We start from the raw sequence: 56404 nt of genomic DNA on the forward strand, positions 1-56404 counted from the left end.
TGGTGGCGCGCCAGCACCAGCAGCTGCTCCACCAGCCGCGTGGCGCGGTCGATGCCGGCCGTCAGGCGCTGGATGGCGCGCTCGCGCGCGGCCTCGTCCGGCGCGCGCTGCAGGCCCTGCGCCTGCAGCTTCAGCGCCGCCAGCGGCGAGCGCAGCTCGTGCGCGGCGTCGGCAACAAAACTCTTCTGCGCCTCGAAGGCCTGGCGCACGCGCGCGAACAGCAGGTTGAGTTCGTCGGCCAGCGGCTGGATTTCCTCGGGCAAATCGCGCCCGTGCACCGCGCCCAGGTTCTCGGCCTGGCGCGAGGCCACCTGGCGCTGCAGCCGCTGCACCGGCGCCAGCGAGCTGCTGACCACGGCCCAGGCCAGCAGCATCAGCAGCGGCGCCAGCACGCCGATGGGCGCCACGGTGCGCAGCGCCAGCGTGCGCGCCATCTCGCGCCGCGCCGCCATGTCCTGCGCCACCTGGATCACCTGCGTGCGCGTCTGCAGCGAGAACACGCGGTAGGTGCTGCCGTGCGCCTGCACGTCGGAGAAGCCCAGCACCGCGTGCTGCGGCAGCGCCGCGCGCGCGGCGGACTGGAACACGCGCAGCCCGTCGGCGGTCCAGACCTGCACCACGAAGTCGAAGTTCTCGGCCTCGGCCGCGTCGGGCAGCCCGCCGCGCGCGGTCAGCCCGGGGCGCAGCGCCAGCGCCATCTGCTGCATGTGGTAGTCGAAGATCTGGTCGGCCTCGGCGCGCGCGGTGCCGTAGGCGGCGATGCCCTGCGCCAGCGCCGTGAGCACGATGGCCGCCAGCAGCAGCCACAGCAGCCGCGCGCGCAGGGACTGCGGCAGTCGCATCCGCATCGGTGTCTCCCCGTCCCGCTTCAGCCCTTGGGCACCATGTAGCCCAGGCCGCGCACGTTGAGGATGGTGTCGGCCCCCAGCTTCTTGCGCAGCCCGTGGATGTAGACCTCCACCGCGTTGGAGCTGATGCCGTCCCGCCAGCCGTAGAGCTTCTCTTCCAGCTGGGCGCGCGACAGCACCAGGCCCGGGCGCGCGATCAGCGGCTCCAGCACCGCCCACTCGCGCGCCGACAGCACCACCGGCTGGCCGCCCACGCTGGCCTCGCGCGTGGCCGGGTTGAGCGAGACGCCCCGGTGCTCGTACACCGGCTCGGCGCGTCCGGCGGCGCGGCGCAGCAGGGCGCGGATGCGCGCCAGCAGCTCGTCGAGGTCGTAGGGCTTGAGCACGTAGTCGTCGGCGCCGGCGTCCAGGCCCTCGATGCGCTGGGCCACGGCGTCGCGCGCGGTGGTGATGAGCACGGGCGTGCGGTCCTTGCGCGCGCGCAAGGTGCGCAGCACCTCCAGCCCGTCGCGCCGGGGCAGGCCCAGGTCCAGCAGCAGCAGGTCGTAGGCCTGTGTGCGCAGCGCCGTCTCGGCCATCTCGCCGTCCTTGACCCAGTCCACGGCGTAGTGCTCGGCGCGCAGCAGGTCCAGCACGGCCTCGCCGATCATCGTGTCGTCTTCCACCAGCAGCAGGCGCATGGGGACAAGGTTCCTTTCCCAATCCAATTGATTTCGACAGAAGGCTGAAGCACGGGTGCGGCCCTTCTGCTTCGCCATTCCCGCGAAGGCGGGAACCCAGGCGGCCCCCAAGCAGAACGTAAGCGGATCGGACGGAACACCAGAGGCTTCTGGCTCGATTCGCTGCACTGTCGCTTCGCTCTAACGTGGGGCCACCTGGGTCCCCGCCTGCGCGGGGATGACGGAGTAGTGAACGAAGCGACGCAGCTTACGGCCAGCGTCGCAGTCGCCTGATCACGTCCAGTCGTCCCCACCCCCATCGAACTCCCCGCCGTCGCCCAGCATGTCGCCGCTGAACGGGTCGCCGCCGGGGGCGTTGCCGGGGTCCGCGAACGCGTTGCCGCTGATGGCGTCCAGCGGCGACTGCATGTCGCCCGACAGCAGCCCCTGCCCGGCGCCGCCGGCGTCGGGGTGGTCGTGGTCATGGAACAGCGCATCCAGCCCGTGGAAGAGCAGGCTGCCGCCCAGCACCCCCGCGCCCACCGCCGCGGCGTTGCGCAGGAAGCCGCCACCGGCCGACGGCGCGCCTGGGCCGTATCCCGGCCCGTACCCGGGGCCCGATCCGGGGTAGCCGGGCCTCACCCCGGCGGGCGCGCCGCGCTGGAAGAGGCCGCCCCAGCGCGACGGCGCCTGCGCCGTGCCCGCCGGCTGCGACGGAGGGTAGCCCTGGGCTGGCTGGCCCGGCGCCTGTCCCTGGCGCAGCTGCTGCAGCTCGGCCTGGGCCTGTTCCAGCGCCAGCTCCAGCATCAGCGCGCGCTGCAGCAGCAGGTAGGGCGCGTCGGGCCGCACCTTCATCAGCGCGGCCAGCTCCAGCGCGGCGTCCTCGTCCTGCGGCGCCTCGGGGGCGCGCGACAGGCGCGTGACCAGACGCACGACCCGGAGTCTTTCCTCTGCGTTCATCAGCTGTCTCCTGTGGCGGTCACGGCAGGGAACGCCGCGATTCAAGAATCCGTGGACAGCAACCCTTGGACCGGCCTGAATCCCGGCCCTGTCCCACGGGCTGCGACTGCCCGCCTGGCGCCCTTGCGGCGCCGACTATGATGGCCCCGATACCCCCAAAGGAGCGATTCACACATGGCACAGGCAGGCACGCAGGTCACTTCGGAGCTGCTCAACGCCCACGAGGCCGAGGTGCTGCAGCAGTGGCTGCAGCAGCTCAAGGACGACGGGGCGCTGCACAGCGGCCGCATCCGCGAGGGTGAGCTGCAGACCCAGTGCAGCCAGTTCCTGCGCCTGCTGCGCGAAGCGCTCAACGCCGGCGCGCAGGACGTCGACGCCCCCGCCTTCGGCCCAGTGCGCGAGCTGCTGGCGGACATCTCCGTCTCGCGCGCCACGCAGGGCTTCAGCCCGCGCGAGACCACGCTCTTCATCTTCTCGCTCAAGCAGCCGCTGTTCGACGTGTTCGGCCGCCACGCGGGCATCGACCAGGCCGCCACGCTGGCCGCCAACTGGAGCATCGGGTTGCTGCTGGACCGGCTGGGCCTCCACACCATGGAGGCCTACCAGAGGACGCGCGAGGAGCTGATCGTGCGCCAGCAGCAGGAGATCGCCGAGCTCTCCACGCCGGTGATCAAGCTGTGGGACGGCATCCTGGCGCTGCCGCTCATCGGCACGCTGGACAGCCAGCGCACGCAGGTGGTGATGGAGAACCTGCTGGAGTCCATCGTCCAGCAGAGCGCAGGCATCGCCATCATCGACATCACCGGCGTGCCCACGGTGGACACGCTCACCGCGCAACACCTGCTCAAGACCGTGGCCGCGGCGCGGCTCATGGGCGCGGACTGCATCATCAGCGGCATCCGCCCGCAGATCGCGCAGACCATGGTGCACCTGGGCGTGGAGCTGGACGTGGTGTCCAAGGCCACGCTGGCCGACGCCTTCGCGCTGGCGCTGTCCAGGCAGGGCCGCGCCGTCATGAGGCGCCGCGTCGATGCGGTCCCCAGCGGCTACGCACCGCAGGCCTGAGCCCATGGACCGCATTCCCATCCTCAAGCTGGGCGACGTGCTGCTGGTGACGATCCAGGTGGACATGCACGACGAGCTGGCCTCGGCGCTGGAGGAGGACCTCACCCAGCGCATCGTCGCGGTGGGCGCGCGCGGCGTGCTCATCGACATCTCCGCGCTGGAGATCGTGGACAGCTTCATGGGCCGCATGCTGGACAACATCGCCGCGGTGTCGCGCATCCTCGATGCCGACACGGTGGTGGTGGGCATGCGCCCGGCCGTGGCGATCACGCTGGTGGAGCTGGGCCTGTCGCTGCATGGCGTGAAGACCGCGCTCGACGTCGACAAGGGCCTGGCGCTGATCGCGGGCTCTGCGCGCCACGCCTGGCGCAACACCATCGTCGCCGACGACGAGGACGGCGCCTACGGTGAGTGACATCCTGGAGATCCGCAGCTCCGAAGACGTGGTGCGGGTGCGCCAGCGCGTGCGCGCCGTGGCGGTGGAGGCCGGGCTGAGCCTGGTGGACCAGACCAAGATCGTCACCGCCGCCAGCGAACTGGCGCGCAACACGCTGGACTACGGCGGCGGCGGCACGGTGCGCATCGATCTCGTGGCCGGGCCGCGGCGCGGCGTGCGGCTGCAGTTCGAGGACCAGGGCCCGGGCATTGCCGACATCGCCGCCGCGCTGCGCGACGGCTTCACCACCGGCGGCGGCCTGGGCCTGGGGCTGGGCGGCGCCAAGCGGCTGTCCAGCGAGTTCGCCATCGATTCCACGCCGGGACAAGGTACGCGCGTGACGATCGCGCGTTTCAAGTGAGCGACCACCACCGGAGCGGCAGTACATGTTCGAAGTGATGGTCAACGATTCCAGCGCCGTGGCCGAGGCGCGGCGCCGCGCGGTGGCGGCCGCCGAGGCGCTGGGCTTCGACGAGGTGCGCGCCGGGCAGCTGGCCATCGTCGCCACCGAGCTGGGCACCAACCTGATCAAGCACGGCGGCGGTGGGCGGCTGCTGGTGGGCTGCGGCAGCGACCACGTCGAGTTGCTGGCCCTGGACAAGGGCCCCGGCATGGCCGACCTCGCCGCCTGCCTGGCCGACGGCTATTCCTCCGCCGGCACCGCGGGCAACGGCCTGGGCGCGGTGCGGCGCCTGGCGCAGTCCTTCCACGTCGCCTCCTGGCCCGGCAAGGGCGCGGCGGTGCTGGCCTGCCTCTCGCGCAGCGGCGGGCCGGCCCGCGAGCCCGACCACGGCGAGGCGCTGGGCGGCGTGAGCATCGCCAAGCCCGGCGAGCGCGCCTGCGGCGACGCCTGGGCCGCGCATGTGGAAGGACGCGTGCGGACCGTGTTCATGGTCGATGGCCTGGGCCACGGCACCGAGGCCGCGGTGGCGGCCAACGAGGCGGTCGCGCAGTTCCAGCGCAGCCGCCACGAGCCGCCGGCGCAGATCGTGCAGGCGGTGCACCAGGCCCTGCGCCACACCCGCGGCGGCGCGGTGGCGGTGGCACGCATCGACCCGGCCAGCGCGACCGTCTCCTTCGTGGGCCTGGGCAACATCGCCGCGGCGGTGGTGGGCGGCGGCACGGTGCGGCGCATGGTCTCGCACAACGGCACGGCCGGGCACAACGCCCGAAAGATCCAGGCCTTCGACTACCCCTGCGGCCCCGGCGCGCTGCTGGTGATGCACTCCGACGGCCTGTCCTCCGGCTGGTCGCTGGACGCCTACCCGGGCCTGCAGCGCATGCCCCCGCTGCTGGTGGCCGGCGTGCTCTACCGCGACTTCGCGCGCGGGCGCGACGACGCCACCGTGGTGGTGGCGCGCACGGAGGCGCCATGACCACGAACCAGGTACTGGCCCGCCTGCCGCTGGCCGCCGCCGCCGACGTGGTCGCGGCGCGGCAGAACGCGCACCGCCTGGCCGAGCGCCTGGGGCTGGACCGCCAGGCGCAGACGCGCATCGCCACCGCGGTGTCGGAGATGGCGCGCAACGCCTTCACGCACGCGCGCGGCGGCGAGGTCGAGCTGGCGGTGGATGCGCCCGCGCAGCCGCAGCACCTGTGCGTGACGGTGCGCGACCGCGGCCCCGGTATCGCCGAGCTGCAGGCCGTGCTCAGCGGGCAGAAGAGCTTCCAGCCCGGTCGCGGCACCGGGCTGCCCAGCGCGCGGCGCCTGGTGGACCGCTTCGAGATCGAGTCCTCGCCTGGCGGCACCACGGTGCGGCTGTGGCAGCGCATCCCCCGGGCGGCCGCGGCGCGGCTGACGCCGGTGGCGCTGCACGCGCTGGGCGCCGCGCTGGCCGGCGCGCGGCCCGATCCGCTGGCGGCGCTGCACGAGCAGGACCGCGAGCTGATCCAGAGCCTGGCGGACCTGCAGGAGCGCCAGACCGAGGCCGAGCGCCTGAACCGCGAGTTGGAGGAGACCAACCGCGGCGTGGTGGCGCTGTACTCGGAGCTGGACCAGAAGGCCGAGCAGCTGCGCAGCGCCAGCGACATGAAGTCGAAGTTCCTGTCGCACATGAGCCACGAGTTCCGCACGCCGCTGAACTCGATCCTGGCGCTGACGCGGCTGCTGGCCGACGGCGTGGACGGCGAGCTCAACCGCGAGCAGCAGCGCCAGGTGGACTACATCCGCCGCTCGGCGCAGGGGCTGCTGGACATGGTCAACGACCTGCTGGACCTGGCCAAGGTGGAGGCCGGGCGGCTGGACATCCGGCCCGTGAGCTTCGGCATCGACGCGCTCTTCGCCGGGCTGCGCGGCTCGCTCAAGCCGCTGCTGGTGAACCCGGCGGTGGACCTGATCTTCGACGAGCCCGCGGGGCTGCCCGAGCTCTACGCCGATGAGCAGAAGGTGGCGCAGGTGCTGCGCAACCTGATCTCCAACGCGCTGAAGTTCACGCAGCGCGGCCACGTGCGCGTGAGCGCGCGCCACGAGGCGGGCAGCGCGCGCATGGTGTTCACGGTGGAGGACACGGGCATCGGCATCGCGCCGGAGCACCTGCAGACCATCTTCGAGGAGTTCACGCAGGTGCAGGGCGCGCTGCAGCGCGGCGGCACGGGGCTGGGGCTGCCGCTGTCGCGGCGGCTGGCGCAGTTCATGGGCGGCGACGTCACGGTGCGCAGCACCCCGGATGTGGGCTCCACCTTCGAGCTGTACCTCCCCCTGCGTTACGGGAGTTTTGCCGAGGTGCCGGAACCCGGCGATGGCACGCCGGATGCCGCGCAGCTCGTGGTGATCGATGACGAGGAGGCCTTCCGCTACGTCATCCGCCACATCGCGCAGGACGCGGGGATGCGCGTGCTGGAGGCAGAGGACGGCGAGGCCGGGCTGGCGCTGGTGCGGCGGAGCCGTCCGGACGTGGTGATCCTGGATTTGCACATGCCGCGCCTGGACGGCTTCACGGTGCTGCAGGCGCTGGCTGCCGATGCGCGGCTGCGCACGGTGCCGGTGGTGGTGTGCACGTCGCAGGCGCTGTCGCTGGACCAGAAGCGCGCGCTGGCCGCGGCCTACGCCATCGTGCCCAAGCACGACATCTCGCGCGACGGGCTCACCACACTCATTCACTCCGTGATCAATCAAGGGCGAGGGACTGCATGAGCGGCAGCAGCATCAACGAGGGCGGCGCCGGCGCGGACGGCACCCAGGGCAGCAACGCGGCGACCATCCTCAACGTCGATGACACCGAGCCCGCGCGCTACGCGAAGAACCGCACGCTGCGCTATGCGGGCTTCGAGGTGGTGGACGCCGGCACGGGCCACGAGGCGCTGGCGCAGATGGAGGCGCTGCGCCCGGCGCTGGTGCTGCTGGACGTGCGGCTGCCCGACATCAACGGCATCGAGGTGTGCAAGCAGATCAAGCAGCGCTGGCCCACGACCATGGTGCTGCAGACCTCGGCCACCTTCACCAGCGCCGCGGACCGCGCGCGCGGGCTGGAGGGCGGCGCCGACGCCTACCTGATCCAGCCCATCGACCCCGACGAGCTCGTCGCCGCCGTGCGCGCACTGCTGCGGCTGCACGCGGCCGAGAGCGGCACGCGCGCGCTCAACGAGAGCCTGGAGCGGCGCATCGAGGAGCGCACCCGCGCGCTGCACCAGGCCAACATCCGGCTCATCGAGCAGATCGCGCAGCGCGAGCGCGCCGAGGCGGTGCTGGTGCAGTCGCAGAAGATGGAGGCCATCGGCCAGCTCACCGGCTCGATGGCGCACGACTTCAACAACATCCTGGCGTCGATGGTGGGCTACATCCACTTGGTGCAGCGCATGGCCGGCGACCCGAAGATCAGCGCGCTGCTGGACAAGGCGCTGGCCGCGGCCGAGCGCGGCAAGCAGCTCACGCTGCGGCTGCTGGCCTTCTCGCGCAGCAACGACCTGGTCACCGGCCCCATCGACGTGCGCACGCTGCTGCTGGGCCTGCGCGACTGGCTGCGCCAGGCGGTGGAAAGCGCCATCGTGCTGAACATCGAGCTGCAGGAGGGCGCCGAGCTGGTGGCCGTGACCGACGCCAACCAGCTGGAGCTGGCGATCCTCAACCTCGTGCTCAACGCCAAGGACGCCATGCCCCAGGGCGGCAGCATCAGCATCGAGGCCCGCGTGCAACGTCTGGCCGAGCCCGAAGCGGATCTGCTGCCCGGTGCCTACGTCGTCATCACCGTGACGGATACCGGCACCGGCATGACGCCGGAGGTGGCCGCTAAAGCCTTCGACCCGTTCTTCACCACCAAGCCCGTGGGCCGCGGCACGGGGCTGGGGCTGGCGCAGGTGGCCAACGTGGCGCGGCTGTCGCGGGGCGGCGCGCGCCTCGTCAGCGAGCTGGGCCAGGGGACGCAGGTGTCGCTGTGGCTGGCCGCGGGCAGCGGCGCGGAGCTCGCTCCGCCGCAGGAGCGCGCGCTGCCGCGCACCCTGGCCGGGTGCGGCGAGCGGGTGCTGGTGATCGACGACGAACCCGACATCCGCCGCACCATGGCCGAGCTGCTGCGCGACAACGGCTACGAGGTGCTCAGCGCCGCGGACGGCGGCGCGGCGCTGTCGGCCTACGCGGACTTCTCGCCGCAGGTGCTGCTGCTGGACCTGGGGCTGCCGGGCTTGAGCGGCATCGAGGTGGCGCGGCGGCTGCGCCAGTTGTCGCCGTCGCTGCCCATCATTTTCGTCAGCGGCCATGCCGACCGCGAGTTGCTGTGGACCGCCGTGCCCGGTGCGCGGCTGCTGCGCAAGCCCTTCCATACCGAGGAGCTGTACGCCGAGGTGCGGCGCTGCCTGGACGAGCGGCAGGAGGCCTGAGGGGCGATGGCGACCCGCGGCGCGACGGACGGAATATGGCCCCTGGCTTCCGGTACCTGGCGTGCCGGCGGTGCGGCACGCGCCGACTACAAGCTGCTGGCCACGGCGCTGGGGCACGAGCCGTCCGAGGCGTTGCCCGCCACGGACTTGCGCGCGCTGTTCCACGCTCCGGCCGGCGGCCCGCTGTATCCGCCTGAATTCCTTTTCAGCCCGGCGGACGGACGGGCGCTGGAGCGGCCCGCGGAGGCCGGGCCATGGATAGCGCCCTTCGGCGCGCCGCCCGTGACGCCTGCCGCGCCGGTCCACGCCCGCGGCCTGTTGCGCTGCGCGCAGGCGCTGCGGCTGGCGGCCATGCGGGCCGTGCGCGAGGAGCCGGCGCCGGCGGACGTGCGCCTGGCGCAAGTCCCGCCCGGGCACTACGAGTTTTTCTCGCTGCGCGCGGCCACCGCGGCGCCTGTGCTGCTGGCGCTGGACCCCGACCAGGGCGTGCCCCTGGCGTACCTGCCGCGCAGCCGGCGCTGGGAACCGCTGGTGCATCCGCAAGATCGCCTGCCCGCGCTTTCGGGCTTGCCGCGCGCGTCCTGGCGCTGCGAAGTGGCGCAGGGCCGCAAGGGCTGCCGGCTGCTGCTGCCCACGCAGGCCGGCCTCGTGCGGCTGCTGCCTGACGTGCCGGCACTGCGCTTCGACCTGGAAGACGTGGGCGATGCGCCGGCCCTGGGCAGTCCGATCCAGTTCGGCCGCCAGGTGTGGCTGCCGCTGCGCTGTGCGGACGGCGGCGTGCAGCTCGCGGGCATCGACGCTCAGAACACGCTGGTGCAGCTGCCGCTGGCCGGCGGCCCCTGCGCTGCTGTGGCCGAGCCGCTGCAGGCGCCGGTGTCCACGGCGCAGTGGGCGGTGTGGCCCGGCGCTGCGGGCCAGTTGCGGCTGCGCCGCAGCGATGACGCTTTCAAGGCCGACTTCCTGCCCTGGCCCGAGGGGCTGAGCCCGGTGTTCGACTTCGGCTGCCCGTACCTGGCCCATACCGGCAAGCTGTGGCAGTTGTGCGAGGACGAGCGGGCCGAGGGGCAGTTCGTGTACCTCCAACTCGGAGAGGACCACGCCGAGCGCCAGAAGCTGTCCTCGCCGCGCTCGTGCTCGGGCCGGGCCAGCTTCCGCTCCGCGGTGCGCGACCGCGACCTGCCTTGGGAAGAGCCCCTGCATGCCGACGACGGCCGCGAGCCCCGGGTGATGCTGCCCTTGCTGGAGAGCGCCGAAACCGGCGCCGTGGTGGGCTTGCGCGTGCCGGTGCTGCGCGGGCTGCGGGCCGTGTTCGAGCTCCCGGCGCGCAAGCCCTGCGTGCTGCTGCTCGATGACCCGCGTGACGGGGAGCAGGTCCTGATCGACCTGTCGGGCGTGTCCGAGCCCTGGCGCACGCGGCTGTTCGTGCACGACAGCCACCTGTGGGCCTACCACCCGGAGCTCGACGCCATTCCCGGCTGGAGGCTGGCGCCGTGACCGCGCCGCGCCGCCGGATCGCCGCCGTCGTCGTGCTTGCCGCAGCGCTGCCGGCACCGGCAGCGGCCATGCAGCACGCTTTCCTGGTCCAGAACTCGGGCTGGATGGAGCCCTTCTACGCCGATCCGGCCTCGCCCTTCAAGGCGCTGGTGGCAGCGGTGGCGCAGGCGGCGGTCGAACCGCAGGACACGGTCTACACCCTGGCCTTCAGCCAGAGCAGCGCGGGCAACGAGTCGCCGCGGCTGCTCTCGAAGGCCCAGGGCGCAGGCGAGGTGGCACGCCACCTGGGGGCGCTGCAGGTGGCGCGCAAGGGCGCCGGGCCGGCGCTGGCGGATACCGATTTCCAGGAGGCCATCACCAAGACCATCACCGGCCCCCTTGGCGCCGCGCCGGGGGTGCTGTGGATCTTCACCAACAACCGCAACAGCCCCGGCAACGACCCGCGCACCGCCGAGCGCAACCGCGACTTCTACCGGCTGCTGCACCTGGAGCCGTCCATCACCCGCACGCTGGCTTTCCCGCTGAGCATGCCGGTGCAGGGGCGGCTCTACAGCGCGCGCGGGCTCATGGTCTATGCGCTGGCCTACGGCCAGAGCGCCTCGCAGGCGCTGGAGAACATCCTGGCCAAGGGCGCCCTGTCCCGGGTGCTGACGCAGGCGCCGGCACGCCTGAAGCCGCTGGACCAGGAGGCCGTGCGCATCGTCCCCGAGGCGGTGGCGAACGCCCGCCAGCTGCGCGCGAGCCTGGGCAGCGACCAGCGCACCATCGTGCTGGACGCGCAATCCGGCGATCTGCGGCCCGAAGTGGTGCTGCGGGCCTCGCTGCAGAACCTGTTCTATCCCTACGCCATCCGCGAGGCCGAGGTGCAGGCGCGGCTCGACGCGGCCGGGCAGCAGCTGCCGGTGCAGGTGAGCCCGGCGCGGGTGCAGGCGCTGCAGCCCGGCGCACGCCAGCCGGTGGAGGTGCGGCTGGCGCTGCCCATGGCGCAGGTGCCCTCGGCCTGGTCCACGCAGGCGCTGGCGGCCATGGGCAAGCAGGTGCTGCTGCCGATGACGGTGGAGATCGGCCTGTCCGGACAGCGGCTGGAAGTCGCGCCGGCCTTTGCCGGGCAGATGGCGGCGCTGTTCCCCGGCGATCCGCTGCCGGAGGTGTTCACCCCGCCCGAGAGCGCACGCGCGTCGCGGGCACGCGTGCCGCTGCTGTTGCGCGTGCAATACCCGCTGGCGCCGGTGCTGGCGCTGCTGGGCGGCGTGCTGGCGCTGGTGGCGGGCGGGGCCGGACTGGCGGTGGCCGCCTCGCGCAGCCGGCGCTACGAGCTGGACGTGGACGGGCTGCGGCGCGCCGTCGTGCTCAAGCGCTTCGGCCGGCTGGCGGTGCGCGACCCCGAGGGGCAGGTGGTGGGCGAAGTGCGGCGCGGCTGGGGCCGGCCGCGGGTGGTTTCGACGGCGCAGGGGCACACGCTGGCCTTCACCGGCCGCTGAACGGGGTTCCTGCGCGATCCTGGGCATGCTAAGAGGCAAAGGAGATCGCGATGGCGCAGGGAGACTTGTCCAACAGCAGCAGTGGCTTCAGTTTGCCGCCGCCCGGCGGTGAGGCCTCGGCCCCCGGCGGGGCGGCCACGACGGCGATGCCGGGCGGCGAGGCGATGCCGCTGCCGCCCCTGGCCGACACCACCTCGCGCGATCTGCTCATCGGCGGCGCGATCCTGCTGGTGCTCTTCGTCGGCTTCTTCTTCGCCAAGAACGGCTACGCCAACGCGCTGGTGGCGCGGCGCGTGCCGCCGGTGAAGGCCAACGCGGCGGGCTGGGGCCTGTTCGTGGCGCTGGCCAGCATCGGCACGGCCGTGGTGCTCAGCGCGGTGAACGCGGCGCGCTTCATGACGCCGCTGATCCTGGTCCCGCTGGGCGCCGTGGCGCTGCTGTCGCTGGGGCTGATGGTGTTCAACGGCCGCAAGTAGCCGGGCCGTGCAACGGGAGGCATGCACATGGCGACGAACGACGGTGGCAATGAAACCGAAATCACGCCCGGCACCGGGCGCCGCGCCGACACCAGCATCGACGTGCGGCCCACGCTGTTCATCGGCGTGGGCGGCACCGGCATGGAGGTGCTGCTGCGGCTGCGCCGGCGCATCCTCAACGCGCTGTGGGGTCCGGCCGGCGCGCGGCTGCGGGTGGAGAGCCTGGCGGAGTTTCCGGTGGCGCAGTTCCTGCACTTCGACCTGGACACCGGCGCCGTCATCGAGCACGGCCGCGCGCAGGCCGACGACCTGCAGTACGAGCTGGTGCGCTTCAGCGACGACGAGAAGGTGGTCGAGCCGCTGGACGTCCAGAAGTACAGCCGCGACGACGACGCGCTGGAGAAGTACCCCAACGTCAAGGAATGGCTGCCGCTGACCCCGCGCAAGATGCGCGAGCTGGGCATCGACCCCGAACGCGGCACGGGCCAGGTGCGCTGCCTCTCGCGGCTGTACTTCTTCGACAAGTACGCCAAGACGCGCGACAAGGTGCGGCTGAAGCTCAAGGAGCTCAAGGCGGGGCTGTCGCACGAGCGCCAGCTCGCGCGGCTGGGGCTCAACATGGAGAGCAGCAAGTTTCGCGTCGTGGTGGTCGCCTCGGTCGCGGGCGGCACGGGCTCGGGGGCCTTTCTCGACATGGGCTGGCTGGTGCGCTGGCTGGCGCGCGCGGAGGTGGGTGCGGCCGACGTGGAGCTGATGCTGCTGCTGCCCACCGGCTACGCCGGCGCCAACAAGGACCGCACCGAGGCCAACAGCTACGCCGCGCTGATGGAGCTGGAATCGGCCATGCGCGGCAACCGTGGCCAGGTCGGGCGCTGGGACCCCTACGACCAGCCCGAGCTGCCGCCCGAGCCCTACAACGAGGTGTACCTGGTGGACACCGGCAACCTGGCGCGCCAGCACACCAAGCACGTGTCGGACGTGCACTTCATGCTGGCCGACGCGCTGTTCGAGGACTTCCTCTCCGGCGACTTCGCGCGGCGCAAGCGCTCGGTGGGCGTGAACCAGGCGCAGCACAAGAACCAGCTCCACGACGCCCGGCTGCCGCACAACCGCTTCGGCGACATGCGGCTGTCGTTCTCGATGCGCTACTCCGCCTTCGGCCAGGCGGTGCTCGACACGCGGCAGGCGGCGCGGCGCGAGCACCAGGCGCACCGGTGGGCCGCGGGCATGCTGCAGGCCTTCTTCGGCGTGGGCGCGACCGACGCCCTCGCGCACCGCGCCACGGACCGCCAGCGCGACGACTTCATGGCGACCCACCTGTCGCTGCGGCCCATGCCCTTCGGCGCCTTCCCGCGATTCTCGGACCCGTCGATCGAGCTCAAGCGCTCCAGCGGCGAGTTCATGGACTACTTCGTGGTCGAGGAGCTGCTGCAGGACCGCCATGGCCCGCTTGTCGCCGGCGTGGAGCAGCGCGTGAACCAGCGCATGGACGAGATCCGCAGCGGCTTCGACCGCAAGGAGTGGCCCACGCAGGTGCGCGACGCCGCGCGGCAGCTCGAGCGCGACGCGGTGCGCGACCAGGATTCCGCCGCCGACACCACCGAGGACCGCGTGGCGCGCCGGCGCCGCGAGCAGCTGCTCAAGATCCAGGCCGCCGTGCGCGACCAGCTCTACGCCTACTTGGACAACAAGGACTACGGCGGCCTGGAGTACGTGCTGTCGCTGGTGGAACAGGTCAAGGACCGGCTCGAAGCGCCGGGCAGCGGGCTCATCGCCGCGCTGCGCACCAACGCCGAGCGCTACCGCGAGATCAAGGAGGCGGTGCGCAGCCGCGAGTTCGAACGGCTGCTCAACAACCTGGAGCAGACTCAGGGCCGGCTCTTCGGCGGCGGCGAGAAACAGGCGGTGGTCGTGATGGACCACCTGCGCGAGGAAATGGCCAACGCCGTGCGCTTCCACCTGCGCGCCAAGGCCGCCGACGAGGCCGCGCTGCTCATGGGCGAGGTGTCGGAATGGCTGGGCCGCAAGGGCGGCGTGGACGCGCAGGGACGCGCCGTCTGGAGCGGCCTCATGGGCGAGCTGCAGGCCGGGCGCGAGGCGGTGGTGGCGATGCTGGCGCAGCTGCGCCGCGCCGACACCATCCTGCAGCGCGACCTGGGGCAGGAGCACGCCACGCTGATCCCGGTGGAGGCCGCCGAGCCCGAGGTGCGCCTGCCCGGCGCGGCGCAGCTGCGCCAGTGGGCGGACGAGGCCTTCAAGGACCTGGGAGGCTCGCAAGTGCTGTTTCCGCTGCTGCAGGACCCGTCACGGCGGCAGGCGCTGCTGTCCAAGGTGCAGCGCATGGCCGAGCGCCAGCTGGTGCGCGCCGGGCTGGAGCACGGCCCGGGCGCCGCGGCCGACCCGCTGGCCGAGGCGCTGGCGGGCATGGACCCGGCCCGGCGCCAGGGCCTGTTCCGCCGGCTGCTGGCCTGCGCGATGCCGTGGGTCGATGCCAACCTCGGTGGCGACGTCACGGTGCGCGCCGACCAGTACAAGTGCTTCCTGGGCGTGGCCGACGCCCAGGCCTTCGAGCGCGCGTACCGCGCCGAGCTCGACACCTGCATGCCGGCCGTGGCGGGCATCACGGCGGCGCAGCTGTCGGTGGTGGAGACCGGCCAGCCCGGCCGTGCCGTGTGCTATTGCGAGCTCTCGGGCCTTCCGATGACGGTGCTGCGCGGGCTCGAAGGCTGGCGCGCGAGCTACCGCAAGGAGGCCGAGCGCATCCCGACGCACGCCCACATCGACCTGACGCAGTTCAGCCACCCCATCGCGCCGAGCACCGAGGAGATCGGCCGGCTGGCGGAGGACTTCAAGCAGTTCCTGCTGGCCGTGATGCTGGGCGTGCTCACGCGCTCGGCGCAGCGCATCGTGCCGCCGGGTCAGTACCAGTTCGCGGTGGCGCGCGGCGACCTGCGGCGCATCGGCAACGAGCGGGCGATCCGCCAGAACGGGCTGCCGCCGGCCTACCGGGAGGCCATCGTCGCGCGCGTGCAGGAGTACCTGGCCGAAGCCGATGCCGTGTTGATCGCCGCCCTGGCCACGCTGTGCGACTACACCGAGAGCGCGGTCTACACGCCCAGGCTCGTGGCCGACGCCACCGGCGTCGAGCAGGTGCGCAAGGGCTTCGCCAGCGCGATCGCGGCCGAGCTGAAGCTCGATCTGCGCGAGCGCGCGCGCCGCAAGGGCCTGGCCGAGCGCGAGTTCGAGCCCCTGGCGCACGCGCTGCAGGCCCGGCTGAAGGACTGGACGCTGCCGGTGCCCGACTCCGACGCCGACGCCTTCGAGTGGGAGGTGCGCGCGCCCGATCCGGGCGGCGAGCCGCGCCTGAAGCACGTGCTGCGCCCGGAGATGCTGCAGCCCGGCGTGCTGGCCGCGCTGGTGCAGCCTGCCGCCGCGGCGCCCGTGGCCGGGGTCGTGGCGGCGGTGGGCTTCGGCGCGGTGCCGCCGCCCCTGCCGGCCATGCCGCCACCGCTGCCGAGCGGGCCGCCCCCGCTGCTGCCGCAGCACCAGTACTACCTGGGCGTCAACGGCCAGCAGTACGGTCCCTTCGGCACGGCACAGGTGGTCCAGATGCTGCAGGCCGGGCAGGTGGCCGCCACGGGCACCAAGGTCTGGCGACAGGGGCTGCCGGCCTGGGTGGAGCTGGCGCAGCTGCCGGAGCTGGCGGCCCTGCTGCCGAGCGGCGGCGCGACGCAGCCGCCGTCGATGCCCCCGCCGCTGAGCTGAGCCGCCGTGCGCCGCAACGAGTCCGAGCGGTCCTGTACCCATTGCGCGGAGCGGCTGTTCAGCGCGGTGGCCTTCTGTCCGTACTGCGGCGCGGCCACCGCGGACGCGGCCGGCAGCGCAGCCACTACCGCTACCGCTACCGCCGCGGCACCGCCGGGAGGGCGCACCCTGGACGCACCGGAGCGCCAGCCGAGCCCTGTCCCCGACGCGCCGGACACCGGGACGAGCCCGCCTGCGGCTGTGCCGCCCTCGGTACCGTCGCCTGCGCCGCAGGCCCCGGCCGCTGGTGTGCCGGTGCCGCCACCCGCGCCGGTTTCCGCTTCAGCGCCGTCCGCCGACGCCACCAAGGCCGCTGCGGCGTCCGCGGTGCCGGCACCGGCCATCCCGCCAGGCACGGCCGCCAAGGGGGACACGGCGAATACGGCGCCACCGTCCCTGCCGCCGGCGCCCACGCGACAGGTGCGCCGCACCGGGCGCACGCCGTGGGTGCTGCTGGCGCTGGCCGGGCTGGGCCTGGCCGGTTACTGGCAGTTCCGCAGCGTGGACGACGGGCCGTGCCGGCAGGCGCTGGGCGCGTCGGCACGGGCATTGGCACAGGGCGACGCAGCCGGGGGACGCAGCCAGGCCGTGCTGGCGCTGGGGTCCTGCAAGGGCGATGACGCGGCCAGGGCGCGTGTGTTGCAGGGCCAGGCTGACCAGGCGCTGGCGGTGCAGGTCGCGTGCGAGCGCGCGCTGCAGGGCGTGGCTTCGCAGCTGGACACGCAGCGGCTGCTCAGCGCCCGCAAGCAGCTCGACGGCCTGGATGCGCGCTGCACTCGCTCCGACGGCGCCGCAGTCCTGCGACAGCGCCTGGAGCAGGCGCAGCGTGCGGCCGACGCCAGCGCGGACAGCGTGCGCAAGCAACTGGTGCTGGGCGACACGCGCGGGGCGCAGGCGAGCCTCGACCGGCTGCAAGGCCAGAACCGCGAACACGCCGAGCTGCCGGCCCTGCGGGCCGAGGTGCGCGCGGCCATTGCCGCGCAAAAGCCCGCGCCGGCGCCTCGCCAGGTCGTGCAGCCGCCGCCCAGTTCCGTGCCCGGGCCGCCGTTGCTGGCACAGGACTTCCTGCGCCAGGCCGAGCGCGCACTGGCGCAGTCCCGCTTCGACGCGGCGCGCACCTACGTGGACAGCGCGCTGCGCATCGACCCGTCCAATGCGCAGGCGGGCAGTCTGCTGCGCCGCATCCAGGAGCGCGAGCTGCAGGTGCTGCGCGAGGAGACCACCATCCGCTGAGCCTCACCGTGGCCGGTTGCCGCCCGGCGATGCTTTCCGTCAGCCTCCATCGCATCAGGAGCTTCGTTCCATATGACAAGCCTTCGAGTCGTTCAGCAGGCGCTCACCGGCGCCGTCGTCGCATCGCTACTGGCGGGATGCGCGTCACCCGCGGGCGGTCCCGGTTGGGGCCAGGGCGGGAGCGAGGATCCCTGCAGCGTCGGCACCGGCGCCGTGGCCGGCGCCGCCGTCGGTGCGCTCATCGGTGCCATGGCCGGCGACCGCCGGACGGCTGCGAAAGGCGCGGTGATCGGCGGCGCGGCCGGCGCGCTGCTGTGCGTGGCGGTCAACGTCCAATCGCGCCAGACCAAGCCCGCCGCGCAGGTGGACCGCGAGTACGAGCGCACGCGGGGCCGCCTGCCCGAGCAGCCGCAGCTGGTGTCCTACACGCCCGCGGTGTCGCCGCCGGTGGTGCAGCGCGGGCGGCCGGTGCGGGTGAATTCCACGCTGGAGCTGGTCAACGGCAGCGTGCAACCGGTGAACGCGGTGCGGGAGGAAATCGTGGTCTTCAGCCAGGACGGCCAGCCGATCAAGAGTGGCGGCAAGCCGTTCACGGCCGCGTCCGCCGGCCGCTTCGAGAACAGCTTCGAAGTGACGCTGCCGCAGAGCGCCCCGCAAGGCGTGTATGCGATGAAGACCAACGTCTTCGTCAACGACCGGTTGGCGGCCACCCGCGACCTGCAGACACGGCTGGTGTGGGACGGGCGCGAGGCGGTGGTGGTGGCGGGCGCGCACTGAGCCAGGGTGCGGTCCGGTACGGCGCTCAAGCCACTTGCAGTCCCTGCTCCGCGGCCCAGGCGCACAGGGCCTCCTTGGTTTCGCGGGCTTCGAAGTCGTACCAGGCTTCGAGCTGGCCGCGCTGCAGCAGCAACTCCTTGAAGCGGGCGTAGGCGCCGTGCTCGGTGAAGTAGTCGTGCACGGTTTCGTGGTCCTCGGGCAGGAAGCGCTCGGTGAACAGGAAGGCCAGGCGGTTGCCAAGGCTCAGGTCCTGCCGGGTCGGCACGGGCAGGTAGCGGCTGCGGTCATCCAGGTCCGGCGGCAGCACGTCGTCGTGGGCCTCGGACCGGTACACGACCGTCCCGCTGTCCAGCGCGATGAAGGCGGCCTGCTCGAAGGGACCGAAGGGGACGGTGGCGCTGGCGAACTCGAAGGCGTCGCTGAGGTCGGCGTACTGGATTGGGGTGGGCATGGTGGAGGGCAGGGGTTGTGGGCGCACCGACGCCTGGAAAGGGTGGGTCCTGCATGCCCACCAGGCTCGACGCGGGCTTGAGCCACCATTGTCGGCCGTGACCCAGCGCAATACGGCGGGCGGGCAGGCGGTATCCAATGACGGTTCGATCAATGTCAATGTCCATCGCCGCAACGGGCGTGTTGCCTCGTGCAGCCCGCGGCTTGGGACCCGGCCTGGAGCGCTGTCAATGGCCAAGAAATTCCCTATCCATCCCGCCAACCCTCACCGCGTGTGCTGGGGCTGCGACCAGTACTGCGCGGCCGACTCGATGGCCTGCGGCAACGGCTCGGTGCGAACGCAGCATCCGGCGGAGCTGTTCGGCGAGGACTGGGCTGAGTGGGGCCTGGATGCGCCCGCCGAGCCCGCATCCGGCACGCAAGCCGGGCCGTCGGCGGGCTTCAGCGGCGCCTGAGCGCCGACAGCAGCCAGGGCGGACGGCGCGGGCGGCTCAGGCATCGAACCGGCACGCCTCTTCCCCGTGCGGAGCGGCCCGGAACGCCGGCAGCTCCTCGGCATGCGCGGACAGCGCTGCCAGCGCGGGGTGCTGCTCCGGCGCCACCAGGCCCGGCAGGGCGCGCTGGGTGAAGTGCCAGAACACGGCGGTGCTGAGCGCCGGCTGCGCCAGCGTGTCGCCCTCGGTGACGGGCGGGCGCTGCGCGAATTCGGCCTCCAGCGCGGCGTAGGCCGCGCGCACCTGATCCTCGATGCGCCCGGCCCAGGGCGCGTGCTGCTTCTCGGCCGGGCGCAGGTTGCGTTCGTAGAACAGCGCCACGCTCTTGTCGCCGGCCGCCAACGCCAGCCCCAGCAGGTGCAGCGCCTGCTGGTAGGCCAGCGGGTCGGCGGGCATGAGGCTGCGCGGACGCGCCAGGCGCTCGGCGTAGTCCAGGATCAGCGTGGAGTCGGCGAGCACGATGCCGTCCTCGCTCACCAGCGTGGGCACGCGCACCACGGGGTTGATCCGCCTGAACGGCTCCATGTGCCTGAACACCGACAGCGGCTGATGCTCGAAGCGCAGCCCCAGCATCTGCAGCGACACCGCCACGCGGCGGACGTAGGGCGAGTCGAGCATGCCCACGAGTTTCATCAGCATGGGGTTCCTCCCGGCGGGTTGATGGATGGGTTCGGCCCCGGCTGCTTCAGTGCGCCGGGGTGCCGACGGCCCGGGCCTGGTACAGCGGCATCACCTTGGGCACCGCCGCTTCCAGCGCGGCGATGCGGTTGCTGCTGTTGGGGTGGGTGCTGAAGAATTGCACCGGCTCCTGGCCGCCGGCGAGGCGCTGCATCTTGCGCCAGACGTTCGGGGCTGCGCGCGGGTCGTAGCCGGCGCGGGCCATGAGCTCCACGCCCATCACGTCGGCTTCGAGCTCCATGTCGCGCGAGAAGGGCAGGTGCAGGAAGAACTGCGCCCCCACCGCGGCCAGTGCGCCGGCGGCGCTGGAATTGCTGGAGGCCGCGATGCCCTGCACCACGGCGCCCGAGAGCGCCTGCTGCGACACCTGCTCGCGCGAGTGCTCGCGCAGCGCGTGGGCAATCTCGTGGCCCATCACGGCGGCGAGCTCGTCGTCGCTGAGGTCGAGCTTGCGCACGATGCCGGTGTAGACGCCGATCTTCCCGCCCGGCGCGCAGAACGCGTTGACCTCCTCGGCGTCGAAGACGTTGATCTCCCAGGCCCACTGCGCGGCGTCGGGCCGGAACACCGGCACCTCCTTGATGAGCCGGAAACCGATGTCGCGCACGCGCTTGGTGATGACGGGATCGTTGTTGAGTTTCCCTTTGCTGCTGGCCGCCGAGGAGAGCTGGTTGAAGCCCTTGGCCGCCTCGGCATTGACGGTGGCGGCGGGGACCATGAGCAACTGCTGGCGCTGGATGCCCACGGCGCCGGGTGCCGTGCTGGTGGCGCAGGCGGCCAGCAGCGCCGCCGTGCCCAGCGCGGCGAGGAGGTGCCGGGTGCGGGTGAGTGGATGTAGTGCCATGGCGTAGGACCTTGATCGGTGCGGATCAGAGATCAGCTTGCGGAAGGGTTGCATTGTCGACAACGGGCCTGGCTCCACAGCGGTGCACTTGCGAACGGCCCTGCTCAGGTTGGCCTGCCCGGTCCGCGCGACACACGAGGCGCAAGCAGTGCCGGGCGCGCGTGGGCGCCGGCATGGAACGGGGAATCCCTTCGCGGCGCTGAGAGCGGTTACAAACTAATAAGCTTTGATCCTTCAATGCCGTTTCCGAAAGCCGATAAAGCATTGAAACAGCGCGCGAGGAAAAAAGGCTCCATTTCATGAATTGGGGCCGCTGGCCCTTGCCGTCCATCGAATCATCACGGCTTCGCGTATTTCAAGCCAGGGCCGTCCTTGCCACGGCCGTGCCAGGAATCCATGTCGGGCTTTCCGTCCATTTCAATACTGGGCATTGGGTATGCATGTTTTTTCTGCCTTGGACACGGATTCCGATAATGGCAACAGCAAATTCTGGAAGGAAGGGTTCGAGGCGGGAAAAGCTTTGAACAGCCGTTGTCCCTACCGGGCGGGATCGCCACAGGCCCGGGATTGGCTGGAGGGCTGGGCCGCTGGAATCCACGAGCCTGGCGAGTGTGTCCAGGCCCGCGAGGAACATGAGAATCCGCCGGCGGGGCGCTGGCGGGCGTGGTTCAGGAGTTTGTTGGGGCGCTGAGGGAGCGGGCTCAGGCCTTGCCTTTTGCTTTTTCCCTCTTGCGTCAAACCGGCTCGCACACGGCACCGATAAATGCGGTGCCACTGCCGTGGCTGAGAGCCATGCAAACAGTGCAAGGGCCCGGAAGACGCGCAGGGCAAGGCCTGGCCCCGAACTTCACAACACGTGCGTCACCAGCTTGAAATCCGGGTCCTCGTCAAAGGCCTTGACGGTGAACCCCAGGCTGCGCATGAGTTTCAGCATGTTCGGGTTATTGGCCAGGACCAAGCCGTCGATTTCGGTCAAACCCTTGTCGCGCGCGACTTCCATGATGCTTTCCATCAAGCGTGAGCCGATGCCCTTGCCCGCGAAATCGTCCGCCACCAGCAGCGAGAACTCGCAGCTGGACTGGTCCGGGTTGGTGATGTAGCGCGACACGCCGATGACGCGCTCGGTTTCCACCATGTCGCCTTCGGTATTGGCGTTGCGCTGCTTCACCACCGCCACCAGCGCCATTTCGCGGTCGTAATCGATCATGGTCAGCCGCGCCAGCATCGAGGGCGGCAATTCCGTCATCGACGAGACGAAGCGGAAATACCGGCTCTCGGCCGAGACGCAGTGCACCAGGTCCTGGAGTTTCTGCGCGTCGTCCGGGCGGATCGGGCGCACCAGGTATTCGCCGCCGCCGCGCAGCGGCCACAGCTGCTCGTAGCGCGCCGGGTAGGGCGAAATGCATAGGTGCGGATAGTCGCTGCCGCGACCGCCCGCGGACGGCGTGGGCGCGTTGTCGATCACGATGCGCGCGTCCACCGCCACCGCGCCGCTGGCGTCCACGATGATCGGGTTGATGTCCATCTCGCGCAGCTGCGGCAGCGCGCACACCATCTCCGACACCCGCAGCAGCACCTGCTCCAGCGCGTCGAAGTCCACCGGCTCGGCACCGTGCCACTCGCCCAGCGTCTCGGCCACGCGCGAGCGCTCGATCAGCCGCCGCGCCAGGAAGCGGTTGAGCGGCGGCAGCTCCATCGCCCGGTCGTTGATCAGCTCCACCATCGTGCCGCCGCCGCCGAAGACGATCACGCGGCCGAAGGGCTCGTCCGTCATCAGCCCGACGTGGATCTCGCGCCCGCGCCGCGCGCGCGCCATGCGCTGCACCGTCACGCCGTTGATGCGCGCATCGGGCTCCATGCGGCGCACGCGCTCGACCATGTCGTTGTAGGTGTCGCGCGCCGCGGTGGCGGTCATGATGCCCAGCGCCACGCCGTGCACGTCGGACTTGTGCGTGATGTCCGGCGAGTCGATCTTCAGCGCCACCGGGAAGCCCATCTGCGTGGCGATCATCATCGCCTCGTGCGCGCTGCGCGCCAGCACCGTCTCGGTCACGCCGATGTGGAAGGCCGACAGCAGCGTCTTGCTCTCCATCTCGGTGAGCACCTTGCGCCGCTCGGCCAGCACGCTCTCGATCACCAGCCGCGCGCCCTCGATGTCGGGCTTGGCCAGCGAGGACAGCGGCGCCGGCGTCTGCTGCAGCAGCATCTGGTTCTGATAGAAGCTGGCGATGTTGCCGAACGCGCCCACCGCCGCCTCGGGCGTGCGGAAGCTGGGAATGCCCACCGTGCCCAGCAGCTCGCGCGCCTGGACCACCGAGGCATCGCCCATCCAGCACGCCAGCAGCGGCTTGGCCATCTGGCGCTTGATGTCCACCAGCGCCTTGGCGATGTCCTCGGGGTTGGTGCCCGCCTTGGGCGAGAAGATGGCGAGCACGCCGTCGATCTCGCGGTCCTTGTCCGCGGCCTGGATCGCGGCGCGGAAATGCGCCGGGCTGGCGTGCTCGCCCAGGTCGATCAGGTCCGACAGCGAGGCGTGGGGCAGCAGCTGCGGCGCCAGCGCCGACTTGCTGGCGTTGGACAGGCGGCCGAGCATCAGCCCGATCTCGCCGATCCAGTCCGCCGCCAGCACGCCGGGGCCGCCGCCGTTGGTGACGACGGCCAGGCGCTTGCCCACCGGGCGGTAGCGCGAGGCCAGGCACTTGGCCGCCGAGAACAGCTCCACGAAGGAGCGAACCCGAACCGCGCCGGCGCGGCGCAGCGCGGCGTCGAACACTTCGTCGCTGCCGACGATGGAGCTGCTGTGCGTCTGCGCCGCCAGGTTGCCCGCGAGCTTGCGCCCGGACTTGAGCACCACCACCGGCTTGGCATTGGCCGCCGTGCGCAGCGCGCTCATGAAGCGGCGCGCGTCCGAGATGCCCTCCAGGTACACCACGATGGAGTGGGTCTGCGCGTCGTTGGCCAGGAAGTCCAGCACGTCGGCGATGCCCAGCGAGGTGTGCGGGCCCAGCGAGACGACGGTGGAGAAGCCCACGCCGTTGCGGTCGGCCCAGTCCAGCATCGAGGCCGTCAGCGAGCCCGACTGCGACACCAGCGCCAGCGGGCCCGGGCGCGCCGGCATGCCCAGCGCACTGGCGTTGAGCTTGTGGTGCGGGCGCAGGAAACCCAGGCAGTTGGGGCCCAGCAGCTGGATGCGCTCGCGCCGCGCGATGCGGTGCAGCTCGGACGCCGCCGCGGCGTCCAGCCCCCCGGTGAGCACCATCGCCGCGCGGCAGCGCATGCGACCGGCCACTTCCAGCGCCGCCGCCACGTCCGGGCCCTGCAGCGCGATCAGCGCCAGGTCAGCCCGCGCCTGCGCCAGGTCCGCCAGCGTCGCGCTGCCGCGGATGTCCACGAACTTGAGATCGCCCTTGAAGGGCTCGGCCGTCAGCGCGGCGTGCACCGTGCGGGCGTGGTCGGTCCAGGTGTCCGGCGCCTCGGGGTCGCCGACGAAGGCGATGATCGAGCGCGGGGCGAAGAGCGGGGTGAGGTAGTGCTTGTCCATGAGCTTTGATGGGCCGGGCAGGCGGGATCGGGCCCGGCCCTGTTCCTCTTAATCGGCGCCGATGAGCACCTTCACGTGTGCGGTGGCGCTGCGCGCCAGGGGGCTGAGCACGTAGCCGCCCTCCAGGCAGGAGACGATGCGGCCCTGGCAGTGGCGCTGGGCCACGGCCACGAGCTGCTGCGTCACCCATTCGTAGTCGGCCTCGACCAGGGCCAGGTTGCCCATGTCGTCCTCGCGGTGCGCGTCGAAGCCGGCGGAGATGTAGATGAGCTGGGGCCTGAAGGCGTCCAGCGCCGGAATCCAGTGCTGCGTCACCGCCTCGCGGAACTCCTTGCCGCCCGAGCGCGTGGGCAGCCCGACGTTGACCATGGTGGTGGTGTGGCCCGTCTCCTCGGGGAAGGGATAGAGGCCGCGCTCGAAGATCGAGCACATCAGCACCCGGTCGTCGTCCTTGAAGATGTTCTCGCTGCCGTTGCCGTGGTGCACGTCGAAGTCGATCAGCGCCACGCGTTCCAGTCCGCGCACGTCCAGCGCGTGTCGGATGCCCACGGCCACGTTGTTGAAGAAGCAGAAGCCCATGGCCGCGTCGTGCTCGGCGTGGTGGCCGGGCGGGCGCACCGCGCAGAAGGCCGAGCTCACCTTGCTGTCCAGCACCAGGTCGGTCGCGTGCACCGCCGCCCCGGCGGCACGGCGCGCGGCCTGCAGCGTGAACGGGTTCATGTTGGTGTCCGGATCGACGTGGTGGTAGCCCTCGGCGGGTGCGTTGTCCACGATCCTGCGCACGTGCAGCGCCGAGTGCGCGCGGCACAGCTGCTCGTCGGTGGCCAGCGGTGCGTCATACGGAACCATGTAGTCCAGCAGCCCCTTGATGAGCAGCTGGTCCTGGATGGCGCCCAGGCGTTCCGGGCATTCGGGGTGGCCAGGTCCCATTTCGTGGCGAACGCAGTCGGGGTGGGTGATGTAAGCGGCGAGCAACGAAGTCTCCTGTAAGCCGGCTTTAGGAAGCCGTGATTTGTTGGCGTTAACCCTAGTTTGCGCTTGCAACCTGTGCACGCACCTGACAAGTCTCAAGCCGCAAAGCGCCTCGGGAAGCGGGTGGAGGGGGTTCACGCCGCGGCATGACCGGGCGGGAACATTCGCCGGAAGCCGCCATGCGCACGCTGGCCCGCCACGCGTCCCATGCCGCGGGAAGGCGGCTTGCCCCGGGCGCGGATACTGGCTCGCCCTTGAGCTTCCATATACCCCACGGCCGTGACCCTGAAACTCAGCCCCGACGAGGTCGAGCGCCTTGCGCGCGAATATCCCGAGCCTTGCGCCGAATGCGCGCCGCTGGCTTTCCGTGGCTGGGAGTCCTTTCCCGGCGACAAGAGCGACGCGGCGCTGGAGAAGGTGGGCGCGCTGTGGCTCGCGGGCGAGGAGGACGAGCCCACGCTGGCCGAGCATCACCCTGGAGGTACGAACTATTGGTCGCCGGATGCGCCCATCGCGCTGGCGTATTTCCCGGCCAACCGCAGCGAGGTCTGGCGCTGCCGGCACTGCGGCCACGGCTTCCTGCGCTACACGGAGTACGGCGGCTACTACGAGGACCGCCGCATCCGCTCGCTGCAGCCCGGGCTGATCGTGAGGTGATCCGCCCCGGGCGCACGGCCGTCCCGAGGATGGACGGCGTGCCATGCCAACTTTTCGTTGGCACTGAAATGAAAACCCGTTCGGGCTTCCGAGCTCGTCGAAGGGCTCAGGGCGAACGGGTGGGCTTCACGCTCGAAGCGTGACTGAAGTCAGACCACGCCCTGGGCCAGCATGGCGTCGGCGACCTTGACGAAGCCGGCGATGTTGGCGCCGTCCACGTAGTTCACCGAGCCGTCGGCGCGCGTGCCGTGGCGCACGCAGTTGGCGTGGATGTCCTTCATGATCGAGTGCAGCCGCTCGTCCACTTCGGCCGGCAGCCACGCCAGGCGCTGCGAGTTCTGCGTCATCTCCAGGCCCGAGGTGGCCACGCCGCCGGCGTTGCTGGCCTTGCCCGGCGCGTACAGCGTGCGCGCGGCCAGGAAGACGTCCACCGCCTCCAGCGTCGAGGGCATGTTGGCGCCTTCGGCCACGCACACCACGCCGTTGCTCACCAGCTGCTGCGCATCCTTGGCGTCGAGCTCGTTCTGCGTGGCACAGGGCAGCGCCACGTCCACCGGCACGTGCCAGGGCCGGCGGCCGGCTTCGAAGTGCAGCCCGTGCTTGGCGGCGAAGGCCGAGAGGCGGCCGCGCTGCACGTTCTTCCACTCCATCACGCTGGCCAGCTGCTCGGCGCGCAGGCCCTCGTTCACCACCAGCGTGCCTTCGGAGTCGGAGAGCGTGACGACGCGCGCGCCCAGCTCCAGCGCCTTCTCGGCCGCGAACTGCGCCACGTTGCCCGAGCCGGAGATCGACACCCGCAGGCCGTCGAAGTCGCGGTGCTGGCGGCGCAGCATTTCCTGGGCGAAGTAGACCGTGCCGTAGCCGGTGGCCTCGGGGCGCATGGCGCTGCCGCCGTAGGCCATGCCCTTGCCGGTGAACACGCACGAGGCGTCGTTGCTCAGCCGCTTCATCATCCCGGCCATGTAGCCGACCTCGCGCGCGCCCACGCCGATGTCGCCCGCGGGCACGTCGGTGTCAGGGCCGATGTGGCGGAACAGCTCGAAGATCAGCGCCTGGCAGAAGCGCATGACCTCGCCGTCGCTCTTGCCCTTGGGGTCGAAGTCCGAGCCGCCCTTGCCGCCGCCCATGGGCAGCGTGGTCAGCGCGTTCTTGAAGGTCTGCTCGAAGCCCAGGAACTTCAGGATCGACAGGTTCACCGACGGGTGAAAGCGCATGCCGCCCTTGTACGGGCCGATGGCGTTGCTGTGCTGCACGCGCCAGGCGCGGTTGACCTGCACCTCGCCCTTGTCGTCCACCCACGACACGCGGAACTGGATGGCGCGGTCGGGTTCGACCAGGCGCTCCAGCAGCGCCTGGCTGGCGTACTGCGGATGCTTCTCGATGAACGGCCACAGGCTCGTCAAGACTTCCTTGACCGCTTGCAGGAACTCGGGCTGATGGGGATCGCGTGCCTTCACGGCACCCAGGAAGTCGGAAAGAGTCGGAAATTTCAACAGCGTCTCCGCGGAGGGGGAACAAACAACGCATCCAGTGTGCGCGTTGCTGGTGCGGTCAAGCACCTGGCTGGGGCATTTTAGTGAGCGATACATCACGCTCTTTTCCGGCAGGCACCGTCGAAGTGCCAAATCCTGGACGGGTCTGCGTCGATGCACTGGCGTAGTGCATTGACGACCGAGGGCTGGGTGCGGGGCGTTCAGCGCTGCCCGAAACGGTTGTTCGTGAACAGGTCCTTGAACTCGTGCGGCTGGCAGCGCCAGTACTGCGGCGGAGCGAAGACCTGGGCGCCCAGCGCCGCCGCGGCGTGCCAGGGCCAGCGCGGGTCGTAGATCATGGCGCGGGCCAGTGACACGGCGTCGGCCTCGCCCTCGGCGATGATGGCCTGGGCTTGGTGCGGCTCCGTGATCAGGCCCACGGCCAGGGTCGGCAGTCCCACGTCGGCCTTCACGCGCTGCGCGTAGGGCACCTGGTAGCCGGGGCCGATGCGGATGGCCTGGGCCGGCGACAGCCCGCCGGTGGTGACGTGGATCGCCGCGCAGCCGCGCGCCTTGAGCGCCTGCGACAGCGCCACCGTGCCCTCGATGTCCCAGCCGCCCGGCACCCAGTCGGTGGCGGAGATGCGCGCCCACACCGGCCGCTCGGCCGGGAAGGCCTCGCGCACGGCGTCGAACACCTCCAGCGGCAGCCGCATGCGGTTCTCCAGGCTGCCGCCGTAGGCGTCGCCGCGTTGGTTGGCCAGGGGCGAGAGGAACTGGTGCAGCAGGTAGCCGTGGGCGAAGTGCAGCTCGATGCCGTCCAGCCCCAGCCGCGCCGCGCGCCGGGCGGCGGCCACGAAGTCTTCGCGCACCTTGCGAATGCCCTCGGCGTCCAGAGCCTCCGGCGGGTCCTCGTCGGCGCCGTGCGGCACGGGCGAGGGCGCCACTGTCTTCCAGCCCAGGGGCTCGCCGGGCCGGATCTGTGCGCCGCCCTCCCAGGGCGCTCGCGAGGAGCCCTTGCGTCCGGCGTGCGCGAGCTGGATCGCGATGGGCATGGGCGAGTGCGCCCGCACCGCCTGCAGCACCCGCGCGAGGCCGGCCTCGTTGTCGTCGCTGTAGAGGCCGAGGTCGAAGGGCGAGATGCGCCCCTCGGGCGACACCGCCGTGGCCTCCAGGATCAGCAGCCCGGCGCCGGAGAGCGCCAGGTTGCCGACGTGGATCAGGTGCCAGTCGCCCGGCGTGCCTTCCCGGGCGGAGTACTGGCACATCGGCGCGATGACGATGCGGTTGGACAGGCGCATCGCGCCGAGGGACAGGGGCTCGAACAGGGTGCTCATGGTGGGGATCCGGCGGGCAGTGGCGGGAAGCGCGGCGGTGCAAGCCTTGAGCCCAGGCTCCTTCGGCAGGACCCGGGACGGTACCGGGCAGCGCCGGGCTGGCCGGTGTTGCGTGCCTGCCATGGGCCGGCGCTGCGTGGCCGGAGCCCCGGGGCGCCCTCGCGATAATTCCGCCCTCCAAAACATGGGAGTCGGGGATGGAGCTGGCGATGCTGTTGGCGGGCTTGATCGCCGGCGCCCTGGGGGCATGGCTGCTGATGCGCTCGCGCCAGCACACCGCGGTGGAACTGGCGCTGGCGCATGCCCGGGCGGAGGCCCAGGCGCAGCTCACCACGCTCACCGCCCGCGCCGAGCATGCCGAGGGTACGCAGCGCCAGCAGGGCGAGGAGTTGCGGCTGCTGCGCGGCCGCGCCGAGGCGCTGCAGGGCGTGCTCGACCAGCTCCGCGGTGAAGCCGCGCGACTGCGCGAGCGGGCCGCGCGCGTGGAGCGTCTGGAGTCGGAGCTGCAGGACCTGCGCCTGCAGCTCCAGGACGAACAGGACACCCGCCAGCGCCTGGCCGCCGCCGAGGCCGAGCAGGCGCAGCGCGCGCTGCAGCTCGATGCGCAGCTCCAGGAGAGTAAGGCCGCGCACGAGCGCGCCGACGCCGAGGCGCGCCGCAACGCCGCCGAGGCGCGCGGCCTGGCCGAGCAGCTCGACGCCGAGCGCCGCGGTGCGGCCGAGAAGCTGGCGCTGCTCACTTCCGCGCGCGAGGCGCTGACGGACCAGTTCAAGGCGCTGGCGGCCGACATCCTGGAAGAGAAATCCAGGCGCTTCGCCGAGCAGAACCAGGCGAGCCTCGGCCAGCTGCTGGACCCGCTGCGCACGCGGCTGGCGGAGTTCCAGCGCAAGGTGGAGGAGGTCTACGTCACCGAGGGCAAGGAGCGGTCGGCGCTGGCGCAGCAGGTGCGCCAGCTCGCGGAGCTGAACCAGGTGCTCAGCGAGGAGGCGAAAAACCTCACTTCCGCCCTCAAGGGCTCGGCCAAGAGCCAGGGCAACTGGGGCGAGTTGATCCTGGAGCGTGTGCTGGAGGCCGCCGGGCTGCGCAAGGGGCACGAGTACGTGACGCAGGACAGCCGGCTCGGCGCCGACGGCCAGCGCCTGCAGCCCGACGTGGTGATCCACCTGCCCGAGGAGCGGCGGCTGGTGGTGGACGCCAAGGTGTCGCTGCTCGCCTACGAGCGTTACGCCAACGCCGAGGGCGAGGCCGCGCGCTCGGGGGCCTTGCGCCAGCACCTGGACTCGGTGCGCGCGCACCTGCGTGGCCTCTCGGACAAGCACTACCAGCAGCTCTACGGGCTGCAGTCGCTGGACTTCGTGCTGATGTTCATGCCGGTGGAGCCGGCCTTCATGCTGGCCGTGACGCACGACGGCGAGCTGTTCATGGACGCGTGGCGGCGCAACGTGCTGCTGGTGAGCCCGTCCACGCTGCTGTTCGTGCTGCGCACGGTGTCGCACCTGTGGCGCCAGGAGGCGCAGAACCGCAACGCGCAGGAGATCGCGCGGCGCGGCGCCGAGCTCTACGACCGGCTGTGCGGCTTCGCCACGGAGCTCAAGCGCGCGGGCGAGGCGCTGCGCGCGGCGCAGCGCTGCTTCGACGACGCGGAGAAGAAGCTCGCTTCCGGGCGCGGCAACGTCATCCGCCAGGCCGAGATGCTCAAGGAGCTGGGCATCAAGCCCGCGCGGCAATTGCCGCAGCACCTGACGGAACGGGCCGAGGCGGACGAGGCGGCGGGGACGGCGCTGGCGCGCGCGGTGGCGGCGATCGAGGCAGGAGCGGTGGGGCCGGAGGGCGTCAGCGAAGGATGAGGTTGCTGGCTCCCCGCCTGCGCGCAGCGCTGTCCGGGGAACGCGAGGTTCTTGCCGCAGCCAAGAGCTGACGCGCCGCGTCCTCTGCTCCGTGCCGGGCATGGCCTGGAGCGGCCTGGGTGTCGGCAGCGTGCATGGGAGGTGGCGAGCCGTTTGCCTGCTCCCGGCTCCGGCGACTCGTTTCGCCTCCAACCCCAAGGGCGAGGGCTGCATCCAATGCCAGTCGTGAAGGTCGGTTTCTCCCGGGTCCTGCGGCCGTGTCGGTAACGCATGCCGCCGGCTCGTCCACGCCCGGCGACGGCGCCCTGGACGCCGACCTGATCCTCGTCGGCGGCGGGCTGGCCAACGGCCTGATCGCCTGGCGCCTGGCCGCCGAGCGCCCGGCGCTGCGGCTGCTGATGCTGGAGGCCGGGCCCACGCTGGGCGGCAACCACACCTGGTCCTTCCATCCCACGGACCTGAGCGAGGCGCAGCGCGCCTGGCTCGCGCCGCTGGTGGCGCACCGCTGGTCCGGCCACGAGGTGCGCTTCCCGCAGCGCCGGCGGTGCCTGCAGGGCGGCTACGCCAGCCTCACCTCCGAGCGCTTCCACGCGCTGCTGTCCACGCTGCTGGGGCCGCGCGCGCGTACCGGCATGGCGGTGCAGGACATCGCGCCCACGCAGGTGCGCCTGGCCGACGGCCGCGTGCTGCGGGCGAGGGCGGTGATCGACGGCCGCGGCCTGCGCCGCAGCGCCCACCTGGCGCTGGGCCACCAGAAATTCCTCGGCCAGGAACTGCGGCTGGAAGCCCCGCACGGCCTGGACACGCCGCTGCTGATGGATGCCACCGTGGACCAGATCGACGGCTACCGCTTCGTCTACGTGTTGCCCTTCAGCGACTACACGCTGCTGGTGGAGGACACCTACTACGCCGATGCCGGCGAGCTCGACGCCGAGGCGCTGCGCCGGCGCATCGCGCAGTACGCCGCCGCGCGCGGCTGGCGCGTGCGCCATGTGCTGCGCGAGGAGCAGGGCGTGCTGCCCATCGTGCTCTCCGGCGATGTCGAGGGCTTCTGGCGCGAGGCCGGCGGCGTGCCGGCCTCGGGCCTGTCGGCCGGGCTGTTCCATCCCACCACGGGCTATTCCCTGCCCGATGCCGTGGCGCTGGCGGAGCTGGTGGCGGCGCAGCCTGATCTCTCCGCGACCGCGCTGTTCGAGGCCATCCGCCGCCACGCCGTCGAGCGCTGGGAGGCGCGGGGCTTCTTCAGGCTGCTCAACCGGATGCTGTTCCGATCCGCTCCACCCCACCTGCGCTGGAAGGTCATGCAACGCTTCTACGGACTGCCCGAGGGGCTGATCGCCCGCTTCTACGCCGCGCGGCTGGGGCCGCTGGACAAGCTGCGCATCGTCTCGGGCAAGCCGCCGGTGCCGCTGGGGGCGGCCGTGCGCGCGGTGCTGGACCGGCCGCCCTCGCACGCGGAGGCCCCTCGATGAGCGCGGAGCGCCGCGCCGTCGTCATCGGTGCCGGCTTCGGCGGCATCGCGCTGGCGATCCGGCTGCAGTCCGCCGGCATCGCCACCACGCTGGTGGAGGCGCGCGACAAGCCCGGCGGCCGCGCCTACGTGTACGAGGACCAGGGTTTCACTTTCGACGCCGGGCCGACCGTCATCACCGATCCCAGCGCGCTGGAAGAGCTTTTCGCGCTCAGCGGGCGGCGCTTGAGCGACTACGTGGAGCTGCTGCCCGTCTCGCCGTTCTACCGGCTGTGCTGGGAGGACGGCTCGGTCTTCGACTACGACAACGACCAGGCGCTGCTGGACCGGCAGATCCGCGCCCGCTGTCCCGAGGACGTGGAGGGCTACCAGCGCTTCCTGCGCTACGCGCGCGCGGTGTTCGAGGAGGGCTACCTCAAGCTCGGCACGGTGCCGTTCCTCTCCTTTCGCAGCATGGCGGCGGCCGGGCCGCAGCTGGCGCGGCTGCAGGCCTGGCGCAGCGTGTACGCCATGGTCTCGCGCTTCATCCGCGACGAGCAGCTGCGCCAGGCCTTCTCCTTCCACTCGCTGCTGGTGGGCGGCAATCCCTTCGCCACCTCCTCCATCTACGCGCTGATCCACGCGCTGGAGCGGCAGTGGGGCGTGTGGTTTGCGCGCGGGGGCACGGGCGCGCTGGTGCGGGCGCTGGTGCGGCTGTTCCAGGAGCTGGGCGGCACGCTGTGGCTGAACGCGCCGGTGGAGCGCATCGAGCTGCGGGACGGCCGCGCCTGCGGCGTCACGCTGCGCGGGGGCGAGCGCTTGCCGGCGGACCGCGTGGCCTCCAACGCCGACGTGGTCCACACCTACGAGAGGCTGCTGGGGCACTCGGCGCGCGGCGCGGCGCAGGCGAGGGCGCTCAAGGCCAAGCGCTTCAGCATGTCGCTGCTGGTGATCCATTTCGGGCTGCGCCGGCAGCACCCGCACCTGCGCCACCACATGGTGTGTTTCGGGCCGCGCTACCGGGCGCTGATCGACCAGATCTTCGCCGGCCCGCTGCCGCAGGATTTTTCGCTCTACCTGCACTCGCCCTGCGTGACCGACCCCTCGCTGGCGCCGCCGGGCTGCGGCAGCCACTACGTGCTGGCGCCGGTGCCGCACCTGGGCCACGCGCCGGTGGACTGGAGCGTGGAGGGGCCACGCCTGCGCGACCGCATCCTGGAGTACCTGGAGGCGCGGCACATCCCGTCACTGCGCGCGGACCTCGTGACTTGCAGACTGTTCACGCCGGCCGACTTCCGCGACGAGCTCGGCGCCCATCTCGGCTCGGCCTTCTCGCTGGAGCCGGTGTTGACCCAAAGCGCGTGGTTCCGGCCGCACAACCGCGACGCCGTCATTCCCAACCTCTACATCGCCGGGGCGGGTACGCATCCCGGCGCGGGGGTGCCGGGTGTCGTGGGATCGGCCAAGGCCACCGCGCGGCTGATGCTGGAGGACTTGTGATGAGTGTGATCCGAGACACGGCCGCCGCGGCCCGAGCCCGCCGGGCGCTGCGGCGCCTGGCCAGCGGCTGCCGGTCCCGTGCCGAAGCCGAGGCCGCCCGCCATGGCAGCGAAACCATCCAGGCCGGCTCCAGCAGCTTCGCCGCCGCGGCCCGGCTCTTCGATGCCGAGACGCGCCGCAGCACCGTGATGCTCTACGCCTGGTGCCGCCACTGCGACGACGTGATCGACGGCCAGGAACTGGGCCAGGGCCAGCGCGCCAGCCACCGCGAGGACAGCCTGCGCCGCCTGGCCGAGCTGGAGGCGCTGACCTGGCGCGCCTGCGCCGGCCAGCCCTGCCGCCACCTGGCCTTCGACGGGCTGGCCGAGGTGGTGCGCCGCCACGGCATCCCGATCGCGTTGCCGCTGGAGCACCTGAGCGGCTTTCGCATGGACGTGGAGGACATGCGCTACGAGACGCTGGCCGACACGCTGCTCTACTGCTACCGCGTCGCCGGGGTGGTGGGCTTGATGATGGCGCGCGTGATGGGCGCGCGCGACCCGGCGGTGCTGGACCGCGCCTGCGACCTGGGGCTGGCCTTTCAGCTCACCAACATCGCCCGCGACATCGTGGAGGACGCCTGCGTTGGCCGCGTCTACGTGCCGCTGCAGTGGCTGCACGCGGCCGGCATCCCGGCGCACGAGGTGGCCGAGCCGCGGCACCGCGCCGCGCTGGCGAAGGTGGCGGCGCGCGTCGTGGCCGCGGCCGATCCGTACTACGCCTCGGCGCTGTCGGGCATCGCGGCGCTGCCGGTGCGCTCGGCCTGGTCGGTGGCGACGGCGCGCGGCGTCTACCGCGAGATCGGCCGCAAGGTGCACCGGCGCGGCGCGCAGGCCTGGGACACGCGCACGCGCACCAGCGGCGCGGAGAAAGCATGGCTGGTGGCGCGCGGCATGGCGGTGGCGCTGGCGGCCCGGGCCCTGCCGCAGCGCCCGCGCGCGGCGGGGTTGTGGCAGCGGCCGCAGGTGGGGTGAGGGGAACGTGGCCGGGGGAAGGCTTTTGGCGCCTTGCCGTGGGCTGCTCGGGTTCTTCGTCAGTCCCGCGAAGGCAGCACTGCTGTTCGGGGAAGTCGGAGTGTGTTTGCAGGACGAAGCACAGGAAGCCGCCCCTCTACTTCGTCATCCCCGCGCAGGCGGGGACCCAGGCAGCCCCCAAGTCAGCCGTGAGTAAACGGGGAGGCACGCTGACGGAAGGTGGTCCGGTTCGCCGCATCACTCACCGCTCGCCGCCTGCATCCACCCCGTCACCTCTCTGCCCCCGCATCCGCTGCAACTCCTCCCGCAACTTCCGCGGCGAAGGCGCCCACAGGAAGCCGAAGGACACCGCCCCGTCGCGCCCGTGCACGGCGTGGTGCAGCCGGTGCGCCTGGTAAAGCCGCTTGAGGTAGCCGCTGCGCGGCGTGATGCGCAGCGGCCAGCGCTGGTGCACCAGCCCGTCGTGGGCGATGAAATACAGCAGGCCGTACACGGTCATGCCGACGCCGACCCACAACAGCGGCGGATGGCCGTTCAGGCCGAGCCAGATCAGCAGGATCGACACGCTCGCCGAAACCAGCGCGTACAGGTCGTTCTTCTCGAACCACCCGCGGCGCGGCGCATGGTGCGAGGCGTGCCAGCCCCAGCCCGGGCCGTGCATCAGGTACTTGTGCACCAGCCATGCCATGGCCTCCATGGCGACGACGGTGAGCAGGACGATGGCGGCGTTCAGAAGCATCGGCGTGCGGGGGTACGAGGGGGCTTGGGCAAGACGCCTGCCCCGGGCGCCCCAGGGTAACGCCACGAGGAAGGACCGCGTGTGACTGCACCGCTGGTGATGACGTTGCGCGGCGTGCGCAAGAGCTACCGCCTGGGCCGCCATGCCGTGCCCGCCCTGCAGGGCGTGGACCTGGACCTGCGTGCCGGCGAGATGCTGGCGCTGGCCGGCCCCTCGGGCAGCGGCAAGACCACGCTGCTGAACCTGTGCGGGCTCATCGACGTGCCCGATGCCGGCGCCATCCTGCTGCGCGGCGAGCCCGTGCACCGGCTCGACGAGCGCTACCGCACGCGGCTGCGCCGCGACGCGCTGGGCTTCGTGTTCCAGCAGTTCAACCTGGTGCCGGTGATGACGGCGGCGGAGAACGTGGAGTACCCGCTGTTCCTCGCCGGCGTCGCCCAGGCCGAGCGCCGCCGCCGCGTGGCACAGGCGCTGGAGCGCGTGGGCCTGGCCTCGCACGCCGGGCACCGGCCCGATGAGCTCTCGGGCGGGCAGCGCCAGCGCGTGGCCATCGCGCGGGCCTTGGTGAAGCGTCCGGCGCTGGTGATCGCCGACGAGCCCACGGCCAGCCTGGACTCGCAGACGGCCGAGGCCGTGCTGGAGCTCATGCGCGAGCGCAGCCGCGAGGAGGGCGTGACCTTCGTCTTCGCCACCCACGACGAGCGCCTGAGCAGCCGCTGCGACCGCGTCGTGCGCCTGCGCGACGGGCGCGTCGAAGGGGCGCCCGCCACACCGCCCACGCCACCGGCGCCGACCGCGGTGGCGGCTTCCGCCCGGAGTGCCGCATGAGGTGGCTGAAGTTCGCCGCGCTCAACGTGATGCGCAATCGCCGCCGTTCGCTGGTGGCGATCTTCATCACCGCGCTGGGCACCGCCGCGCTGCTGCTGGCCGGGGGCTTCGCGCTCTACACCTACGACGCGCTGGAGCGGGTCACCGTGCGCGAGAGCGGGCATCTCGTGGTCGGGACCCGGCAGCACTTCGAGCTGGACGAGGACGTGCCGCTGCAGCATGGCCTGGACGACGCGGCGGCGCTGCAGGCGCGGCTGGCCGCCGACTCCGCCGTGCGCCACGTGCTGCCGCGCGTGGAGTTCAGCGGCCTGGTGAGCAACGGCGAGAAGTCGGCCGGGATGATGGCGCTGGGCCTCGACGCCGCGGCCGAGCTGCGGGCCAAGGGGCCGTTCCTGAACGTGGTCGATGGCGCGATGCCCGATGGCGACGCGGGCGACGCGGGCGACGAAGCCGATGGAGCCGCCTGGGTGCTGCTGGGCGCCGAGCTGGCGCGCAGCCTCAAGGCCTCGCCCGGCGGCCGGCTGACGCTGCTGGCCACCGACACCCGCGGCGCGTTGCGGACGCTGCCGGTGCGGGTGCTGGGCGTGGTCTCCACCGGCGTGCCGGAGCTGGACCGGCGCCAGCTCTACACGGACCTGCGCGGCGCGCAGCGGCTGCTGGGCAGCGCCCGCGTGTCCACGCTGCAGGTGTTCCTGGGCGGCATGGAGGAGGTGGCGTCGGCGCAGGCGCGGCTGCAGGCGCGGTTGCCGGGGCTGGTGGTGCGCAGCTGGGAGGCGCAGGCCGGCTTTTACGAGAGCGTGCGCGCGCTCTACCACCGCATCTTCGGCGTGATGGGGCTGGTGATCGGCGTGATCGTGGTCGTGGTGGTCGCCAACGCCATGGCCTCGGCGGTGGTGGAGCGCACGCGCGAGATCGGCACGCTACGCGCGCTGGGCACGCTGCCCGGACAGCTGCTGCGCGCGCTGGCGCTGGAGGGTTTGATATTGGGCGGCGGCGGCGCGCTGCTGGGCGCGGTGGCGGCGGTGACGGTGTCGGCGCTGTTGCAGGTGTTCCCGGTGCAGATGCCGCCACCGCCCGGGCGCAGCGTGGGCTACCCGTTGCAGATCGACCTGGACCCGCTGCCCGTGCTCAACACCGTGCTGCTGATGGCGCTGCTGGCCACGCTGGCCTCGGCCTGGGTGGCGCGGCGCACGGTACGCAAGCCGATCGTGGAAGCGTTGGCGCATTTGTGAGGCCCGCCTGCCGGTCCAGCGCGCTCACAGCAACTCCGCCGACCCCGACAGTGCGACCTCTCTACTGGGCTGGAATGCGACATTACTAATTGGCGCCTACACGGCTTTTATCCTCAATGCAGGTTATGTCAACTCATGGAGGGCCGCTCGGCCCTCCGCTTGCCGCTCCATCCCCCACCAGCCCTCCGGCCGCGCAGGAGCTTCACGACATGCCGCCCGTCATCCACAGCCTTCTGGAGACCGACCTCTACAAGTTCACGATGTGGCAGGCGATGCTGCACCGGCATCCGCGCACGCAGGCCCAATACCGCTTCGTGTGCCGCAATCCCGAGGGTTTCAATCTCGGAGCGCTGCTGCCGCAGGTGGAACGCGAGCTCGATGCGCTGTGCGGCTTGTGCTTCACCAAGCCGGAGCTGGCCTACCTGCGCTCGCTGCGCTTCATCAGCCCGGACTTCGTCGATTTCCTGCGCATCTTCAAGTTCCAGCGCGACTTCATCCGCGCCTGGGCCGAGGGCGAGGAGTTGCACATCGTGGCCGAGGGGCCGCAGGTGCACGTGATGGGCTTCGAGATCTACGTGCTGGCCATCGTCAGCGAGCTGCACTACCGGCGCTTCGACGCCGAGCCCGCGCTGGCCGAGGGGCGGCGGCGGCTGCACGACAAGATCGCCCGGCTGCAGGCCCTGGAGGCGGGACCGCGGCGGCGCCACCCCTTCGAGATGTTCGATTTCGGCATCCGCCGCCGTTTCAGCGGTACCTGGCACCGCGAGGTGGTGGACCGCTTCCGGCAGGCGCTGCCGCAGTACTTCAAGGGCACCTCCAACGTGTTCCTGGCCGCCGAGTTGGGGCTGGTGCCCATCGGCACCATGGCGCACGAGTACCTGCAGATGTACCAGGCGGTGGGCGGCGTGCGGCTGCGCGACCACCAGAAGGCGGCGCTGGAGGACTGGGTGCAGGAGTACCGCGGCGACCTGGGCACGGCGCTCACCGACGTGGTGGGCATGCGCGCCTTCCTGGCCGACTTCGATCTCTACTTCGCCAAGCTCTTCGACGGCCTGCGCCACGACTCGGGCGACCCGGTCTGGTGGGGCGAACTGGCACTGGCGCACTACGAGAAGCTGCGCATCGACGCGCACACCAAGCGGCTGGTGTTCTCCGACGGCTTGAACGTGGACAAGGCGCTGGCCCTCTACCACCACTTCGCCGACCGCACGCAGTGCGGCTTCGGCATCGGCACGAACCTGACCAACGACGTGGGCCTGGCGCCGCTGAACATCGTCATGAAGCTGGTGCACTGCAACGGGCAGCCGGTGGCCAAGCTGTCCGACTCGCCGGGCAAGACGCTGGTGGACGACACCACCTTCCTGGCCTACCTGCGCCAGGTCTTCGACGCGCCGGCGCCCTGAGGCTGCGCCGGCAAGGCCGCCCACTTGCTGCGCGCGGCGGGTGTCCCTCGCCGCGCCCTGCCCGCTTGCGCGGGCCGGCGGGAGGTTTTTCCCGCGACTTCGTCCAGGTCGCGCTGCTGCGATGCAGCATTCCGGAGAAACCCGTAGAATGAACGTTCATTCAGTAAACGTTACCAGGCGTTCCTCCCGCCTGCTTCCTGCCATGCCCCTGCTGCGTCCGCCCTATCGCCTGACCTTTTCCACCACCTTGCTGGCGCTGGCCTGCGCCACCGTCATGCTGGCAGGCTGTTCCAAGGGACAGAACCAGCAGGCGGCGCCGGCCGCGCCGCCGCCCGCGCAGGTGGGCGTGCTGACGGTGCAGGCGCAGCCGCTGACGCTGCGCACCGAGCTGGCGGGCCGGACCTCGCCCTACCTGGTGGCGGAGGTACGGCCGCAGGTGGGCGGGATCATCCAGAAGCGGCTGTTCGAGGAAGGAAGCTTCGTCAAGGCCGGGCAGACGCTCTACCAGATCGACCCCGCCACGCTGCAAGCCGAGCTGGAAAGCGCCCGCGCCTCGTTGGCCAAGGCGCAGGCCAACGTCGCCACCGCCGAGCTGCGCGCGCGGCGCTACGACGAGCTGGTGGCCATCGACGCGGTGAGCAAGCAGTCGCGCGACGACGCGCAAGCCGCATTGCTGCAGGCCCGGGCCGACGTCGCCACCGCGAGCGCGGCGGTGCGCACGGCGCAGATCCGCGTGGAGTACGCCCGCGTGAGCGCGCCCATCTCCGGCATCGCCGGGCGCTCCACCGTCACGCCCGGCGCGCTGGTCACGGCCAGCCAGGCCGCGGCGCTGGTGACGGTGCAGCAGCTCGACCCGATCTACGTGGACATCCAGCGCGCCAGCGCTGAACTGCTGCAGCTGCAGAAGGCCTTTGCCGCCGGCAAGCTGCAGCGCATCGACGCCGGCCGCGCCCGCGTCAAGCTGCAGCTCGAGGACGGCAGCGACTACGCGGTGGAAGGCACGCTCAAGTTCGCCGAGGCCACCGTGGACCCCAGCACCGGCAACGTCACGCTGCGCGCCGTGTTCCCCAACCCCAAGGGCACGCTGCTGCCGGGCATGTACGTGCGCGCGCTGCTGGACGAGGGCTCGACGCAGCAGGCCATCCTGGTGCCGCAGCGCGCCATCACGCGCGACCCCAAGGGCAACGCCCTGGCCATGGTGCTGGGCGAAGGCAACAAGGTCACGCCGCGCCCGCTCAAGGTGGACCGCGTCGTGGGCGACCAGTGGCTGGTCAGCGAAGGCCTCAAGCCCGGCGACCAGCTGATCGTGGATGGCCTGCAGAAGGTGCGCCCCGGCGCGACCGTGACGCCGGTGCCCGTGTCGGCCTCGGCGCCGGCCTCGGGCGTCCCGGGCGCGCCGGCCGGCGCGGCGGCTTCCGCCTCGGCCCCGGCCGGTGGCCTCGCCGTGGCCCCTGCCGCCTCCTCGGCCTCCGGCGTCGCGCCGACCGCCGCCAACTGATCACGCGAGTCGCTTCCCCATGTCACGCTTCTTCATCGATCGGCCCATCTTCGCGTGGGTGATCGCCATCATCATCATGCTGGCCGGCGCGCTGGCCATCCGCACGCTGGCCATCGAGCAGTACCCGCCGATTGCGCCGCCGCAGATCACCATCAACGCGACCTACCCCGGCGCCTCGGCCAAGACGCTGGAGGACACGGTCACGCAGATCATCGAGCAGCGCATGAAGGGGCTCGATGGCCTGACCTACATGTCCTCGACCAGCGACTCGCAGGGCAACGTCGCCATCACGCTGACCTTCCAGGCCGGCACCAACGCCGACATCGCGCAGGTGCAGGTGCAGAACAAGCTCGCCGCGGCCACCTCGCTGCTGCCGCAGGAGGTGCAGCGCCAGGGCGTGCAGGTGGTCAAGAGCCGCATCAACTTCCTGATGGTGCTGGGCTTCGTGTCGGAAGACGGCCGCATGGACCGCAACGACATCGCCGACTACGTGTCCTCGCAGGTGGTGGACCCGCTCAGCCGCGTTCCCGGCGTGGGCGAGGTGACCCTGTTCGGCGCGCAGTACGCGATGCGGATCTGGCTGGACCCAACCAAGCTCGACCAGTACCGGCTCACGCCCGCTGACGTCGCCGCCGCCATCCGCGCGCAGAACGCGCAGGTCTCGGCCGGCCAGATCGGCGCCGCGCCGGCGCAGGCCGGGCAGCAGCTCAACGCCACCGTGACGGCGCAGACGCGGCTGCAGACGCCGCGGCAGTTCGAGGCCATCCTGCTCAAGACCACCGCCGACGGCGCGCAGGTGCACCTGCGCGACGTGGCACGGGTGGAGATCGGTGCCGAGAACTACTCCCTGGAGTCCCGCTACAACGGCAAGCCCGCTGCGGGTGTGGCGCTGCGCCTGGCCACCGGTGCCAACGCGCTGGACACGGCCGACGCGGCCCGCGCCGAGCTCGCGCGGCTGGAAAAGAACTTCCCCGCCGGCCTGAAGGCCGTCGTCGCCTACGACACCACGCCCTTCGTGCGCCTGTCCATCGAGGAGGTGGTCAAGACGCTGGTCGAGGCCGTGGTGCTGGTGTTCCTGGTGATGTTCCTGTTCCTGCAGAACTTCCGCGCCACGCTGATCCCCACGATCGCCGTGCCGGTGGTGCTGCTGGGCACCTTCGGCGTGATGTCGGTGGCGGGCTTCTCCATCAACACGCTGACCATGTTCGGCCTGGTGCTGGCCATCGGCCTGCTGGTGGACGACGCCATCGTGGTGGTGGAGAACGTCGAGCGCGTGATGACCGAGGAAGGGCTCTCGCCGCGCGAGGCCACGCGCAAGTCGATGGGCCAGATCACCGGCGCGCTGATCGGCATCGCGCTGGTGCTCAGCGCCGTGCTGGTGCCCATGGCCTTCTTCGGCGGCTCCACCGGCGTGATCTACCGCCAGTTCTCCATCACCATCGTCTCGGCCATGGCGCTGTCGGTGCTGGTGGCGCTGATCCTCACGCCGGCGCTGTGCGCCACCATCCTCAAGCCGCTGCACCGCGGCGAGCACCACGCGCACGGCCGTTTCTTCACCTGGTTCAACCGCACCTTCGAGCGCGGCACGCAGGGCACGCAGCGCAACGTCTCGCGCATCCTGAGCCGGCGCAAGCGCTGGCTGCTGGTGTACGGCCTGATCGTGCTGGGCCTGGCGGCGCTGTTCGCGCGGCTGCCGCAGTCCTTCCTGCCTGACGAGGACCAGGGCATCCTGTTCACGCAGATCCAGCTGCCCGCCGGCGCCACGCAGCAGCGCACGCTGCAGGTGATCGAGCGCGTGGAGAAGCACTTCCTGGAAACGGAAGCCTCGCGCGTGCAGTCCATCTTCACCGTGGCGGGCTTCAGCTTCGCCGGCCGCGGAGAAAACATGGGCATCGGCTTCGTGCGCATGAAGGACTGGAGCGAGCGCACCAAGCCCGAGGACAACGTGCGCGCCATCGCCGGCCGCGCCATGGGGACCTTCATGCAGTGGCGTGACGCCATGGCCTTCGCCTTCGCGCCGCCGGCGGTGATCGAGCTGGGCAACGCCACGGGCTTCGAGTTCTACCTGCAGGACCAGGCCGGACTGGGCCACGAGGCGCTGATCCAGGCGCGCAACCAGTTCCTGGGCATGGCGGCGCAGGAGCCCACGCTCGCCGGCGTGCGCCCCAACGGGCTGGACGACTCGCCGCAGCTGCGCATCGACGTGGACCAGGCCAAGGCCGGCGCGCTGGGCGTGACGGTGGCCTCGATCAACGAGCTGCTGGCCACCGCCTGGGGCGGTTCCTACGTGGACGACTTCATCGACCGCGGCCGCGTCAAGCGCGTGTACATGCAGTCCGACGCGCCCTTCCGCATGCAGCCCGAGGACCTCAACGACTGGAAGGTGCGCAACGCGCAGGGGCAGATGGTGCCGTTCAACGCCTTCGCCACCGCCCACTGGGAGCTGGGCTCGCCGCGCCTGGAGCGCTTCAACGGCGTGGGCGCGGTGCAGATCCAGGGCCAGGCCGCGCCGGGCACCAGCTCGGGCGAAGCGCTCAAGACCGTGGAGCGGCTGGCGGCGCAGCTGCCGCCGGGCTTCAACGTCGCCTTCAGCGGCCTGTCGTACCAGGAGCGCCTCTCCGGCTCGCAGGCGCCGGCGCTGTACGCGATCTCGATCCTGGTCGTGTTCCTGTGCCTGGCCGCGCTGTACGAGAGCTGGTCCATCCCCTTCGCGGTGATGCTGGTGGTGCCGCTGGGCGTGCTGGGCGCGGTGCTGGCCGCCTTCGGCCGCGGGCTGAGCAACGACGTGTACTTCCAGGTCGGCCTGCTGGTGACGGTGGGCCTGTCGGCGAAGAACGCGATCCTGATCGTGGAGTTCGCCAAGGACCTGGTCGAGCAGGGCCACGGGCTCGTGGAGGCCACGCTGGAGGCGGTGCGGCTGCGGTTGCGCCCGATCCTGATGACCTCGCTGGCCTTCGGCCTGGGCGTGATGCCGCTGGCGCTGGCCTCCGGCGCGGGCTCCGGCAGCCAGAACGCCATCGGCACCGGCGTGCTGGGCGGCATGCTCGCCGCCACGGTGCTGGGCATCTTCTTCGTGCCGCTGTTCTTCGTCGTCGTGCGCAGCCGCTTCAAGGGCAAGCGCGCGCCTTCGGCCGCCGATTCGGCCGGCATCTCCAACGCCGGCACGGTGGGTGACCATGCCTGAGATCCAGAACCCCATGACGAGCTCCTTCCGTCCCCGCCTGGCCGCGCTGGCGCTGGCTTCCCTGACCTTCCTGGGCGGCTGTGCCAGCCTGGCGCCGACCTACGAGCGCCCGGCCGCACCGGTGCCGACGCAACTGGGCGAGGCCGCGGCCGAGGCGCCGGCGGTGCCGGTGGCCGATCTGGGCTGGCAGGCTTTCTTCGCCGACGCGCGGCTGCAGCAGGCCATCGAGCTGGCCCTGCGGAACAACCGCGACCTGCGCATCGCCGCGCTCAACATCGAGCGCGCCCGCGGCCTGTACGGCGTGCAGTCTGCCGACACGCTGCCCTCGGTGGGCGTGGCCGCCGGTGAAAACGCGCAGCGCGTGCCCAGCGATCTGAGCACCACCGGCCAAGGCCGGGTGACGCGCCAGTACAGCGCGACGCTGGGCTTCAGCGCCTACGAGCTGGACCTGTTCGGCCGCGTGCGCAGCCTGCGCGAGGCCTCGCTGCAGCAGGTGTTCGCCACCGAGGCGGCGCGGCGCACCACGCACATCGGCCTGGTGTCGCAGGTGGCCGGCAGCTGGCTGACGCTGGCCGCGGACCGCGCGCGGCTGGAGCTGGCGCAGGCCACGCTCAAGAGCCAGGGCGACACGCTGCGGCTGACCGAGCGGCGCCACGAGCTGGGCGTGTCCTCCGACCTGGACGTGCAGCGCGCGCGCACCACGGTGGAGTCGGCCCGCGCCGACGTCGCGCGCTACGCCGGCCAGGTGCAGGCCGACCTGCAGGCGCTGCAGCTGCTGCTGGGTGCGCCGCTGCCGCCGGAAGCGATGCCGGGCACGGAAGCCACGGCGCTGGCCTTCGCGCCGCTGCCCGCGGGGCTGGGCTCGGAGGTGCTGCTGCAGCGCCCGGACGTGATGCAGGCCGAGCGCGACCTGCAGGCGGCCAACGCCACCATCGGCGCGGCGCGCGCGGCCTTCTTCCCGCGCATCTCGCTCACGGCCTCGGTGGGCACGGCCAGCTCCTCGCTGTCGGGGCTGTTCGGCGCGGGCTCGGGCATCTGGAGCTTCGTGCCGCAGCTGGCGCTGCCGATCTTCGACAACGGCCGCAACCGCTCCAACCTGCAGGTGGCGCAGGCCGACCGCGACATCCGCGTCGCGGCCTACGAGCGCAGTATCCAGGCCGCCTTCCGCGAGGTGGCGGACGGGCTGTCGCAGCGCCAGAGCCTGGTGGAGCAGCTTGCGGCGCAGCGGGCGCTGGAGGAAGCGGCGTCGCGGGCGCAGTTCCTGTCACAGGCCCGCTTCGAGCGCGGGGTGGACGACTTCCTGAGCGTGCTGGACGCGCAGCGTTCGCTGTACGCGGCGCAGCAGGGGCGCATCTCCACTGCGCTGGCGCAGCAGCTCAATGCCGTGACGCTGTACAAGGCCCTGGGCGGTGGTTGGGAAGCGACCACGCGCACCGCGGCGGCCGGGGACACGCCGGCTGCCGTCGCACGCTGATGGCCCCGCTGACCGACACCGAGCGCGCCGAGCAGCGCCGCCAGCAGGTGCTAGACGCCGCGGCGCAGTGCTTCCGCGCGCACGGCTTCCACGGCGCGAGCATGGCGGAGATCGCGCGCACGGCGGGCATGAGCCCGGGCCACATCTACAACCTGTTCGAGAACAAGGAAGAGCTGATCGCCGCCATCGTGGCGCGCGACCAGGCGCTGTGGCTGGCCAGGGCCGAGGCCATGCTGCGCGAACCCGACGTGGCTCGGGCCATGCTCGACGGGGTGTGCAACGGCGTGAGCGACTGCACCGCCCTGCCCGATGCCGCGCTGCGGCTGGAAGTGGCGGCGGAAGCGGGACGCAACCCCAAGCTCGCCGCCATGGTGCAGGCTGCCGACGCCGCCAGCCGCGAGCGCTGCGAGGCGCTGCTGCGCGCGGCGCTGAACCAGCGCGGCTTGTCCATCGACGCGGCCACGCTGCGCGCCCGCGCCTCGGTGCTGGCCGCGCTGTTCGACGGGCTCATGGTGCGCAGCGTGCGCGACCCGGCCATGGACAAGCCAAAGCTGGTGACGCAGATCCGGCGCTTGGTGCAGGCGCTGATCGAGGCTTGACCGAACCCTGGGGCAGGGCATTATTCGCCAGAGCACAGGGTTCAACAACATACACGAATCTACGAAACCCCTGGTTGCCCGCGAATTCCGTCGATTGCGGGCTTTTCCCTGATCTGACTGCCTTCCCCTGCTCTTGCTCCTTCACTGGGTTTGGCCGTTCGCTTCCTGGTTGCCCTGGACGCGGCCGCTACAGAGCGTTCCTCGCCCTGCGATTCTTGGGATGCGGGCCGGCTGTGTGAGGAGGTTTAAGGGGAATACAGGCTTGGCAACAGGTGCGGTCTCGCGAGTTTGGGTGAGGTTGGTATTTGGAAAGCTACGTGTATGTTGTGATTCATCGCTTCCAACCTCGGGAGCTCCGTGTGTCGGCCTCGAACACCCATGGGCACAAAAAACCGGCCGCGCAAGGCGGCCGGTTCGGTAGGGCCCGTGAGCTTTCAAACCGTCGGGGGCGTGGCCGTCGTGGCGGTGGCTTGGCGGGTGGCCTGCTGCGTCGCCTTGGCCAGCGTGGTGGGCGCCTGCTGCATCAGCGTGGCACCGCCCTGGCCGAGTTCCATGAGGAACTCCATGTAGTTCTTCATCAAACCCATCATCAGGTCGGCAATCGCGTTGGGCGCCACCGGCATCGGCGCCAACGTGGCGGGCGACTGCTGCATGAAGATGCGTTGCGCCTGGGTCATCGCCTGCGACACCACCTCGGGCGACAGGGAGAACTTGGTGAACAGTTCGAGATTGGATTGAGCCAGCTTGGTAAACGGGGCCATGAACGGCTGCATCAGGTCGGTGGACATGGAGGGTGGCTCCTGAAGTCGTGAACAGAGTCAGGGCCCGCCGCCGGCTGCGCCAGCCCGGGCCTGCGAAACAACCCCGTCGGCAACGGCAACCAGCCCGCAGGGGCCGCTCGGGGTTTGTACGGATACAGCACGTGGCGCTCCCGCTCCACCGCGCGCGACGGCCGGCAGGACGCACCGCCCGCGCATCGATGCCGAAGGCCCCCGACTGCCTCAGGCACGGCAACCGTGGTGACAATCGAAGCATGGTTGCAAAGCCTTTTCTTGCGGTCGGCGCTCTGCTGCTGACCTTTACCGTCTCCGCGCACGCCGCGGCCGATCCCGACAAGCTGCGCTGCGTGGCGGCGCTCAAACTGCATTCCAACGACCTGGCGCAGCAGGTGAAGGAAGGTGACGCGGCGCGCCGCCCCGAGTTGCTGCAGGTGCTGCGCCAGGGTGGCGCCTTCATTGGCGAGGCTTACCTGCAGCGCGCGCTGGGCAACGAGGACCAGGCCAAGGCAGAGCTGGCCCAGGCTGAGGCCAGCGTGCGCGCGCTGCCGGCGCCACAGGTCCAGGCACTGCGCAGCCAGTGCGGCGCCCGGGCCAACACCATGATCGAGAACGCTCCGGGCTGGCAGCGCATGGTGATCGACCGCTTCGCCCAGGCGCGCATGGACAAGCTGCTGCGCCAGACGCACTGACTCGACCTGGCACTTCGGGCGCCGCCCGGCTCAGGCCGGCGCTGGGCTCGAAGCCGGTGCGCCGGTGCCCTCCTCCCGGGCCGCGGCGGATTCGCACGCCAGCAGCGCGCGCTTGCGCTCCACGCCCCAGCGGTAGCCTGAGAGACTGCCGTCCCGGCGCACGATGCGGTGGCAGGGAATGGCCACGGCCAGCACGTTGGCCGCGCAGGCGCCGGCCACGGCGCGCACCGCGGCGCTGGCCCCGATGCGTGCGGCCAGCTCGGCATAGCTCAGCGTCTGCCCGGGCGGAATCTGCTGCAGCGCCTGCCACACGCGCTGCTGGAAGGCCGTGCCGCGGATGTCCAGCGGCAGCACCACCGGCTGCCGCGGGTCGTCCACCAGCCCGATCACGCGCGCCATCAGCGCCTCGAAGTCGGGATCACCGCCGTGCAGCGCCGCTTGCGGGAAGCGGTCCTGCAGCTCGCGCACCAGCGCCTCGGGATCGTCGCCCAGCGAGATCGCGCACACGCCGCGCTCGCTGCAGGCCACCAGGATCGCCCCGAGCGCGCACTGCCCCACCGCGAAGCGGACCTGCGCGCCGGCCCCGCCCGCGCGGTAGCGACCGGGCGCCATGCCCAGCAGCGCGTCGGACTGGGCATAGAAGCGCCCGCTGGAATTGAAGCCGGCGCCGTACAGCGCCTGCGTCACGCTGTCCTCGGCCTGCAGCCCGGCTTGCACGCGGCGCGTGCGCACGGCCTGGGCGTAGGCGCGCGGCGTCAGGCCCGTGGCGGCCTTGAAAACGCGGCGCAGCTGTGCCGCGCCCAGTCCCGCCTCGCGCGCCAGCGCCTCCAGCGGCGGTGGCGTCTCGCTGGCCTCTATGCGCCGGCACAGCGCCGCCACGGCCTGGGCGCGCCGTGCCGCCGCGCCGGGACCGTCTGGATCGCAGCGCCTGCAGGCGCGAAAGCCCGCCGCGCGCGCCGCCTCGGCGTCGTCGAAGAACAGCACGTTATCCGGCCGGGCGTGGCGCGACGGACAGCCGGGCCGGCAGTAGATGCCGGTGCTGCGCACGGCGTAGATGAAGGAAGCCTGGGCATCGCGCGCCAGCACGGCGGCCCAGCGGGGGTCCGCGCCGCAGGTGGTGGCAGGGACGGCATGGGAAAGGTCATTGCTGTTCATGGCGGATCGGGAGCCGGAATCGCTTCGATGGTGCGACTGTAGGTGCGCGCACCGGCGCCGGCACTCCGGAAGCGAACATCAAATCCGCCCCCGCCAACCGCGCATCCCGCGCCTCGGACCGCGCGGCGATGACGGGAAACTCAGGCCGGCCCGGCGCCCTGCTGCTGCAGCGCCTGCTGCTCCTGCTGGTATTCCGGCTTGAGCTCGACCACGCGGTAGCCCTCTTTGAGCAACGCCTTGCGCAGCCATTCCGGATGCTCGCCATCGCCGTTCCAGGTTTCTCCGGTAATGGGATGGCGGTATTTCACATAGCCCGGCGGCGGCAAATTTCGCGGCAGCACCGGGACCACCTTCGGGTCACCGAGCTCTTCCGGACCGATGTTCCAAAACTCCATCAGTTGCCGAATCTGGTGCAGCGCGATGCGCCGCGCCTTGCTTGCGTTGTCGAGGTCGTCGGTCATCGATCGGCAGGATTGAAGCCAAGCCCAGTGAAGGCGGCCTGCGCAACATCAGCAAGCGGCGCGCCTTGTAAGACAATATTACATTTTTGCCGAGAATAGCTGGTATTCGACTATTGAATTTTTCGCTCGGAAAACCACAGCTTTCTTCCTTATCGGGATGACGGCCCCGTTTCCATCCCAACCAAGCAGCGGCGCGGCGCGGATGCAAGCGAAAAACGCGCCAGCGGCAAGGTCGCTTTTCAAGCGGCACGGGCCCACTGGCTGTAACTGATACCATTTTTGCGACGGTCCGCATTCGGCGGTCCGCGCCTCACAGCCCGCGCCCGACCGACGCGGGCCGGTGCCACGGTCCACGGCTCGGTCCATGCACCGGTGAACCCGTCGCGCATGCGGCGTAGACACTGCTCCCGGCTCCCGGCCGGGTCCTGTTCAACGGCCGCGAGCTGGTGGCCTCCCTCACCGCCGGACGCATGCGCAAGCACCGCAGCCGCACCCTTGCCGGCGACAGCGTCTCGCTGGAGCTTTCGCCTTGCGGCCTCGGCAAGGCCCCTATCACTTTCCACCACCTGGAGCACCGTACTCCGGGAGCAACCACGCCAGGAGCACATGCACGATGAAGACCCAAGACCAGCAGCCGCCCGCCACCGTCATCCAGGACGACGGCCTGCGCTACAAGCGCAAGGCCGCCGGCTCGCCCTTCAGCTCCGGCGGCGGCAGCGGCATGCACCAGACCACCATGTCGTGCTTCAAGTGCGGCACGCACCGCCCGCGCGCCGAGCTCACCACCAAGCGGCTGCTGGGCAAGAACCAGCTCGTGTGCGCCGCCGGCTGCAACAAGACGCGCTGAGCGCAGGCCACGGCCTCAGCGCGCGTTCTTCCAAGTCGTGAGGTTGTCGGCCACCGCGTGGTTGATGCGCGTGCCGCTGTTGTTGCCCTCCTCGGCGGCATAGGTGTGGATGCCCACCGCGCAGGTGCCGAAGCACTTGGCGCGGCTGGCACCGCGGTCGGCCTCGATCACGGGCGAGCCGCTCTGGCCATTGGCGGTGTCGAGCTGGTAGCGGATCTTGCGTGGCTCGCTGATGGCGATGCTGCCGCTGGCCCCCCACAGCGACTTCGGCGGTGACTTGTCTCCTGCATAGCCCATCAGCAACACCGGCAGGCCTACCAGCGAATCCTGCGTCGCGTAGTAGCCGAGCCAGCCGGTGGTCTTGCCGATCTCGCAGTTGAGCTTCACGGCGCCGTAGTCGAAGGCGTCGCTGCCCTCGCCAAAGCTGCTCTGCACCCAGCGCGCCACGGCGAAGAGCCGTCGCGCGCCGCAGGAGCCGAAGGGTGCCGCGCCGGCGTTGTAGGCGGGATAGAAGCGCACGTTGGTGCTCCAGCCGCCGTCGTAAACGCAGTGCCCGGCCGTGGCCACCGTGTCCTTGCTGATGAGGAAGCCCGTGCAGCTGAAGTCGCTGCTGCCCTGGGAATAGGTCAGCAGCCCGATGGCGCGATACGGAAAACCCGACTCGCGCGGGTACACGCGAAAGCGCCGGTCCGCGCCCACCACGCTCTCGGGCCGCACATCCGTCCCGCGCCGCGCATAGGGCGGCAGCTTGGGCTTGTAGCGCCGGTTGAAGGCCTCCAGCTCGGCGCCGCTGAGCTTCATGGCGGGGAACTCCGCCACGGCATCCGGCGCCGTGCCCGCGCGCAGCGCACCTTCGAAGGCCTCGCCCGCACCGGCAGCCAGCGCCGACGCGGTCGGCGCGCTGCCGTCGCTGGTGAGCGTCACGTGGTCACCGCCCTGCGCGTGCGCCACGGCCCCGCCCAGCGCCACCACGGCGCCGGCCAGGCGCCATGCGGCCCTGAAAACCCTGGCTCGATTCATGAATCCGTCTCCCTGTCACGAGCTCCGCCCCCGGAGCACCATTGATCATGGAGCAGGTTGCGCGCCCATCGGGTCCGGGCGAGAGGCGGCAGATGGCCGGCCGCGGGCGCGGAACCTCAGCCCGCGTCCAGCTCCAGCGTGGCGACGGTGCCGCCGCCGCTGCGCGCGGCGATGCCGAGGCTGCCACCCATGGCCTCGGCCAGGCGGCGCGAGATCACCAGGCCCAGCCCGGTACCAGGGATGGCCGAGCGCTCGCGCCCGGCGCGCGCGAAGGGCTGGAACACCTGCTGCAACTGCTCGGCCGTCATGCCGATGCCGTTGTCGGAGAAATGGATGCGCACCCGCCCCTGCTCGCTGCACGCCGTCACGCGCAGCTCACCGCCCGGGCGGTTGTACTTGATGGCGTTGCTCGCCAGATTGGAGAGGATCTGGTGCAGCCGCGTCTCGTCCGCGCACACGGCCAGCTGCCCCGGCACCTCGTCCACCAGGTTGACCCGCTGTGCCTGCGCCTGCGGCATGAGCAGCGACAGCGCGTGGCGCACGCAGCGCGCCAGCGGCACCGAGCCCAGTTCCAGTTGCAACTGCCCTTCGTGGGCGCGCTGCAGCACCAGCAGGTCGTCCACCATCGCCAGCAGATGGCGTCCCGCGGACTCGATGTGGCCCAGGTACTCGCTTGCCTGCGGTTGGGAGCCGTCCGCGGGCATCAGCCGCAGCAGCTGCGTGAAGCCCAGCACCGCGTTGAGCGGCGTGCGCATCTCGTGGCTCACGCGCGACAGCAGTTGCGCCTGCGCCTGCTGTTGCGCCTGGCGCCGCTCCAGCGCCCGACGCTGCTCCTCCAGCTCGGCGCTGCGGCGCTGCGCCTCCTTCTGCGCGCTGAGGTCCTGCACCTGGTAGAGCAGGCGCGGCACGGCATCGTGCGGCTCCAGCAGCGACACGCTGACCTGCGTCCACAGCTCGCTGCCGTCGCTGCGCAGGTAGCGCTGCTCGAACTGCACGCCGCGGCCGTGGCCGTCGCGCAGCGGCTCGAGCTGCCGCGCCTGCCTCGCGACGTCCTCGGGATGCACCAGCGCCGCGTGCTGGCGGCCCTGCAGCTGCGCCGCGTCCAGCCCCAGCAGCCGCGCCAGCGTGGCGTTGGCCTGCAGCACGTCGCCCTGCAACGACACCAGCGCCATGCCCAGCGGTGCGTCGTCGAAGACATGGCGCCAGCGCTGCTCGCTGTCCAGCAGCCGCCGCTCCATCTGCGCCCGCGCCAGCGCCACCTCGATGCTCGCGCGCAGCTCGTCGGACTGGAACGGCTTGCTGAGATAGCCATAGGGCGTGGCGCCCACGGCCTGCGCCACCGTGCCGACGTCGGTGTGCGAGGTCAGGAAGATGACCGGCTGCGCCGCACCCGCGTGCCGCAGCTGCTCGGCCGCCTGCACGCCGTTGACCGGACCGCGGATGTTGATGTCCATCAGCACCAGGTCCGGCCGGGACTCCAGCACCAGGGACACGGCCTGCGCAGCGCTGTCGGCCGGGCCGACCACCTGGTAGCCCATGTCCTCCAGCTGCAACTGCAGGTCAAGCGCGATGACCGCGTCGTCCTCGACGATGAGGATGGCGGGCGACGACGCGTGGGCCGACAGGCGGCTTTGTAGAAGAGAGCTGTATTCCATGGCGGGGGTACTGCATCCCTCGCCGCGCGCCGGCAGGCACCCGGGGAAAAGAATGCGGACACGGTAACATTCTGAAGCAGCAATCAGCTTCCTGTATCACCTTGTCGCTTTAGGTCCGCACAGCCCTGAGGTGGATCAAGATTCCGCGTTGTCGCTGATCCGCCACAGACCGGTCGCAGCCCCTGGTCTCGCCCTCAGCCTGCTCGCCGAGTACCCCGTGCAAGCCGCCGGCGGCCACGCCATCCGGCACCGCGCCTTCTCATGCCAGTCCCGTCACCGGGATGGACGCGCCGTGGATGGCCTTCGCGCCCTCGGAGGCCAGGAAGCGAATCACCTGCGCCAGGTCGGCCGGCGCCACCCACAACGCCGGGTCGGCCTCGGGCATGGCCTGCCGGTTCTCCGGGGTGTCGATGATGGAAGGCAGCACGCAGTTGACGTTGATGCCCCGGGTGCGCAGCTCCGCGGCCATCGCCTCGGTGAGCCGGGCCACCACGGCCTTGGACGCGGTGTAGGCGCCCATCTGCGCCAGCCCCTTCTGCGCGCTGAAGGCCCCGACGTTGACGACCTTGCCGCCGCCGCGCGCCAGCATGTGCGGCACCACGGCCCGGACGGCGTGCAGCACGCTCCTGGCGTTGAGGTCGAACAGGAAGTCCCAGGTGCCGTCGCTGGTCTCGTGCACCGCCTCGCCCATGCGGAAGCCGCCAGCCAGGTTGCACAGCACGTCGATGCGGCCGAAGCGCTCCACGGCCTCACGGCCCAGGCCGGTCACCGCCTCCTGGTCCAGCAGATCGACGCTGGCCAGCAGCCGCGTGTCGCCGTCGCCCCCGAAGGCGGCCGCCAGCGCGTCGCGGGAGCGGTCCACCAGCACCAGCCGGTCGCCGGCTTCCGAGAACACGCGCGCCACGGCCCGACCCAGATTGCCGGCGGCGCCAGTGACCACCACCACCCGTTGCTCATCACTCATTTCAGTTCTCCCTTGGGACGGCCGGCGTGGTACGCACCCGTGCCGCGATGGATGACGTGGTCGCCGGGCAGCACCTCGCCCGGCCGGTACGCCGGGCCGCCGTCGCCCATGCGTTCATAGAGCGGCGCGAAGTCGATGCGCGAGAGCTCCAGCAGCTGCTCCAGGTCGTCGATGACGAAATAGCTTTCCTGGAAGTCGTCGATGCGGTAGTGCGTGCGCATCACGCGCTCCAGGTCGAAGCGGATCCTGTTGGGTGAGGCGCTCTCCAGCGAGAACACGCTCTCGGTGCTGGAGGAGGCGATGCCCGCCCCGTAGATGCGCAGCCCCTCCTTCTGCCGCAGCAGGCCGAATTCCACCGTGTACCAGTACACCCGCGCCAGGTGCGTCAGGCGCCCCAGGCGCTGCGCGCGCAGGCCGCCTTCGCCGTAGGCCTGGATGTAATCGGCGATGACCGGGTTCATCAGCATCGGCACGTGGCCGAAGACGTCGTGGAAGACGTCGGGCTCCTCCAGGTAGTCCAGCTCGTGCGGCTTGCGGATGAAGTGGCCGGAGGGGAAGCGCCGGTGGGCCAGGTGCTCGAAGAACACGTCATCAGGCACCAGGCCCGGCACCGCCACCACCTGCCAGCCGGTGCGCTTCATCAACACCTCCGACAGGCGGCGGAAGTCTGGAATCTGGTCCGGCCCGATCGGCAGCTCGCGCATGCCCCGCACGAACTCGTCGCAGGCCCGGCCGGGCAGCAGCTTCGACTGGCGCTCGAACAAGGTCTTCCAGACGCCATGTTCCTGCGCGGTGTAGCGCTCCCAGCCCTGGTCGATGGTCCAGTCCGGGCGCTCGGGCTTGCCGGACTCGCCGGCCGCCAGGCCGTGCTTGGTGTTCAGGGCTTGCAGTTGGGCTTGCATGTCCATGTCTCCCCTGCTCAAGGCCGTGCCTGGAAAGCCGCGAAGGCCCCGTCGATGACGCGGGCCAGCTCGACGTCGTTGGTCGAGAGGCCCGGCGCGTCGTGCGTGGTGAGCGTGATGGCGACGCGGTCATAGACGTTGAACCACTCCGGATGGTGGGTGCGCTTCTCGGCTTCCAGCGCCACCTGGGTCATGAAGGCAAAGGCCTGCGTGAAGCCGGCAAAGCGGAATTCACGGGTGATCGTGCCGCCGCGCTCCGCGCCGAAGCGCCAGCCGGGCAGTTCATGGCCCAGGGCGCGGATCTCCTTGTCGTCGAGTTTTCTCATGCGCTTGTCTCCTTGGTGAAGCCGCGGTCCGGATCGGGTCCGGGTGACCAAGTGACCGGATCGCGGCTCCGGTTTGCGTTGGGTCAAGGCAGGACTGTAGGGACGACGGTACGCACGATTTCTGCAAGTTTCAGCTGCAATGCGTACCGTCACGCAAGAATCCTGCAAAACTAGACTCATGGACGAACCAACGAAGCTCGATGCGCTGGACCGGCGCATCCTGAAGGCGCTGCAGGGCAACGGCCGCATGACCTACGACGACCTGGCGGAGCAGGTCGGCCTGTCGCCGTCGGCCGTGCTGCGGCGGGTCAAGCGGCTGGAGGAATCGGGCGTGATCAGCGGCTACGTCGCACTGGTGCGGCCGGAGCGCATCGGCCTGGGGCTCACGGCCTACATCAACGTGCGCATGGAGAAGCAAAGCGGCAGCGACAAGCGCAGTCCCATGGACGTGTTCGCCGCCGCGGTGCAGACCTGGCCGGAGGTGGCGGAGTGCGCGTCGCTCACCGGCGAGATGGACTACCTGCTGCGCGTGGTCGTGGCCGATATGGCGGACTACTCGCGCTTCGTGATGGAGACCCTGCTGCGCCACCCCAGCGTGCAGGACTGCCGGACCACCTTCGTGCTCAACAAGGTGAAGTCCACCACGGCCGTGCCGGTGTGAGCCGTCCGCTTGTTTGCCCTGCCCTGGGTTCGCGCGAATTTGTCAAGCGGGCTGCGGCGGATGGGTCCTGCGGACACGGGGGCCTAGACTGGCCCGCCCCTCAACCCGTCTCGGAGCAACCCCCTCATGAAGATTCGCGCCGCCGTGCTGACCCGGATCGGAGCACCCGCGCCCTACGTGCAATCGCAGCCTCTGGCGCTGCGCGAGGTGGAACTGGAGCCGCCCGGCCCGGGTGAGCTGCTGGTGCGGGTGCGGGCGGCGGGGCTGTGCCATTCGGACCTGTCGGTGGTCAACGGCGACCGCCCGCGCCCGGTGCCGATGGTGCTGGGCCACGAATCCGCCGGCGAGGTGGTGGAGTGCGGTCCCGGCGTGACGGACCTGCGCCCGGGCGACCGCGTGGTGATGGTGTTCATGCCCAGCTGCGGCTGCTGCCTGCCCTGTGCCGAGGGACGCCCGGCCCTGTGCGAACCCGGCGCCGCGGCCAACGGCGCGGGCGCGCTGCTGTCGGGCGCGCGGCGGCTGCGCATGAACGGCGAACCGGTGCACCACCACCTGGGCGTCTCCTGCTTCGCGGACCACGCGGTGGTGTCGCGGCGCTCGTGCATCAAGGTCGAGGCCGACATCAGCTTTGCGGAAGCGGCGCTGTTCGGCTGCGCGGTGCTCACCGGCGTGGGGGCGGTGTTCAACACCGCGCGGCTGGCCGCCGGCAGCAGCGCCGCGGTGCTGGGACTGGGCGGCGTCGGGTTCAGCGCGCTGCTGGCGGCGGTGGCCGCGGGCGCGCGCGAGGTGGTGGCCATCGACCTGCACGAGGACAAGCTCGCGCTGGCCCGCGAACTGGGCGCCACCTTCACGGTCAACGCGGCCGATCCCGACGCGGCCGAGAAGGTGCGCGCGCACACGCGAGGCGGCGTGGAAGTGGCCTTCGAGATGGCGGGCGCGGTGCCGGCGCTGGAGCTGGCCTGGCGCATCACGCGCCGCGGCGGCAGCACCGTCAGCGCCGGCCTGCCACACCCGGACCGCCGGCTGTCGTTGCCGCCGGTCCAGCTGGTGGCCGAGGAGCGCAGCCTGCGCGGCAGCTACATCGGCTCGGCGGTGCCGGTGCGCGACATCCCGCGCTACATCGCGCTCTACCAGCAGGGCAAGCTGCCGGTGAACCGCCTCATGGGCGAGCAGTTGCCGCTGCAGGACATCCACGTTGCCCTGGACCGCATGGCGGCCGGGCATGCGATGCGGGATGTGCTGATGCCCTGATCTCGTCTGCCTCGAAAGAGGGCAGCGCTCACAAGGCCTCGCACGCCGTGACGCTGGTCGCAGAAGGAACGTCGTCGTCTCGGCTTTCGCTGGGATGACGACGGGGTGGGCTATCGGCCTGCATGGCAATCAGCGGTGCAAATGAGAGCGTTGGCCTTGGCATCGCCCACCATCCCGCCACGAAGTTCGCCGCAGGGCTGTAATTTCGTCCAGCCTTGTTGTATGTTGCAGGGGTGAACGCCGACACCCCTTCCGATCCCCTGCGTCCCACCGATGCCGAGCGCTGGCAAGCCGACCCGGTGGGCACGAGCCTGCCCAAGCTGTCGCCGCGCTCGCGGCAGCTCTACACCACCTACTGGCTGGCTTGGCGCCGCTTCCTGGCCGGGCGCGAGGTGCCGGTGGAGCGGGCCTCGCCCATCGAGGCGGTGGCCTTCCTC

50 protein-coding genes (1 of these 50 cut by a window edge) are annotated in these 56404 nt (G+C 71.3%); 31 read left to right on the top strand and 19 right to left on the bottom strand.

The window, feature by feature from the left end; genetic code table 11:
* From Q0741_RS01415 to Q0741_RS01425, 3 genes are all read right to left on the bottom strand, one after another.
* Positions 1–842, bottom strand: an 842-nt coding sequence (locus Q0741_RS01415) for a histidine kinase dimerization/phospho-acceptor domain-containing protein (protein WP_298231494.1), incomplete at its 3' end; no start/stop codon positions are given.
* A 26-nt stretch (positions 843–868) separates the two neighbouring features.
* Positions 869–1528 carry a response regulator transcription factor gene (locus tag Q0741_RS01420; protein WP_298231419.1) on the bottom strand — a complete coding sequence of 220 codons (660 nt, stop codon included), beginning with the start codon at positions 1526–1528 and terminating at the stop codon, positions 869–871.
* Between the two features lie 273 nt (positions 1529–1801).
* The gene (locus Q0741_RS01425; RefSeq protein ID WP_298231420.1) at positions 1802–2467 is read right to left on the bottom strand and encodes a DUF2076 family protein; all 666 of its coding nucleotides are present in this window, start codon (positions 2465–2467) and stop codon (positions 1802–1804) included.
* A 174-nt stretch (positions 2468–2641) separates the two neighbouring features.
* Here Q0741_RS01425 and Q0741_RS01430 point away from each other — a divergent pair, with 174 nt between their 5' ends.
* From Q0741_RS01430 to Q0741_RS01485, 12 genes are all read left to right on the top strand, one after another.
* The gene (locus Q0741_RS01430; RefSeq protein WP_298231421.1) at positions 2642–3532 is read left to right on the top strand and encodes an STAS domain-containing protein; all 891 of its coding nucleotides are present in this window, start codon (positions 2642–2644) and stop codon (positions 3530–3532) included.
* A gap of 4 nt (positions 3533–3536) precedes the next feature.
* Complete coding sequence (locus tag Q0741_RS01435; protein WP_298231422.1) at positions 3537–3947, top strand: STAS domain-containing protein; 411 nt, start codon at positions 3537–3539, stop codon at positions 3945–3947.
* Positions 3940–4329 carry an ATP-binding protein gene (locus tag Q0741_RS01440; protein ID WP_298231423.1) on the top strand — a complete coding sequence of 130 codons (390 nt, stop codon included), beginning with the start codon at positions 3940–3942 and terminating at the stop codon, positions 4327–4329. Before Q0741_RS01435 ends, Q0741_RS01440 begins: the two co-directional genes overlap by 8 nt.
* Positions 4330–4354: 25 nt before the next feature.
* Positions 4355–5344 (top strand): SpoIIE family protein phosphatase, encoded by a 990-nt coding sequence (locus Q0741_RS01445; RefSeq protein WP_298231424.1) that lies wholly within the window; start codon positions 4355–4357, stop codon positions 5342–5344.
* A complete protein-coding gene (locus tag Q0741_RS01450) occupies positions 5341–7101 on the top strand; it encodes an ATP-binding protein (RefSeq protein WP_298231425.1) in 1761 nt (586 codons plus the stop codon). Before Q0741_RS01445 ends, Q0741_RS01450 begins: the two co-directional genes overlap by 4 nt.
* Positions 7098–8780, top strand: a complete 1683-nt coding sequence (locus tag Q0741_RS01455; protein ID WP_298231426.1) for a response regulator — start codon at positions 7098–7100, stop codon at positions 8778–8780. The genes Q0741_RS01450 and Q0741_RS01455 overlap by 4 nt, the downstream gene beginning before the upstream one ends.
* 6 nt (positions 8781–8786) lie before the next feature.
* Positions 8787–10274 carry a hypothetical protein gene (locus Q0741_RS01460; RefSeq protein ID WP_298231427.1) on the top strand — a complete coding sequence of 496 codons (1488 nt, stop codon included), beginning with the start codon at positions 8787–8789 and terminating at the stop codon, positions 10272–10274.
* The gene (locus Q0741_RS01465; RefSeq protein ID WP_298231428.1) at positions 10271–11755 is read left to right on the top strand and encodes a hypothetical protein; all 1485 of its coding nucleotides are present in this window, start codon (positions 10271–10273) and stop codon (positions 11753–11755) included. The genes Q0741_RS01460 and Q0741_RS01465 overlap by 4 nt, the downstream gene beginning before the upstream one ends.
* A gap of 50 nt (positions 11756–11805) precedes the next feature.
* Positions 11806–12231, top strand: a complete 426-nt coding sequence (locus Q0741_RS01470) for a hypothetical protein (protein ID WP_298231429.1) — start codon at positions 11806–11808, stop codon at positions 12229–12231.
* A gap of 27 nt (positions 12232–12258) precedes the next feature.
* Complete coding sequence (locus Q0741_RS01475) at positions 12259–15996, top strand: tubulin-like doman-containing protein (RefSeq protein WP_298231430.1); 3738 nt, start codon at positions 12259–12261, stop codon at positions 15994–15996.
* A gap of 6 nt (positions 15997–16002) precedes the next feature.
* Entirely contained in the window at positions 16003–17268 is a 1266-nt protein-coding gene (locus Q0741_RS01480) for a hypothetical protein (RefSeq protein WP_298231431.1), read from the top strand.
* Positions 17269–17340: 72 nt separating this feature from the next.
* Positions 17341–18045 carry a hypothetical protein gene (locus tag Q0741_RS01485; RefSeq protein WP_298231432.1) on the top strand — a complete coding sequence of 235 codons (705 nt, stop codon included), beginning with the start codon at positions 17341–17343 and terminating at the stop codon, positions 18043–18045.
* Positions 18046–18070: 25 nt separating this feature from the next.
* Here the strand turns inward: Q0741_RS01485 and Q0741_RS01490 are convergent, their stop codons facing one another.
* The gene (locus tag Q0741_RS01490) at positions 18071–18496 is read right to left on the bottom strand and encodes a hypothetical protein (protein ID WP_298231433.1); all 426 of its coding nucleotides are present in this window, start codon (positions 18494–18496) and stop codon (positions 18071–18073) included.
* A 229-nt stretch (positions 18497–18725) separates the two neighbouring features.
* Here Q0741_RS01490 and Q0741_RS01495 point away from each other — a divergent pair, with 229 nt between their 5' ends.
* The gene (locus Q0741_RS01495; RefSeq protein WP_298231434.1) at positions 18726–18950 is read left to right on the top strand and encodes a DUF3079 domain-containing protein; all 225 of its coding nucleotides are present in this window, start codon (positions 18726–18728) and stop codon (positions 18948–18950) included.
* Positions 18951–18986: 36 nt separating this feature from the next.
* Here Q0741_RS01495 and Q0741_RS01500 read toward each other — a convergent pair whose 3' ends face one another.
* From Q0741_RS01500 to Q0741_RS01515, 4 genes are all read right to left on the bottom strand, one after another.
* Positions 18987–19622, bottom strand: a complete 636-nt coding sequence (locus Q0741_RS01500) for a glutathione S-transferase family protein (RefSeq protein WP_298231495.1) — start codon at positions 19620–19622, stop codon at positions 18987–18989.
* A 52-nt stretch (positions 19623–19674) separates the two neighbouring features.
* On the bottom strand, positions 19675–20511 hold the full coding sequence (locus Q0741_RS01505; RefSeq protein WP_298231435.1) for a M48 family metallopeptidase: 837 nt from the start codon (positions 20509–20511) through the stop codon (positions 19675–19677).
* An 847-nt stretch (positions 20512–21358) separates the two neighbouring features.
* Complete coding sequence (locus tag Q0741_RS01510) at positions 21359–24052, bottom strand: bifunctional acetate--CoA ligase family protein/GNAT family N-acetyltransferase (protein ID WP_298231436.1); 2694 nt, start codon at positions 24050–24052, stop codon at positions 21359–21361.
* A gap of 48 nt (positions 24053–24100) precedes the next feature.
* The gene (locus Q0741_RS01515; RefSeq protein WP_298231437.1) at positions 24101–25027 is read right to left on the bottom strand and encodes a histone deacetylase family protein; all 927 of its coding nucleotides are present in this window, start codon (positions 25025–25027) and stop codon (positions 24101–24103) included.
* Positions 25028–25303: 276 nt separating this feature from the next.
* Here Q0741_RS01515 and Q0741_RS01520 point away from each other — a divergent pair, with 276 nt between their 5' ends.
* Positions 25304–25681: a hypothetical protein gene (locus Q0741_RS01520; protein ID WP_298231438.1), complete on the top strand. Its 378-nt coding sequence runs from the start codon at positions 25304–25306 to the stop codon at positions 25679–25681.
* Between the two features lie 149 nt (positions 25682–25830).
* Here the strand turns inward: Q0741_RS01520 and gdhA are convergent, their stop codons facing one another.
* Positions 25831–27177, bottom strand: coding sequence for an NADP-specific glutamate dehydrogenase (gene gdhA / locus Q0741_RS01525; protein ID WP_298231496.1), 1347 nt, complete (start codon positions 27175–27177; stop codon positions 25831–25833).
* Positions 27178–27374: 197 nt separating this feature from the next.
* A complete protein-coding gene (locus Q0741_RS01530) occupies positions 27375–28490 on the bottom strand; it encodes an NADH:flavin oxidoreductase/NADH oxidase (RefSeq protein ID WP_298231439.1) in 1116 nt (371 codons plus the stop codon).
* 197 nt (positions 28491–28687) lie between these two features.
* On the opposite strand from Q0741_RS01530, the gene rmuC reads away from it, so the two are divergent.
* From rmuC to Q0741_RS01550, 4 genes are all read left to right on the top strand, one after another.
* A complete protein-coding gene (gene rmuC / locus Q0741_RS01535) occupies positions 28688–30337 on the top strand; it encodes a DNA recombination protein RmuC (protein ID WP_298231440.1) in 1650 nt (549 codons plus the stop codon).
* Positions 30338–30594: 257 nt separating this feature from the next.
* The gene (gene crtY / locus Q0741_RS01540; protein ID WP_298231441.1) at positions 30595–31809 is read left to right on the top strand and encodes a lycopene beta-cyclase CrtY; all 1215 of its coding nucleotides are present in this window, start codon (positions 30595–30597) and stop codon (positions 31807–31809) included.
* Positions 31806–33287, top strand: a complete 1482-nt coding sequence (locus Q0741_RS01545) for a phytoene desaturase (protein WP_298231442.1) — start codon at positions 31806–31808, stop codon at positions 33285–33287. Before crtY ends, Q0741_RS01545 begins: the two co-directional genes overlap by 4 nt.
* The gene (locus Q0741_RS01550; protein ID WP_298231443.1) at positions 33287–34300 is read left to right on the top strand and encodes a phytoene/squalene synthase family protein; all 1014 of its coding nucleotides are present in this window, start codon (positions 33287–33289) and stop codon (positions 34298–34300) included. Before Q0741_RS01545 ends, Q0741_RS01550 begins: the two co-directional genes overlap by 1 nt.
* A 241-nt stretch (positions 34301–34541) precedes the next feature.
* Here Q0741_RS01550 and Q0741_RS01555 read toward each other — a convergent pair whose 3' ends face one another.
* A complete protein-coding gene (locus tag Q0741_RS01555) occupies positions 34542–35039 on the bottom strand; it encodes a sterol desaturase family protein (protein WP_298231444.1) in 498 nt (165 codons plus the stop codon).
* An 81-nt stretch (positions 35040–35120) separates the two neighbouring features.
* On the opposite strand from Q0741_RS01555, the gene Q0741_RS01560 reads away from it, so the two are divergent.
* From Q0741_RS01560 to Q0741_RS01590, 7 genes are all read left to right on the top strand, one after another.
* Complete coding sequence (locus tag Q0741_RS01560; RefSeq protein ID WP_298231445.1) at positions 35121–35867, top strand: ABC transporter ATP-binding protein; 747 nt, start codon at positions 35121–35123, stop codon at positions 35865–35867.
* Positions 35864–37099: an FtsX-like permease family protein gene (locus Q0741_RS01565; RefSeq protein WP_298231446.1), complete on the top strand. Its 1236-nt coding sequence runs from the start codon at positions 35864–35866 to the stop codon at positions 37097–37099. The genes Q0741_RS01560 and Q0741_RS01565 overlap by 4 nt, the downstream gene beginning before the upstream one ends.
* A gap of 209 nt (positions 37100–37308) precedes the next feature.
* The gene (gene pncB, locus Q0741_RS01570) at positions 37309–38502 is read left to right on the top strand and encodes a nicotinate phosphoribosyltransferase (protein WP_298231447.1); all 1194 of its coding nucleotides are present in this window, start codon (positions 37309–37311) and stop codon (positions 38500–38502) included.
* 202 nt (positions 38503–38704) lie between these two features.
* Entirely contained in the window at positions 38705–40000 is a 1296-nt protein-coding gene (locus Q0741_RS01575) for an efflux RND transporter periplasmic adaptor subunit (protein WP_298231448.1), read from the top strand.
* A 19-nt stretch (positions 40001–40019) separates the two neighbouring features.
* Positions 40020–43184: an efflux RND transporter permease subunit gene (locus Q0741_RS01580; RefSeq protein WP_298231449.1), complete on the top strand. Its 3165-nt coding sequence runs from the start codon at positions 40020–40022 to the stop codon at positions 43182–43184.
* On the top strand, positions 43177–44658 hold the full coding sequence (locus Q0741_RS01585; RefSeq protein ID WP_298231450.1) for an efflux transporter outer membrane subunit: 1482 nt from the start codon (positions 43177–43179) through the stop codon (positions 44656–44658). Before Q0741_RS01580 ends, Q0741_RS01585 begins: the two co-directional genes overlap by 8 nt.
* Complete coding sequence (locus Q0741_RS01590; protein WP_298231451.1) at positions 44658–45257, top strand: TetR/AcrR family transcriptional regulator; 600 nt, start codon at positions 44658–44660, stop codon at positions 45255–45257. Before Q0741_RS01585 ends, Q0741_RS01590 begins: the two co-directional genes overlap by 1 nt.
* A gap of 434 nt (positions 45258–45691) precedes the next feature.
* Here the strand turns inward: Q0741_RS01590 and Q0741_RS01595 are convergent, their stop codons facing one another.
* On the bottom strand, positions 45692–46045 hold the full coding sequence (locus tag Q0741_RS01595) for a hypothetical protein (protein WP_298231452.1): 354 nt from the start codon (positions 46043–46045) through the stop codon (positions 45692–45694).
* A gap of 245 nt (positions 46046–46290) precedes the next feature.
* On the opposite strand from Q0741_RS01595, the gene Q0741_RS01600 reads away from it, so the two are divergent.
* Positions 46291–46725, top strand: coding sequence for a hypothetical protein (locus Q0741_RS01600; protein ID WP_298231453.1), 435 nt, complete (start codon positions 46291–46293; stop codon positions 46723–46725).
* A 30-nt stretch (positions 46726–46755) separates the two neighbouring features.
* Here Q0741_RS01600 and ada read toward each other — a convergent pair whose 3' ends face one another.
* Positions 46756–47880, bottom strand: coding sequence for a bifunctional DNA-binding transcriptional regulator/O6-methylguanine-DNA methyltransferase Ada (ada, locus tag Q0741_RS01605; RefSeq protein ID WP_298231454.1), 1125 nt, complete (start codon positions 47878–47880; stop codon positions 46756–46758).
* A 140-nt stretch (positions 47881–48020) separates the two neighbouring features.
* Entirely contained in the window at positions 48021–48341 is a 321-nt protein-coding gene (locus tag Q0741_RS01610) for an H-NS histone family protein (RefSeq protein WP_298231455.1), read from the bottom strand.
* 401 nt (positions 48342–48742) lie between these two features.
* Here Q0741_RS01610 and Q0741_RS01615 point away from each other — a divergent pair, with 401 nt between their 5' ends.
* Both Q0741_RS01615 and Q0741_RS01620 read left to right on the top strand, forming a co-directional pair.
* Positions 48743–48958 carry a translation initiation factor IF-1 gene (locus tag Q0741_RS01615; protein WP_298231497.1) on the top strand — a complete coding sequence of 72 codons (216 nt, stop codon included), beginning with the start codon at positions 48743–48745 and terminating at the stop codon, positions 48956–48958.
* Complete coding sequence (locus Q0741_RS01620) at positions 48955–49188, top strand: hypothetical protein (protein ID WP_298231456.1); 234 nt, start codon at positions 48955–48957, stop codon at positions 49186–49188. The genes Q0741_RS01615 and Q0741_RS01620 overlap by 4 nt, the downstream gene beginning before the upstream one ends.
* A 15-nt stretch (positions 49189–49203) precedes the next feature.
* Here Q0741_RS01620 and Q0741_RS01625 read toward each other — a convergent pair whose 3' ends face one another.
* The 5 genes from Q0741_RS01625 to Q0741_RS01645 all read right to left on the bottom strand — a co-directional run bounded on the left by Q0741_RS01625 (position 49204) and on the right by Q0741_RS01645 (position 54055).
* A complete protein-coding gene (locus Q0741_RS01625) occupies positions 49204–50208 on the bottom strand; it encodes a trypsin-like serine protease (RefSeq protein WP_298231457.1) in 1005 nt (334 codons plus the stop codon).
* Between the two features lie 116 nt (positions 50209–50324).
* Positions 50325–51863, bottom strand: coding sequence for an ATP-binding protein (locus Q0741_RS01630; RefSeq protein ID WP_298231458.1), 1539 nt, complete (start codon positions 51861–51863; stop codon positions 50325–50327).
* Between the two features lie 259 nt (positions 51864–52122).
* Positions 52123–52827 carry an SDR family NAD(P)-dependent oxidoreductase gene (locus tag Q0741_RS01635; RefSeq protein WP_298231459.1) on the bottom strand — a complete coding sequence of 235 codons (705 nt, stop codon included), beginning with the start codon at positions 52825–52827 and terminating at the stop codon, positions 52123–52125.
* Positions 52824–53729 (bottom strand): phenylalanine 4-monooxygenase, encoded by a 906-nt coding sequence (phhA, locus tag Q0741_RS01640; protein WP_298231498.1) that lies wholly within the window; start codon positions 53727–53729, stop codon positions 52824–52826. The genes Q0741_RS01635 and phhA overlap by 4 nt, the downstream gene beginning before the upstream one ends.
* A gap of 17 nt (positions 53730–53746) precedes the next feature.
* Positions 53747–54055, bottom strand: a complete 309-nt coding sequence (locus Q0741_RS01645; RefSeq protein ID WP_298231460.1) for a 4a-hydroxytetrahydrobiopterin dehydratase — start codon at positions 54053–54055, stop codon at positions 53747–53749.
* A 178-nt stretch (positions 54056–54233) separates the two neighbouring features.
* Here Q0741_RS01645 and Q0741_RS01650 point away from each other — a divergent pair, with 178 nt between their 5' ends.
* From Q0741_RS01650 to Q0741_RS01660, 3 genes are all read left to right on the top strand, one after another.
* On the top strand, positions 54234–54716 hold the full coding sequence (locus tag Q0741_RS01650) for an Lrp/AsnC family transcriptional regulator (RefSeq protein WP_298231461.1): 483 nt from the start codon (positions 54234–54236) through the stop codon (positions 54714–54716).
* Between the two features lie 126 nt (positions 54717–54842).
* Complete coding sequence (locus tag Q0741_RS01655; protein ID WP_298231462.1) at positions 54843–55967, top strand: zinc-dependent alcohol dehydrogenase family protein; 1125 nt, start codon at positions 54843–54845, stop codon at positions 55965–55967.
* A 233-nt stretch (positions 55968–56200) separates the two neighbouring features.
* A protein-coding gene (locus Q0741_RS01660; RefSeq protein WP_298231463.1) for a hypothetical protein crosses the window boundary here: on the top strand, positions 56201–56404 show its 5' portion. The gene runs 798 nt beyond the window's last position; only the first 204 of its 1002 coding nucleotides appear in the window; the start codon lies at positions 56201–56203; its stop codon lies beyond the right edge, outside the window.

This window comes from uncultured Azohydromonas sp. (assembly GCF_937926365.1).
In the GTDB taxonomy this organism is placed as follows: Bacteria; Pseudomonadota; Gammaproteobacteria; order Burkholderiales; family Burkholderiaceae_C; genus Azohydromonas.

Bases quoted from the DNA above. Each gene is read 5' to 3' on its own strand.
- Q0741_RS01420 (WP_298231419.1), bottom strand. From the start codon at position 1,528: ATGCGCCTGCTGCTGGTGGAAGACGACACGATGATCGGCGAGGCCGTG.
- Q0741_RS01425 (WP_298231420.1), bottom strand. From the start codon at position 2,467: ATGAACGCAGAGGAAAGACTCCGGGTCGTGCGTCTGGTCACGCGCCTG.
- Q0741_RS01430 (WP_298231421.1), top strand. From the start codon at position 2,642: ATGGCACAGGCAGGCACGCAGGTCACTTCGGAGCTGCTCAACGCCCAC.
- Q0741_RS01435 (WP_298231422.1), top strand. From the start codon at position 3,537: ATGGACCGCATTCCCATCCTCAAGCTGGGCGACGTGCTGCTGGTGACG.
- Q0741_RS01445 (WP_298231424.1), top strand. From the start codon at position 4,355: ATGTTCGAAGTGATGGTCAACGATTCCAGCGCCGTGGCCGAGGCGCGG.
- Q0741_RS01450 (WP_298231425.1), top strand. From the start codon at position 5,341: ATGACCACGAACCAGGTACTGGCCCGCCTGCCGCTGGCCGCCGCCGCC.
- Q0741_RS01455 (WP_298231426.1), top strand. From the start codon at position 7,098: ATGAGCGGCAGCAGCATCAACGAGGGCGGCGCCGGCGCGGACGGCACC.
- Q0741_RS01460 (WP_298231427.1), top strand. From the start codon at position 8,787: ATGGCGACCCGCGGCGCGACGGACGGAATATGGCCCCTGGCTTCCGGT.
- Q0741_RS01470 (WP_298231429.1), top strand. From the start codon at position 11,806: ATGGCGCAGGGAGACTTGTCCAACAGCAGCAGTGGCTTCAGTTTGCCG.
- Q0741_RS01475 (WP_298231430.1), top strand. From the start codon at position 12,259: ATGGCGACGAACGACGGTGGCAATGAAACCGAAATCACGCCCGGCACC.
- Q0741_RS01485 (WP_298231432.1), top strand. From the start codon at position 17,341: ATGACAAGCCTTCGAGTCGTTCAGCAGGCGCTCACCGGCGCCGTCGTC.
- Q0741_RS01490 (WP_298231433.1), bottom strand. From the start codon at position 18,496: ATGCCCACCCCAATCCAGTACGCCGACCTCAGCGACGCCTTCGAGTTC.
- Q0741_RS01495 (WP_298231434.1), top strand. From the start codon at position 18,726: ATGGCCAAGAAATTCCCTATCCATCCCGCCAACCCTCACCGCGTGTGC.
- Q0741_RS01500 (WP_298231495.1), bottom strand. From the start codon at position 19,622: ATGAAACTCGTGGGCATGCTCGACTCGCCCTACGTCCGCCGCGTGGCG.
- Q0741_RS01505 (WP_298231435.1), bottom strand. From the start codon at position 20,511: ATGGCACTACATCCACTCACCCGCACCCGGCACCTCCTCGCCGCGCTG.
- Q0741_RS01510 (WP_298231436.1), bottom strand. From the start codon at position 24,052: ATGGACAAGCACTACCTCACCCCGCTCTTCGCCCCGCGCTCGATCATC.
- Q0741_RS01530 (WP_298231439.1), bottom strand. From the start codon at position 28,490: ATGAGCACCCTGTTCGAGCCCCTGTCCCTCGGCGCGATGCGCCTGTCC.
- rmuC (WP_298231440.1), top strand. From the start codon at position 28,688: ATGGAGCTGGCGATGCTGTTGGCGGGCTTGATCGCCGGCGCCCTGGGG.
- Q0741_RS01545 (WP_298231442.1), top strand. From the start codon at position 31,806: ATGAGCGCGGAGCGCCGCGCCGTCGTCATCGGTGCCGGCTTCGGCGGC.
- Q0741_RS01550 (WP_298231443.1), top strand. From the start codon at position 33,287: ATGAGTGTGATCCGAGACACGGCCGCCGCGGCCCGAGCCCGCCGGGCG.
- Q0741_RS01555 (WP_298231444.1), bottom strand. From the start codon at position 35,039: ATGCTTCTGAACGCCGCCATCGTCCTGCTCACCGTCGTCGCCATGGAG.
- Q0741_RS01565 (WP_298231446.1), top strand. From the start codon at position 35,864: ATGAGGTGGCTGAAGTTCGCCGCGCTCAACGTGATGCGCAATCGCCGC.
- pncB (WP_298231447.1), top strand. From the start codon at position 37,309: ATGCCGCCCGTCATCCACAGCCTTCTGGAGACCGACCTCTACAAGTTC.
- Q0741_RS01575 (WP_298231448.1), top strand. From the start codon at position 38,705: ATGCCCCTGCTGCGTCCGCCCTATCGCCTGACCTTTTCCACCACCTTG.
- Q0741_RS01580 (WP_298231449.1), top strand. From the start codon at position 40,020: ATGTCACGCTTCTTCATCGATCGGCCCATCTTCGCGTGGGTGATCGCC.
- Q0741_RS01585 (WP_298231450.1), top strand. From the start codon at position 43,177: ATGCCTGAGATCCAGAACCCCATGACGAGCTCCTTCCGTCCCCGCCTG.
- Q0741_RS01590 (WP_298231451.1), top strand. From the start codon at position 44,658: ATGGCCCCGCTGACCGACACCGAGCGCGCCGAGCAGCGCCGCCAGCAG.
- Q0741_RS01595 (WP_298231452.1), bottom strand. From the start codon at position 46,045: ATGTCCACCGACCTGATGCAGCCGTTCATGGCCCCGTTTACCAAGCTG.
- Q0741_RS01600 (WP_298231453.1), top strand. From the start codon at position 46,291: ATGGTTGCAAAGCCTTTTCTTGCGGTCGGCGCTCTGCTGCTGACCTTT.
- ada (WP_298231454.1), bottom strand. From the start codon at position 47,880: ATGAACAGCAATGACCTTTCCCATGCCGTCCCTGCCACCACCTGCGGC.
- Q0741_RS01610 (WP_298231455.1), bottom strand. From the start codon at position 48,341: ATGACCGACGACCTCGACAACGCAAGCAAGGCGCGGCGCATCGCGCTG.
- Q0741_RS01620 (WP_298231456.1), top strand. From the start codon at position 48,955: ATGAAGACCCAAGACCAGCAGCCGCCCGCCACCGTCATCCAGGACGAC.
- Q0741_RS01625 (WP_298231457.1), bottom strand. From the start codon at position 50,208: ATGAATCGAGCCAGGGTTTTCAGGGCCGCATGGCGCCTGGCCGGCGCC.
- Q0741_RS01630 (WP_298231458.1), bottom strand. From the start codon at position 51,863: ATGGAATACAGCTCTCTTCTACAAAGCCGCCTGTCGGCCCACGCGTCG.
- Q0741_RS01635 (WP_298231459.1), bottom strand. From the start codon at position 52,827: ATGAGTGATGAGCAACGGGTGGTGGTGGTCACTGGCGCCGCCGGCAAT.
- phhA (WP_298231498.1), bottom strand. From the start codon at position 53,729: ATGCAAGCCCAACTGCAAGCCCTGAACACCAAGCACGGCCTGGCGGCC.
- Q0741_RS01645 (WP_298231460.1), bottom strand. From the start codon at position 54,055: ATGAGAAAACTCGACGACAAGGAGATCCGCGCCCTGGGCCATGAACTG.
- Q0741_RS01650 (WP_298231461.1), top strand. From the start codon at position 54,234: ATGGACGAACCAACGAAGCTCGATGCGCTGGACCGGCGCATCCTGAAG.
- Q0741_RS01655 (WP_298231462.1), top strand. From the start codon at position 54,843: ATGAAGATTCGCGCCGCCGTGCTGACCCGGATCGGAGCACCCGCGCCC.